Source organism: Lentzea albidocapillata, from assembly GCF_000719115.1.
Lineage (GTDB): Bacteria > Actinomycetota > Actinomycetes > Mycobacteriales > Pseudonocardiaceae > Lentzea > Lentzea albidocapillata.
Map to the genome: position 1 here is coordinate 57,444 of NZ_JOEA01000017.1, position 55,688 is coordinate 113,131.

Below are 55,688 nucleotides of genomic sequence, written 5' to 3' on the forward strand. Positions count from 1 at the left end.
TGGTTCCCCAGTCGAAAACTGCGCAGCACCGCCTAACTCCTCTCAGAGTGCTCTAGAGCATCTTCCCTGCAAGTAAACCGCAGAAATGAGGATGAAGCGCACCCGTACGGCGGATTTCATGGGTACGACCACCGAAAGTCACCCAGTAGGGAGCGCGGCTCATACTTGACGGTTGTGACCAGTGGGGTAGTCGTGCGGCGCGCCCGCACCAGCGATGTGCGCGCCATGAAGGCGTTGATCGACGGGTATGCCGGCAAGGTTCTGCTGACCAAACCGCTGGTCACGCTGTACGAGGCAGTCCAGGAGTTCTGGGTGGCCGAGGAGGACGGCGAGTTGCTGGGCTGCGGCGCCCTGCACGTGATGTGGGAGGACCTGGCCGAGATCAGGTCGGTCGCCGTGTCGCCGATGGCACTCGGCCGGGGTGTGGGGCACCGGATCGTGGCGCAGCTCATCGCCACCGCCAGGGAGCTGCAGCTCGTGCGCATCTTCGTGCTGACGTTCGAGACGAAGTTCTTCACCAAGCACGGCTTCGTCGAGATCGAGGGCACGCCGGTGAGCCCCGAGGTCTACGAGGAGATCATGCGGTCGGTGGACGAGGGCGTCGCCGAGTTCCTCGACCTGAGCTACGTGAAGCCGAACACGCTCGGCAACAGCCGGATGCTCCTGGAGTTGTAACTCTTCGAGTAATTACTCGAAGAGTCTTGACTCGACTAACGGCACGGGGCCAAGATCTGACCGTGCCCGAATCGCTCACCGTCGACGAGCTCGCCGCCCGGATCGGCCTGCCCAGCAGCACCATTCGCATGTACCAGACGAAGGGTGTGCTGCACGCGCCGAGACGGCAGGGGCGCGTGGCGTACTACGACGCCTCGCACGTCGAGCGGTTGACGTTGGTGCAGCGGTTGCAGCAGCGGGGGTTCTCGCTGCCCGCGATCGCGGAACTGATCTCGGCACGCGAAAAGGGCGAGTCGGTCGCCGCGGTTCTCGGCTTCAGCGAGGCCGAGGGGCCCGACGACTGGGTTCGGATCAAGGTGCGCGACATCAAGCACCTGATTCCGACAGGAGATGTCCAACCGCGACTCCTCCTCCGGGCTATGCGGTTGGGCTTGGTGCGGTGGAAGTACGGCTGGCCGCACACGCGTCGCTGGGCACTCGAAGCGGGCGGCAGACTTGCCGGCCTCAGGGTGCCCAGCGATGACGTGATGGACAGCTTCACGCGCCTGCGCACGGCGACCGACGCGGTGGCGGCGGACTTCGTGCGGTTGTTCGAACGGCAGTTCTGGCCGGAGCTCGCACGCAAGGCCGGTGACGAGAACCAGCTGGAGAACGTGCGGGCGTTGCTCGTCGAGCTGACGTACACGGCGGAGACCGCGGTGGTGGGGACGCTGCGGGAGTCCATCCGGGACGCGGCCGAGGAGTTCGCGTCACGGCACGGGTTGCTGCCCAGCGCCGACTACCAGCCCGCGTGGGCCGAGCAGCCGTTGCCGCCGATCGCCGAGAACCTCATGGATCCGGCGGGAGATCTGCCGAGCGAGCAGGAGATCGAGAACTTCCTGAAACGGGGGGACGAGGATGAGCCTGGTCGCTGATCCCGCCTGGCACGCCCAGGTTCGGGACGAGGGCCTTGTCGTCTACGCGGGTGCGGATCTCGCGTACCTGATTCCAGACCTGCCCAGGGCGGTGGCCGTGGCGCTGGCCGGCCTGTTCGAGCCAGTTTTGAGGGGAGTGGCTCGAACGGTCGACGAGAGCCGGTTGGGGGAACCGGTTCGCCGGCACGTGGCCCAGCTGAGGACCCTGGGCGCTCTCCGCCCGGCCGGGTTGCCCGCCGAGGACGTCAAGCCGATGGGGGTCGGCACGCGCGTCGTCGGGGAGGCACCCGCCGGGCTGGTAGAGCTCTTGCCGCACAACGACGATCCGGATCTCCTGCTCGTTGTGCGGACGACCGGCACGCTGGTCGACCTGATCGAGGTGGCGCGCGAAACGACGGTCCCGCACCTGTTGCTGGACCTCGCGTACCACCACACCGCCGCCGTCGGGCCCTTCGTGGTGCCCGGTGCCGGCGCGTGCCTGGCGTGCCTCGCGGTGCGGGCGGGGCGGCGGTGGGGGGATCCACCGCCGCCCCCGCTTCCGGCGGCGATGACCCACGAGTTCCCGATTTCCCTTGCTTTGCAAGCCGTTCAGAACATCCGGAACGGCTCGCTCGCCCTGCTGGACACGGTCGTGACCGTCAACCTCGACGAGTTCACGACGACGCGCGAGAGCGTGCTGCCCGCGGCTGACTGCGAGATCTGCCCGACGGTCGAGTTCGGGCGCGTGTCACTTCCTTGGGGGAACCATGAACGCGACAGCAGTACGGTTACCTGACCAGTTCTCACCCGGTGCGGCCGCCGCCAACGCCGCTACCCCCACCTGTTGCTGTTGTTGTTGCTGCTGTGCGGTTTCCTCGGTCGGCGCGGCCGTGCACATCCCGGCAGCGCTGTACGAGGAGACGAAAGAGCTCCCCCGGCCTCGCAGTCTGCTCGTCCTTCCTACCGCGATCTTTCCGTTGCTGGTCGTCGTACTGCCGTTCGCCACGATGGGCGCGATCTTCGAGGTCCACTGGGGTTGGTGGCTCGGCGGCTGCGCGGCGGCGCTGGTGTGGGCCGTCGCGGCCGGGTTCGTCGCCCGGTCACCGAAGCCGTGGATGAGCGTCGTTCGTCTGCTCGGCTGGGCCGTGCTGTGGTGTCTGGAGCCGCTCGTCCTGCTGATGCTGCTGGCGCCTCTCGCCAGTGTCCCGGCGGCGTCGATCGTCATCGGCGTGATGTACCTCTGCGGGGCGCTGTTGTTCGGGTACTGGCTCTTCCTCCGCTACCGGGGCAAGCGATGAAGACCGTCGCGGAGGCGCTGGTCGAGCGCGCGGTGGGCTGGCGGCAGGGAGTGGTGTCGCAGCTGCATCCCGTGCCGCACAGCCTGTCCGATGTGGACGTCGAGGGCTGGGCCGCGGTGCCGGAACCGTTCGCCACCGGCGGTACGTCCGGCGGCACCAGCAAGGTCGCCGCGATCGCCGAGGCACTGGAGCGGCACGCCGCCGCACGGGCACCGCTGGAGATCGTCACCGACGGCGAGTGCTGGCCGTTGGAGCACTTCAGCCTGCACACGGTCGAGCAGCGGGTGGCCCCGGGCTACCGCTACCGCAAGGGATACGTCGACACCCGGTACACGCGGGCATGGACGTTGCCCGGCAACGAACCGATCCGCGTGCCGGTCGGACTGGTCGGGCTGGACGCCGCGCACGGGCTGCCCGCGACCTCGTCGGGCCTGGCGGCCGGTCCGTCGACGACCAGCGCGTTGCTGCGTGCCGTCCAGGAACTGGTCGAGCGCGACGCGTTCACCACCACGTGGCTGCATTCCATCGCACCGCAACGGTTCGCCGCCGATCTGCCGCACGGCGCCCAGGCGTTCGACCTCACCCCCGCCTACAGCCCGCACCCGGTGGTCGCCGTCGCGGGTTCGCTGCCGATCGCCGGCAAACCGAGGCCCACGCTCGGCCTGGCGTGCCGTGCAACGGTCGCCGAGGCCGTGCGGAAGGCCTACGAGGAGTGGGTGCAGGGCACGGTGTTCGTCGAGGTGTGGCTGGCGCGCAACGGCGATCAGCCCGTCGAGGACGTCACCGACTTCGACAAGCACGCCGTCTACTACGCCACGCGCCCGGCGGAGTGGGACGCGCTGCCGTGGTTCACGGGCTTCGAGACCGAACCGCCGCGCGACGCCGAATCCCGTGGCACAGCAGCGGAACTGACCGAGCTCGTGCACGCCCTCGACCGCGCGGCCGTCCGGCTCGCCTACCGAGAGCTCACCACGCCGGAGCTGTCGGCCGTCGGACTGCACTGCGTCCGCGTCCTGTCCCCCGACCTCGCGCCGCTGCACTCGGACCACCACTGGCCGCATCTCGGCGGCCGCGCCCGCGAGCTCGGCTGGCGCTACCCGCACGCTTCTCCGGGCGTGTTCCCCAATCCCGCACCGCATCCGCTGGGGTGACACCGATGTTCGACGACTTCTGGACCGCGAGCCGTTACTCGCCGCTGCACCAGCGCAGGCTCGGCGACCGGCTGCGCGACTTCCGGCCACAGCCGGAGTTGATCGACCCGCTCGAACTGCCCTCGGCGCCGGTTCCGCTTCCCCGGCCGCAGGACCGGTTGCAGAAGCTGTTCCAGGCACGCAGGAGCACGCGGGAGTTCTCCGGCAAACCGCTGACCGACAAGCAGCTCGGCACGGTGCTGGGCGCCTTGTCCGACAACAGCTGTCCGTCCGCGGGTGGCCTCAACCCGTTGCGCTGCTACGCGTTCGTGCACGACCGAGCGGTCCGCTACGACATCCGCCGCCACGCGCTGCAGGACATCGGCCCGGCTCCGGCGAACCTCGCCGAGATCCTCGGCACGCCCGAGGTGCCGCCGCTGACGATCATCCTGGTGTTAACGGACAAAGACTCGTTCGAGAAGTACGGCGAACGCGCGGGGCGCTTCGGCTTGATCGAGGTAGGTGCTGCCGCGCAGAGCATCTGCCTCCGTTTGGCGGAACAGAAACTCGGCGGCTGTCTGCTCGGTGGAGTAGCGGACAGCGAAATGCTGCACGCGCTGGGACTACCCCGCGAACTTCGCGTGGCCACCGCCATCGCGTGCGGGCACATGATCACCTGACGTTCATCAGATCGTGTCTACCGAGGACAGTCGATCACCCGCTACAACTGGCGAGACCCTGCTCACACTCCGAGGAGCTCGCCATGTCGACGAAATCCCTGCGCTCGGCATTCGTGGGTGCCGCCGCCTCCATCGCCCTGATCTTCACGGGCACCCCGGCGCACGCCGTGGACATCGTCGCGGTCACCGACGACTACCTCTACTCGAAGACCATCAGCCAGTTCACAACAACGCGCGCACAACAGCCCTACGCGGGCCAGCTCGACTGGTCGTCCGACGGCTGTTCGTACTCGCCGGACAACCCCTTCGGCTTCAAGTTCCTGCCCACCTGCCACCGGCACGACTTCGGCTACCGCAACTACAAGCGGCAGGGCCGGTGGAACGAGACGAACCGCCTGCGCATCGACAACAACTTCAAGTCCGACATGTACAAGCAGTGCGGCTCCAACTGGACCTGCAAGCGCACGGCCGACCTGTACTACGCGGCGGTGCGTGAGTTCGGCGGCAGCGCGAGCTCCACGGCCACGAGCATCCAGAACGCCGGCCTGAAGTAGGTCACTCGTCGTCGGCGGGGCCGCCTCCACGCATCAGGTAGACCACGTTCTCGAGCTCGTCCGGCTTGATCAGCACCTCACGTGCCTTCGAGCCCTCGGACGGGCCGACGACGCCGCGGGTCTCCAGCAGGTCCATGAGGCGCCCCGCCTTCGCGAACCCGACGCGCAGCTTGCGTTGCAGCATCGACGTCGAGCCGAACTGCGACGTCACGATCAGCTCGGTCGCCTGCACCAGCAGTTCCAGGTCGTCGCCGATGTCGGCGTCGACCTCCTTCTTCTCGGTGGCCTTCTGCGCCGTGACGCCGTCGGTGTACTCGGGCTGCGCCTGGTTCTTGGTGAACTCGACGATCGCCGAGATCTCCTCGTCACCCACGAACGCGCCCTGGACGCGCACCGGTTTCGAGGCGCCCATCGGCAGGTACAGGGCGTCGCCCATGCCGATCAGCTTCTCCGCGCCGGGCTGGTCCAGGATGACCCGCGAGTCCGTCAGGGACGACGTCGCGAACGCCAGGCGAGACGGCACGTTCGTCTTGATCAGGCCGGTGACGACGTCGACGGACGGTCGCTGCGTCGCCAGCACGAGGTGGATGCCTGCCGCACGCGCCTTCTGCGTGATGCGGACGATGGCGTCCTCGACATCGCGTGGCGCGGTCATCATCAGGTCGGCGAGCTCGTCGACGATCGCCATGATGTACGGGTACGGCCGGTAGACGCGCTCGGAGCCGGGCGGCGCGGTGATCTCGCCGGACTTCACCTTGCGGTTGAAGTCGTCGACGTGGCGCACCCGGTTGACCTGCATGTCCTGGTAGCGCTGCTCCATCTCCTCGACGAGCCACGCCAGTGCGGCCGCCGCCTTCTTGGGCTGCGTGATGATCGGCGTGATCAGGTGCGGGATGCCCTCGTACGGCGTCAGCTCGACCATCTTCGGGTCGATGAGGATCATCCGGACCTCGTCGGGCGTCGCGCGGGACAGCAGCGACACCAGCATCGAGTTCACGAACGACGACTTGCCGGAACCCGTGGAGCCCGCGACCAGGAGGTGCGGCATCTTCGTCAGGTTCGCGGTGACCATGTGGCCCTCGATGTCCTTGCCGAGGCCGATCACCATCGGGTGCGTGTCCTTGAGCGTGGACGGCGCGCGCAGCACGTCGCCCAGCCGCACCATCTCGCGGTCGCTGTTCGGGACCTCGATGCCCACGGCCGACTTGCCGGGGATCGGGGCCAGCAGGCGGACGTTGTCGGTCGCCACGGCGTACGCGATGTTCTTGGTCAGCGCGGTGATCTTCTCGACCTTCACGCCGGGACCGAGCTCGACCTCGTAGCGCGTGACCGTCGGGCCGCGGGTGAAGCCGGTGACCTGGGCGTCGATCGAGAACTGGTCCAGCACGCCGGAGATCGCCTCGATCATGAGGTCGTTCGCCTTGCTGCGGGTCTTCGGCGCGTCGCCGTCCTTGAGCACGTCCGGCGGTGGCAGCTGGTACTCGCCCTCGACCGCGCGCACGGCCATCGCCGGAGCGGCGGCCTTCTTCCCCTTCGCGGGCTTCGGGGCGGGCTCCGCGGGCTCCTCCAGCGGGAGTTCGGCCTGCGGCTCCTCCTCGACGGGCTCGACGGCCTGGCGACGGCGGGACGGGCGGCGCAGGCGAACCGGCTTCGGCTCCTCGACCGGCTCTTCCTCGTCCGAGGACTCGTCCTGCGACGACCTGCCGGGGTGCAGCAACGAGCGGATGCGTTCGGGCGCCTGGCGGATCGGCGTGTGCGTCACGACCAGCAGGCCGTAGCCGAAGATCAGGAACAGCAACGGCCCGGCGACCCACGGCGTCAGGCCCTGGGCGAGGAACCCTCCGGCCAGGTAGCCCAGCGCACCACCGGCGCTGCGGCGTTCCAGCGGGTCCATCGGCAGGCCGCCGATGAGGTGGAACATGCCGAGCACGCCGATCATCATCAGCAACGTGCCGATGATCAGCCGCGGCCGCGCGTCGGGCTTCGGGTCGGTGCGCATCAGCGTGACGCCGATGCCGAGCAGCACGACCGGCACGATCACCGCCGGGAACCCGACGGAGCTGCGCACGGCGACGTCGACCCACTGACCGACCGGGCCGCCGGCCTGCCACCACACGCCGGCGCCGGTGATGACCGCGAGAGCGATCAGCAGCAGGCCCAGGCCGTCACGACGGTGTTCGGGATCGAGGTCCTTGGTACGGCTGACAGTGCGCACGAGGCTGCCGACGCCACGGCCCAAAGCGCCCCACACGGCACTGATGGCGCCGCCGCTCTTGCGTGGTGCGGGCTTTCTGGACGCGGTGGATCGCGCCCGCGGCTTGGCTGGTGCTTTGCCGCGTGACGTGGTCTTTCTCGAAGTCCCTGTGCGCCCGGCCATGTGTATAAGGTAGTCCCTCGCGTCTCACCAGCCCCGTTTGCAACTGGGACGCGTGCGAAACCTCATGGTTCCCCTGGAACCCCCACGGTGTCGTTCCGACACGCCGTACGCTGCCCCGCGTGTCCACACCGCTTTTCTGGCGCGTGCTCATGGTGGTCGACCGGGGCCTGATCGCGCTGACTGGCAAGCTCGAGGTATCGGGCGACATCCCGCCGGAGCTGCTCGGCAAGCCGTTGCTGCTCGCCTCCAACCACATCGGCAACCTCGACCCGATGGTGCTCATCGCGGCCTGCCGCAAGATGGGCGTCAACCCGCGCTTCATGCTCGCGGGTGGTCTGCTCGACGCGCCGATCATGGGTCCGGCCCTGAAGGCCTGCGGCCACCTGCGCGTCGACCGGCGGTCGGCGAACGCGGGCGAGGCGATGCACCGCGCCGTCGAGGCGTTGCAGAAGGGCGGCGACCCGATCGCCGTCTACCCGGAGGGCAAGATCAGCCTCGACCCCGGCCTGTGGCCGGAGCGCGGCAAGACCGGTGTCGCCCGCATGGCTTTGGGCGGCGGCATTCCGGTGATCCCCATCAGCCAGTGGGGCGCGCACGAGGCCGTGTACTGGGGCAACCTGAGCGTCGGCGGCTGGAAGGACTTCCTGCCGTACCTGACGTCGTGGCTGCGCGCGGTGCGCAAGCGGCCGACGTTCAAGGTCCACTTCGGCAAGCCGGTGGAGCTGTCCGACCTGAAGGCCGAGACGATGGGCGACGCCCGGCGCGCCCACGAGCGGATCATGATCGCGATCACCGAGGGCTTGGCGCCGTTGCGTCTCGACGAGCCGGACCTGCCGCGCTTCCACGACCCGACGCGGCCGACGACCGGCGCCTCGCCCTGGCGGCCCGCCTGATCGAGTAGCCGATCACCGTGATCAGCATGAGCAACGGCATCGGGTTGCCCATCCACAGGCTGATCGCGAAGTCGATCACGGGGATGATCAGCGCCACGACGAACGTGGCCGTGCTGGCCGTGGGCAGCTTGACCTTCGAGTCAGCCCACGGCGTGCGGCGCCACGGTTTCGCGACGCTGAGCCACGCCTGGAACGCGATCGCGCCGATCATGAGCGACGTGCCGACGGGCATCCACGCGGTCACGTGCCCGTTCACGGCCTCCTGGAGGTTGCCGCTCAGGATGAAGATGCCGATGTAGAGCTGGCTGACCGTGATCACGAACTTCGCGAGCACCCACCAGTGCCGGAAATAGCCCCACGGCGTGGTGGCGCTGAGCATGAACCCGCTGAACGCACTGGTATTGGCCATGATCGCGAGCACCTCGTGGTCGAGGTAGCGCGCCATCCTGAACGCATCGAGGTCGCCCGTCTTCATGCCGTAGAGCACGAGGGCGAGCAACGCCACGGCCTGGCTGAGCCAGCCCACGGACGTGACGACGTGCAGCCACACCAACAGGGTCCGAGCGCGCTTCTGCATGACATGTAGCTTGCCTACGCATCAAGCCGCGCACATCAGGGATTTCCCTTAGGCAAGCTCGTGCAGCCTCGCGTGGATCTCCGGCGTGAGCGGGTGGTCGTAGTCCTCGTAGATCGTCAGCGCTTCCAGCAGGTGCGTCCGCGCCACGTCGGGCTGCCCCGCGCTCGTCTCCCCCAGGCCGTGCAACGCCTCCGCGAGACTCTTGCGGTCACCGAGCACCCGCAGGAACTCGATCGCGTGCCGGAACGAGTCGCGCGCCTCGACCCGGCTGCCCAGCTTCGACTGCGCCCAGCCGATGCTGACCAGCGCCATCGCCTTGCCGTGCACGGCGTCGTGCGAGTCCATCAGCTCGAACGCCGTCCGCGCCGACGCCAGCGACGCCTCGAACTGGCCCGCGGAACGCAGGATGTCGCTCAGGAACAACCTCGTGCCGCCCTCGCCGAACCAAGAGCCGACCTCGGCGTGCCTCCTCAGCGCCTCGCCGAACCTGTCGACGGCGAGGTCGAACTGGCGCAGGCCGCCGTACGCCATGCCCAGGCCCGTGAGGCTCCACGCGGCACCGACGGCGTCACCGATCTCGTGCCGGATGGCGAGCGCGCGGTCGAAGAGTTCCAGCGCGTCCGCGAAACGCTGCCCGCGGAACGCCGACAGCCCCTGGCCGTGCACCGCCCACGCACGGGCCGCCTGGTTGCCATCACGGGTCGCGGCGCGTTCGGCGACGCGGTACGTGCGCGTCCACTCGTCCAGCGCGCTCGACACGATGAAGTAGTTCCACAGCGCCACCGGGATCTGCCACGCCGTCGGCGAATGCTGTTCCTCGGCGAGTCTCGCCACCGCCAGCAGGTTCGAGGACTCCGTGCGGCACCAGGTGAAGGCGTCGTCGTGCGAGGTGAAGTCCTGAGTGGACAGTGGCGGCAGCAGGAACGCCGGGTGGTCCGGCGGCGCAATGACGGTGCCGGCGGCGTTCGCGGTGTCGAAGTACCAGCCCAGCAGCCGTGCCACGGCCTCGTCGCGGCCGCCGGACGACTCCTCGGTGGCGCTGAGTTCGGTGGCGTACAGGCGAAGCAGGTCGTGCATCCGGAACCGGCCGCGCGCGACCTCCTCCACCATGTGCCCGCCCGCCAGCACGTCCAGCAACGTCCTCGCCCGCGACACCGGCACGCCCGCGAGCGCCGCCACGGCGTTCAGGCTGATCTCGGCGCCGGGATGCAGGCCGATCAGCCGGAACGTCCTGGCCGCGTCGGGTTTCAGGGCCAGGTACGACCACGAGAAGGCGGCACGCACGGCAGTGTCCTCGTCGTCGCCCGTGGCCAGCACGTTCAGCCGGTCGTGCTCGTCGGCGAGATCGCTCGCGAGGTCGGCCAGCGTCAGGTGCGGCCGCGTCACCACGCGTTCGGCCGCGATCCGCACCGCCAGCGGCAGGTGCCCGCACAGTTCGACGAGCTTCGCGGCGGCAGCGGGTTCGGCGGCGACCCGGTCCGACCCCACCGCGGACGTCAGCAGCGCCAGGCCCTCGTCGCGGGTGAGGGTCGACAACGTCATCGAGTGCGCGCCGTCGCGGGCGACGAGCCCGCCTAGGTGGTTGCGGGACGTCACGAGCACCATCGACGTCGACCGGCCCGGCAGCAGCGGACGGACCTGCTCGGCCAGCCGCGCGTTGTCGAGCAGCACCAGAACCCGTTTGCCCGCGAGGACACTGCGGTACAGCGCGGACTTCGCGGGCACGTCCTCCGGGATGCGTTCGGCCGGCACGCCGAGGCTCTGCAACAGCTGGTGCAACGCGGCGCCGGGCTGCACGGGCGGCGCCGACGAGTCGAACCCGCGCAGGTCGACGTGCAGCTGACCGTCCGGGAACCGCGAGGCCACCTGGTGCGCGAACCGCACGGCCAGCGCCGTCTTGCCGACGCCGCCGGTGCCGGTGATCGCGACGAGCACCGGCGAGTGGTCGTGCGGGACGACCTCGGCGAGCTTGGCCAGTTCCTTCTCGCGGCCGGTGAAGTCGCGGATCTCGTGCGGCAACTGGACGGGCACCAGCGCGGGCGCCACCGGTTCGGGCTGTGGGTCGGGACGGCCGACGAGCAACTGTTCGTGTAACTGACGCAGTTCGGGACCGGGCTCGATGCCGAGCTCATCGATCAGCAGCCGGCGCAGGTCCGTGTAGACGGCCAGCGCCTCCGCCTGCCTGCCGCTGCGATACAGCGCGGACATCAGCAGACCGTGCAGCCTCTCGCGCAACGGGTGCGCGGTGACCAGCGTCGTCAGCTCTGCCGCCACCTCGGTCTCACGCCCGACCGTCAACAGCAGCGCTGCACGCTGCTCCACGGCCGTGAGCCGCAGCTCGGCCAGACGCGCGCGCTCCACCGCCGCGAACGGACCCGGCACACCGTCCAGTGCGATCCCCCGCCACAGCCCCAGCGCTGCGTCGAAGGCGGCGACGGCCTCGGCCGGCTTGTCCCGCAGCCGCCCGGCCTCGTCCAGGTGGGAGCGGAACACGGCGGCGTCGGAACTGCCGGATGGGAGCCTCAGCAAGTATCCAGCGTCCGTGGAGAGCAGCACGGCACTCGGCGCCCGCGACGCCCTGTCCGGCTCGAACAGCCTGCGCAGCCCGGCGACGTAGGTGTGGATGCCGTTGTCGGCGCTGGCGGGCGGATCGTCACCCCACACGGCGTCGATGAGTTCACTGCGCGACACAACGTGGTTGGCGCGCAACGCGAGCACGGCGAGAACAGCCCTCTGCCGCGGCGGACCGAGCGTGAGCTCCTCGCCGTCCACCGTGGCCGCGAGCGCGCCCAGCAAGCTGACGCGCAACTCGTTCTGCACCCGTGTTCTCACTTCGTCGCTGTCCGCGTTCATCTAGCAACCTACCGTCAGTTTTCGTCCAGAAGCCATCCAGAAGGCATGCAGAGAGGTTCTCCACACTTCACTCAGGTGGATTGGGTCGAAATGAGGGGCGGGAACATGAACGCGGCCGAGGTATTCGACACGCTCGGACTGGAGTACCAACGCGCTTGGTCGCACCAGCCCGCACTGCACGGCACCCTCGCCTGGTTCGCCGCGACACAGCCCTCGGGCTCGCGCGTGCTGGACATCGGCTGCGGCACGGGCGTTCCCGTGGCAAGCACCCTGGCAGGCGCGGGCATGAAGGTCACCGGCCTCGACGTCTCCCCGGTCATGGTCGACATCGCGTCGGCCCAGGTCCCCGACGCCACCTTTCACAAGATCGACATCCGCGACTTCGAGTCACCTCCCGGCTCGTGGGACGTCATCTGCGCCGTCTTCTCGCTGCTGCAGATGACCCAGGCCGAGATCATCCGGACCCTCGGCCAGATCTCGGCGTGGCTGCGGCCCGGCGGTCACTTCTTCCTCGCCACCGTGGCCGTCGACGTCGAACAGGTCACTCTGCCCTGGATGGGCCAGGAGATCGAGGTGTCGTCGTTCTCCGAGGAGAACTTCGAGGCGCACCTGGCCGAGGTCGGCCTGCGGGTCGTGCGCCGGAGCCGGCCGGTCTTCACCCCGTCCTACCCCGGCGCCATGCCCGAGGAGTCGCTGCACCTGGTGTGCCAGCGCCCCTAGGTCTAGTGCTGCTCGGCCAGTGCGCGGCCGATGAAGTGCGCCGACAGCAGGGCGAAGATGTACGCCTGCAGGACCTGCACCAGCGCTTCGAGGAAGAACAGCGCGATGGCGAGCGCGAAGCCCAGCAACGACACCGGTTTGAGGTAGATCGGCGCGTTGAACAGGAGGAACTCGCTGCCGAGTGTGAACACCAGGATCAGCAGGTGCCCGGCGAACATCGCCGCGAACACCCGGATCGCGAGGTTCACCGGGTCGAAGAAGAACTTGAGGATGACCTCGGTCGGGATCAGCAGACCCCACAGCACCGGCTTCGGCACGTCCTTGATGATGAACTGGTTGCGCAGGTAGCCCCTGAGGCCGAACTTGCGGATGCCCACGTAGTGATACAGCGGGAAGATGATCAGCAGCGCGACGGCCGCCGGGAACCCGCTGTGCGTGAACGTCGGGAACTGGATGAACGGAATCAACCCGTAAACGTTGTTCACCAGCACGAAGCAGAAGATGCTGACGATCAGCGGCACGTACGGCGCGAATTCCTTGGCGCCGATCTGCTCACGCGCGAGTGTGTTGCGGCCGAAGTCGTAGACCGATTCGGCGGCGAACTGCCAGCGGGTCGGAATGAGCTTCATGCTCCTGGTCGTGACCAGGAAGAACGTCAGGATGATCACCACCGACAGCACCAGCAGGGCCTGCGGTTTGGTCACCGAGAAGTCGAACGGCAGGCCCAGCGGCTCGTGCCAGGTGAACATCGGTGGGAGAAGAATGTCGTCTTTGCCCGGTGGGCTGAAAACGTCATTACCGGCCATTGGGCGAACCCCCTCGTCCATGGTCTGGAACCAGACCTTATCGGACGAGGGGGACGCAGATCACAGCAGGGTCACGGTCACACCGGGATGATCGTGGGGACGATCATCGGCCGGCGCCGGTAGGTCTCCGCCACCCAGCGCCCCACGACCCGCCGCACGGCCTGCGCGATCCGGTGCGTGTCGGTGATGCCCTCGGCCTCGGTGCGCGCCAGTTCCATCTCCACGAGCGGAACGACGGCCTCCAGCGCCTTCGGGTCGTCGGAGAAGCCGCGGCCGGAGATGGTCGGCGCCGTCACGGCCCGCCCGCTCGCCCTGTCGATGGCGACGGAGATCGAGATGAAGCCGCCCTCGCCCAGCACCAGGCGGTCGGACAGCGTCGACTCGCCCACGTCGCCCACGGACAGGCCGTCGACGTACACGTGGCCGACGACGACGCGGCCGGAGACGGCTGCCTTGCCGTCGATCAGGTCGACGACGACGCCGTCCTCGGCGATCACGACGTGGTCCTCGGCGACACCGGTGGCGACCGCGAGAGCCGCGTTCGCACGGAGGTGCCTCCACTCGCCGTGCACCGGCATCACGTTGGACGGCCGCACGGCGTTGTAGAGGAACAGGAGTTCGCCGGCCGGCGAGTGGCCGGAGACGTGCACCTTGGCGTTGCCCTGGTGCACGACGGTCGCGCCGAGCTTGGCGAGACCGTTGACGACGTTGAAGACCGCGTTCTCGTTGCCCGGGATGAGCGACGACGCGAGGATCACCGTGTCGCCCTCTCGGATCGAGATCTGGCGGTGGTCGCCGCGGGCCATGCGGGACAGCGCCGACAGCGGCTCGCCCTGCGATCCGGTGGAGACGAAGATGACCTCGTTCTCCTCCATCCGCATCGCGACGTCGAGGTCGACGAACAGCCCGTCGGGCACGTTCAGGAAGCCCAGGTCGGACGCGATGCCCATGTTGCGGACCATCGACCGGCCGACGAACGCGATCTTGCGCTTGTACTGCACGGCGACGTCGAGCACCTGCTGGACGCGGTGCACGTGCGAGGCGAAGCAGGCCACGATGACGCGCTGGTCCGCCTTGCGGATGACGTTCTCCAGCACGGGGCCGATCTCGCGCTCGGGCACGACGAAACCGGGCACCTCGGCGTTGGTCGAGTCGACCAGGAAGAGGTCGACGCCCTCGTCGCCCAGCCGGGAGAAGCCCGCCAGGTCGGTCAGCCGGCCGTCCAGGGGCAGCTGGTCCAGCTTGATGTCGCCGGTGTGCAGGACGAGCCCCGCGGACGTCCGGATGGCCACGGCCAGCGCGTCCGGGATGGAGTGGTTGACGGCGAAGAACTCGAGGTCGAACGGCCCGTACGAGCGACGCTCCCCCTCCTTCACCTCCACCAGGCGCGGGGTCTGGCGGTGCTCGCGGCACTTGGCGGCGAGCAGCGCCAGCGTGAAGCGGGAGCCCACGACCTGCACGTCGGGGCGCAGCTTCAGCATGAACGGGACCGCGCCGATGTGGTCCTCGTGGCCGTGTGTCAGGACGATGGCATCGATGTCGTCGAGCCGGTCCTCGATGGCCCGGAAGTCGGGCAGGATCAGGTCGACGCCCGGCTGGTCGTCTTCGGGGAACAGAACGCCGCAGTCGACGACGAGCAGCCGGCCGGCGTGCTCGAAGACGGTCATGTTGCGGCCGATCTCGCCAATTCCGCCGAGAGCGACGACGCGGAGGCCGCCTTCCGGCAGTGCGGGCGGCAGTTCGGTCGAGTGGGTCACGCGTTAACTCCCAGTTCGGCCGCGATGGCCTCGATGTCCTCGGCGGCGGCAGGTACCAGCGGCAGACGGGGTTCCCCCACGTCCAGTCCGCGCAGGCGCAGCGCCGCCTTCGTGTACGTCACGCCGGGAACCCGGCGGAAAGGTCGCAGCAGCGGCAGCAGCGACTCGTGGATCTCCTTCGCGCGCACCACGTCACCGGACTCGTAGGCGTCGGCCATGTCGCGGAGGCGGTCCGCGGCGAGGTGGCCGATGACGCTCACGAACCCGACGGCGCCCACGGACAGCCATGGCAGGTTCAGCGGGTCGTCACCCGAGTAGTAGGCGAGGTCGGTGCTCGCGATCACCCTGCTGCCCGCGTGCAGGTCGCCCTTGGCGTCCTTCACGGCCAGGATCCGCGGGTGTTCCGCCAGGCGCAGGAGCGTGTCGACCTCGATCGGCACGACCGCGCGCGGCGGGATGTCGTAGAGCATCACCGGCAGCTCGGAGGCGTCGGCGATGGCGGTGAAGTGCGCCAGCAGACCTTCCTGCGGCGGCCGCGAGTAGTACGGCGTCACCACCAGCACACCGTGCGCACCGGCCTTGGAAGCCTGCTGCGTCAGGTGGATGCTGTGCGCGGTGTCATACGTGCCCGCGCCGGCGACCACGCTCGCGCGGTCGCCCACGGCTTCGACGACGGCCGTGATCAGCGCGGCCTTCTCCCGGTCCGTCGTCGTCGGGCTCTCGCCGGTCGTGCCGTTCACGACCAGGCCGTCGTTGCCCAGGTCCACCAGGTGTTTCGCCAGTTCCTGCGCCTTGGGGAGATCGATCTCGCCGCGCGAGTCGAAAGGTGTGACCATGGCGGTGAGTACGCGGCCGAACGGGCGGTCCGTCCCTGCGTAGGGGCTTCCTGGCATGCGCAGAAACTACCCGAGTTCACACGCTTCGGTTCAACGACCGCACTCGTTGCACCGCGTCGGCGTCACCGCTGTATTCCACTCGGGCCTCGTCCCGGCCGAACGCCAGCATCACGAGCTCGGCCACCTCGCCGGTGATCACCACTCCGTTCGCGCCCTGCCTGGCGACGACATGCTCACCGTCAGGGCGCACCAGCGTCACGCCCACAGGCGACGACTTGTACGTCATGCGCGCCGTGAGCGGCAGCAGCTTCCACAACGTCGCCTCGCGCCGCGCGTCGTACGGCCGTGGCTCCCAGCCGGCCTGTGCGCGCCGCACGTCTTCGTGGTGCACGAAGTACTCGCCGGTGTTCATGAGCTCGTCGACCGGCTTGATCCAGAACGGCGGCATGCGCACGAGGTCCAGGAGTTCGCTCCACGCCTTGTGCGTGTAGTCCTCCTGGACCTTCTCCGTCCACTTCGCGAACATCGGCAGCACGATGCCGGGCGCGGTGTCGATGCGGCGCTCGCGGATCGCGAGGTGCGCGGCCAGGTCCTTGGTCCGCCAGGTACCGCACAACGTGGGCGCGTCGGGGCCGAGCTCGGTCATCAGGTCGACCAGCGCTTTGCGCTCGTCACGGGCGAGGCTCACGCCCCCATTGCACCACAACCGGATCTCAGGCCTCGTTCGGCTTGTAACAGCCCTTGAAGCCGTCCGGCTTGGTCGAGTTGTCGGCGAGGAGCTTGACCACCTGGTCGCGGTTCAGGTTCTCCGGGTAGCCGGGCCACTCCGGTTCCTGCCCGTCGACGTGCAGCTCGTCAAGCCAGTAGCCGGACTGTCCCGAGACCTTGGCGAACTCCAGGTCGCAGCCCTTCACCCGCACCACGACCTCGATGGTCTTCTCCGAGGACTTGACCGTGCGCTTGCCGATCTTCTTGGACTTCTTCTCCTTCTCCGTGCTGGGCTCGCCGGGGTTGCTGAACCCGGCGGCCTTGAGCTCGGAGACGAACTTGTCCTCGTTGTTGCCGCACGCCGTCAGGGCGGCCACGCAGCCGAGCGCCAGGAGGGCGGGAACGATACGTCTCTTCACGTTCAGTTGTCCTTCTTCGCGCTGATGGTGCCGTCGAGTTTGCTGCCGTCCTTGGCGCTGGCGAGGCACCAGACCTTGCGCTCCGCGTTGCCGCCCTTGTCCTTGACCCACGCGCTCTCGCTCGGGACCAGGGTCGTGAGCTTGAGCTTCGCACCGTCCTTCACCCACCCCGAGTTCAGCGTCATCTCGCAACGCGAGACGCCGAGGCTCTTCAGCGACTCGAGGCCCGGATACCCGGCGTCGGGGAGGTTCGACTGGATCGGCAACGTGTCGATCACGTCGAACACCTCGAAGTCGTGCGGCTTGTCGCACTCCTCGCGGGTGTCCGAGTTGAGCAGCTTGGCCGGTGCGACCTCGCCGATGCCGCAGGTGTTCTCGTAGAGATTGAACACCGGGATCTCGGCACCCTCGCCGTAGGTGAGCGCCTGGCTGCCGCTGCCGGCTCCGGGCGTCGTGAACGACTTGTGCGCGAAAATACCGCCGGTGAACGCCGCCGCGGCGATGACCACGGCGCCGGCCAGCGCGATGATGCGGTTGCGCTTCTTCTTCGCCGGGTCGGCGGCGGCAGCGGCCTGCTGGTACTGCTGGGTCTGCGCCGGCGCGATCCCGGTGGGCGGCGTCGGCTGGTTGCCGATGCTGGCGAGCATCGCGCGGGCCTGCGGGCCGGACAGCCGGGCGTTCGGGTCGGCGATCAGCAGACCGGTGATGACGGCACCGAGCACGCCCGTGGCACGGGTCAGGCGCGGGGTCTCGCTCATGATCGCGTGCAGCGTCGAGGCCGTGGAGGAGCGTTCGAACGGGCTCCAGCCCTCGACGGCGTAGCAGAGGGTCGCGCCCAGCGCCCACAGGTCGGACGCGGGACCGGCCTCGTGACCGTGGATGCGTTCCGGCGACATGTAGGCCGGCGACCCGATGAGGCTGCCGCTCGTCGTCAGGCGCGGGTCGTCGACGGCCTGGGCGATGCCGAAGTCGGTGAGCTTGACCTTGCCGTCCGGGCGGATCATCAGGTTGCCGGGCTTGACGTCGCGGTGCACGATCCCGGCCTGGTGCGCGGCCTCCAGCGCCGACAGCGACTGCAGCGCGATCGACACGACCTGGTTCGGCGGCATCGGCCCGTGCGCGCTGATCAACGTCGACAGCGTGGCCGCCTCGACCAGCTCCATGACGATGTACGTCGTGCCGTTCTCGTTGATCGCGTCGAACACCGTCACGACGGCGGGATCGTTGAGCTTGCCGGCGGTGCGCGCCTCACGCAGAGCGCGCTCTTCGAGCACACGGCGTTCCTCGTGCGCTATGCCGTCCGGCAGATGCAGTTCCTTGATGGCGACGAAGCGTCCGATGTGGCGGTCCTGGGCACGCCAGACGATGCCCATGCCACCGCGGCCGAGCTCGGCCACCAGGGCGTACCTGCCCGCGATGACGCGCGGTTCGACTGCCTGTCCGTGCACGTGCGCTCCTACGACCTTGGAACCGGGGGCGTTGACGGTACTTGAGACCCGCCGACTGCAGGATCGGTTCCTAGGCTTCCGGCGCTACAACCACTTCGTGACCTGCGGCACGCAAGGCGAGCACCGCGCGGCCGAGGTCGGTCTGCTTCACGAGCAGATGGTCCGTGTCGTAAGTGGACAACGCGAACAACGAGACGCCCGCTGCCGCCAGTTCACCCGCCAGAGCAGCCATGATGCCGGTGAGCGTGAACTCCAGGGGCCCGCGCACCGTCAGCAGCCGCCAGCTCTTCTCTGTTTTCTGACTGGCCCCAAGCGGCTGGCCGTCCATTGCGAACGACGCGGGCGCGATGATCGACACCTCGGCCGGGGTCCTGGTCACGGAGACCAGGACGTCGGTGAGGTCGAGCAGCCCGCTGGGGACAGGAGCGTCGGGTGCCAGGCGCGTGACCGCGTATTCGCCGGGCCGGACGTCCACGATGAGCCGCTTCATGGGCGTCAGCCTTCAACCACGAGTGGGCTGGAGGCAACTTCCGTGCCGTCCGGGAGTGTCGAGATGACGAAGTCCGCGAACGCGTTGGGCGCCGCCTTCGTCAGTTCGCGCAGGCACGCGATGGCGAGCTCGCGCAGTTCGACGTTGATGTGCTCGGTCGCGCGCATCGCGATGAAGTGGCGCCACGAGCGGTAGTTGCCCGTCACGACGATCTCGGTGCCGGTGGCGTTGGGCAGCACGGACCGTGCGATCTGCCGCGCGCGCCGGCCGTTCACGGTCTGCTCCAGGCTCTGCACCAGCTCCTCGTACGCCTTGAGGCTCGCCTCGGTCGCGGCGACGAACCGCGCGTGCAGCTCGGGGTCCTGCGCGATCAGGTCCGGTTCCACGACGTCGGTCGGGTCGGTGCGCTGGGAGAGCTGCGAGTACGAGAAGTGCCGGTGCCGGATCAGCTCGTGGGTGAGCGAGCGCGGCAGCTCGGTCAGGTAGAGCGAGGCGCTGCCGTGCTCGAACGCGGCGAGGTGCCCGACGTCGAGCAGGTGGTGCAGGAACGTCGCGTTGGTGTTCGTCATGGGGTTCGAGCGGTCCCACGACTGGTAGCAGGCCCGGCCGGCGAACTCGACGAGCGCCGCGCCGCCGTCCGCGTCGGTCGTCCACGGCACGTCGTCCGGCGCGATGAACTCGGTCCTGGCCACCAAACGCACTCTCGGCATGGAGCCGACATTAGCCCTGACATCAGGTGGTGGTTGCACGATGTCGGAAGTGACGTCATAGTGGTGTCATGGATCTGTCGCCGTACATCGCGTCACTGCGCGAGGACTTGGCGACGGCCGCATCCGCGGGGGACGACAACACCCGTCGAACGGCCGCCGCACTGTCCGCAGCACTCGAGCCAGCCGCGCGACTGGCAATCATGAACGCACTGTCCGACCTGGCCGCGGAGGTCACCGCCTCCCTGGACGGCCAGGTCGTGGACGTTCGCCTGGCCGGTCGTGACGTCCAGGTGGTCGTCACGGGATCGGCGGAACCGGAGCCGGAACCCGCTCCGCGGCACGAGATGCCGAACTTCGGCGCAGGTGACGCCACAGGTGACATCAGCCGCATCACGCTGCGCATGATCAACGAGCTCAAGTCGAAGGCCGAGGCCGCCGCGTCGGCTCAGGGCGTGTCGCTGAACTCGTTCATCCAGCAGGCCGTGGGTGGCGCGGTGCACGGCAAGCACAAGCATCAGCACAAGGGGTGGAGCGGAAACGCCGGCTCGGGCTCGCGCGTCCGCGGATGGGTGCAGGGGTGAGCGGGATGACAGAGCCGACAGACAGCGAACCGTCCGGCGTGGTGCGCCAGCAGAGCTTCGAGTTCGCGGGCATCGCCGAGATCGACATCTCACTGCTCAGCGGCCGCGTGCAGGTGCAGCTGGTCGACAGCCCCGGCGTGCACGTCGAGGTGCGGCACGACCCGAACGCGGGCAACTCGTGGACCGAGGGCCTGTCCAGCGTGCTGAGCTGGGTCAGCGGCCAGTTCGGCCCGGACAAGACGACCCCTCCGTCAAGTCCGGAGGACGCCGTGCGCGACGCACGCGTCGAACTGCTGGGCAACCGTTTGCGCATCGAGTCGTCGAAGGCGCTGCCGTTGCGCGCCGTGCCGCTGTCCGTGGTGGTGACGGCTCCCGTGGGGTCGCACGTGTCGTCACGGACCGGCGCGGCCGACGTCGTCGTCACGGGCGGTGCGGGCCGTCTGGACCTGAACACCGGCACGGGCAGCGTGTCCGCGGACCGCGCGACCGGCGATGCCAAGGTGAACTCGGGCGCCGGCACCGTGCGCCTGGGCACGATGCTCTCGTCACTGAAGGCCAAGACGGGCAGCGGTGACGTCGAGGTGTCGTCGATCGGCGGCACCAGCACGCTGATCACCGGGACCGGCGACGTGTGGCTGGGCGCCGTGCAGGGCAACGTCCAGGTCCGCACCGGCAGCGGCGATCTGACCGTGGCCGACGCGGCCTCCGGCGAGATCCAGCTCGGCACCGGCTCGGGCCACATCCGCGTCGGCATCCGGCAGGGCACGCTCGCGCGGGTCGACCTGGTGTCCACGTCCGGCAACGCGCGCAGCGACTTCGACGTCTCGTCCGAGCCGCTGGGTGACGCCACCCTGTCGGTCACGGGCCGCACGGGCAGCGGCAACGCGCTGGTGACGGCCGCTTCGAACTGACCGGGGGGTCGGAGGAAAGACGTCCCCGGCTAGGGCTCCTGGAACGGTTTGGAGCCGCCGGGGACGTCGTCCGGAAAGAGCGGGCAGCGCAGTTCGCCGGTCAGGAACTTCCTGATGAAACTCGAGAAGTTGCCGTCGTAGGACCACTTCTGCCGCATGTCCGTGATCATCACGGTCCACTCGTCCGGCTCGCCCCTGGTGTACCAGAGGCAGTGGTCGCCGTTCACCGTCGTGCCCCAGGGCAGCAGGCCGGGAGAGTCCGGGTGCACCCGCAGGCCCGGCTGGCGCCGCAGTGCCCGCAGCATCTTGGGCGCCGTCGACATCCAGTTCATGAAACCGGCCCGTGCCGTCGGGTGCAGGATGCGGACGTAACCGCCGACGATGAGTGGCGGATAGGCCTCGGCCAGGTGCACGAAGTCGCTGGGCAGCGCGGTGCCCGCCCGGCCTTTGACCGCGCCCCAGTCAACCGGGTCAGGACGCCGTTCGGGCGCTCCCAGCAGGTCGATCCACTCGTCAGGCGGCACCGTTCACCTCCGTGACCCTCAAGCATCGCCTGTGGCACTAGGGATTCGGTTGTACCGCAGTCCGGCGACGACCAGTGAGACGACGGCGTCGAACGCGTCCTGAATGTGAGGATTGCCCCACTCCTGGGCGTGAGCCGGGTGGTGGAACACCTGCGTCGCGTCCCACACCGCCTGCGCCGTCCTCTGGATGTCGTCCGTCACGAACTCGTGGGTTTCCACTCCCGCCGAGATGATGCGCGCGATCTGCCCCACGAGGTGGCCGATGTGGTACTCGGGGATGGCGCAACTCTCGCTCACCAGCACCTTGAACGTCGCGAACAGCTCGGGTTCGTCGATGTGCGAGAGCCGCTTCCGGTCGAACAGGTGCTGCAGCCAGGCCCTCAGGTTGTCCGCCGCGCTCGCTTCGGCGTCGAGGACCGACTCCATCTCGACGTGGATCGCGTCGAGCCAGCGCCGCGTCACGGCCTCGCGCAACGCGGCCTTCGTCGGGAAGTGGCGGTAGACGCTGCCGTGGCTGACCCCGAGAGCCTTGGCGACGTCGACGACGGTCGCCTTGGCCGGGCCGTACCTGCGCAGCACCTCTTCGGTCGCCACGAGGATCGCCTCGCCGGTCAACGCCTCCGCCACGTCATCTCACCTCTCGCTGTCCAGCATCGCCATCTGCGCGGCCGCGTAACGCGTGCCCGCGGCGGCTCCGACAGGAACGACAGCCTCGATCTCCTGCAGTTCCTGCTCGGTGAACGTCACGCCGACGGCACCGATCGCCTCGTTCAGCCTCGCACGCTTCGTCGTGCCGACAAGAGGCACCACGTCCTCACCGCGTGCCGCGACCCACGCGATCGCGAGTTGCGCAACGGTGACGCCCTTGCCCGCGGCGATCTCGCCGAGCTTCTCGACGAGCGCGGCGTTGCGGGTCAGGTTGTCGCCCTGGAACCGGGGCGCGTGGCCACGCCAGTCACCGGCGTCGAGGGCGAGCGGGGTGGAGGAGATCAGGCCGCGCGACAGCACTCCGTACGCGGTGATGCTGATCCCGAGCTCGCGGGTGACCTGCAGGATCTCCCGCTCGACACCGCGCTCCAGCAAGCCGTACTCGATCTGCAGGTCGGCGATGGGGTGCACGGCGTGGGCGCGGCGGATGGTGTCGGCGCCGACCTCGCTCAGGCCGATGTGCCGGACGCGGCCCTTGTCGATCTGCTCGGCGATGGCGCCGATGGTGTCCTCGATCGGCACGTTCGGGTCGAGCCGGGCCGGCCGGTAGATGTCGACATGGTCAGTGCCGAGGCGTTGCAGCGAGTACGCGAGAGAGTTGGCGACCGCGATGGGCCTCGTGTCGAACCCCAGGAACGCGCCGTCGGCGTCCCTCATGCCGCCGAACTTCACGCTGAGCTGCACCTCGTCGCGACGGCCCTGGACGGCCTCGGCGATGAGCATCTCGTTGTGGCCCTGGCCGTAGAAGTCACCGGTGTCGAGCAGCGTGACGCCCGCGTCGAGGGCGGCGTGGATCGTCGCGATGCTCTCGTCCCGATCGGCCGGGCCGTAGGCGTCGGACATGCCCATGCAGCCCAGACCGATGGCGGACACGACCGGGCCGGTGGCTCCGAGCTGACGCTTCTGCATTTTTCGAACCCCTTCGTCTCTTCGGTGAGTTCCAGCCTGCCTGATCAGATGACAGATTTCAATATCTGTCAGTCCATAGTTGTCCGCACGATTGACAAAATAGTTTTGAACGTTCAAAGTGTTTTTTGCGATGAGAGACGTGATCTATCTGGACCGGATGGAGCAGGCCGAGACCCTGCTCAAGCCGCAGCGCGTGGAGGTGCTGCGGCAGCTCGCCGCGCCGCGCTCGTGCACCGAGGTCGCCGAGGTGCTCGACCAGACGCCGCAACGCGTGCACTACCACGTCAAACAGCTGGTCAAGGCCGGTCTGGCGACCCAGGTGTCCGAACGCAAGGTGCGCGGCGTCCAGGAAGGCCTCTACCAGGCCGTGGCGCGGTCGTACTGGCTGTCACCGCGGCTGGTCGGCCGGATCGGGTCGCGCGACGAGCTGGCACTGGGCCACCTCGTCGACCTCGCCGAGCAGATCCAGGTCGACGTGGCGGCCCTGGACCGGTCGAGCGAACTGCCGTCCATCGGCGTGTCCGGCGAGATCCGGGTGCCGCCGGAGGAACGGCAGCAGTTCCTGGCCGAACTGCAGACGACGTTGCAAGAGCTGTTCACCCGTTATGGCGGCGCGGAAGGGGATGCGTTCCGCATCGCGCTCGCCTGCTACCCCAAAGGAGACGATCGATGAGCACCGGAACCGTCCGCGTTCGCACCTCCGCCAGTCCCGCCCGCGTCTACCGGGCGCTCACCACCGCCGACGACCTGCGGGTGTGGCTGGCCGAGCACGTGGATGTCGACCTGGAGGGCGGGAAGTACGAGTACTGGGGGCGCTACACGCCCGACGGCGAACGCCACCGGCAGAAGCTGCTGGGCTTCGACGACACGTCGGTGCGCTACTCGTGGTCCCTGTACGGCACCGAGTACACGGTCGAACTCGCCGTCGAGCAGCGTGACGGCGAGACGCTCATCGCGGCGACGCAGTCCCCCTACCCGACCTGGGGCGTGGGCGAGGACCGGGACGAGGTCCTCCAGACGTTCTGGCCGCTGGTTCTCGGAAACCTGGTCGAGCACGTCGAGGGCCGGCCGGTGCTGGGGTTCTGCGACTTCACGTCGCCCGAGCAGCGGTTCGAGTTCGACATCGCGGCGACGCCGGCGGCCATCATCGACGCGCTGACCGATCCCGACGTGTTCGCGCGGTGGTTCGGCGCCCGGATGGACATCGAGCCGCACGTCGGCGGCCGGTGGTCGATGGGGAGCCTGGAGGACGAGCCGAACCCCGCGAAGATCACCGCGCTGGACGAGGAGAACCTCGCGCTGGAGTTCCCGGGCGGGATGGTCACGTCCTGGGAGCTGAAGGGCTCGGAGGGCAAGACGCGGCTGACGTTCGTGCAGAGCGGCTTCGACCCGGCGAGCCCGCCGTTCGGGCCGTGGATGGGCTGGCTGTCCGGGTTCGCGGACCTGCGCCGGATGCTGGAGCTGCCGAACTGGCGCCCGATGTGGCACTCGTACGACATCCCGGGTTTGCCCGATGGAGTTCTCGTGCTCGAATAATCGGGTGTGAAACGGGCGGGTGAGAGCCAGATCATTCGGCTCTCACCCGTTTGCGCCTGGCTTTCGTCGGCGACGGCTCGATAACTTCGGGGTCGTGCTTGAGTCAGCGCGAATCGCCGTCGCCGCAGTCCTGATCGCCTTCTCCGTGACAGCGTCGATCTTGTTCAGTTACTAGAACCACGCCATGACCACGGCCGGTGAGGCAGCGAGGAAGCTGAACCTCACGAACCGGCCCACCATGCCCGTGGCGACGAACATCGTCGTGGACATGCCCGCGAGCCCGGCGAGCACGCTCGTCGCCATGAACGGCGGCACCCCGACCAGCGCGCTCAACCCGTGCGTGCCGGCCATCCAGTTCGGGTGCGCCTTGCACTTCACGTGGATCCAGTCGCCCCAGCGGTGCAGGCGCGTGCCGGGACCGATCCAGCGCCCGAGGCGCGAAGGCTTGTCGCTGGGCTTGCGGTGCAGGAACTTCGGCAGGTGGATGTCGCCGCGCGCCGCGTAGAAGTACAGCAGCTTGCCCAGCACCTGGCCGACGGCCACGGCGAGGCCGACGATCCAGAACGAGACGTCCGGCCAGCGCGCGCAAAGTCCCAGGACGAACATCTCGATGCTGATCAGGGGAACGACGGCCGAGCCGAACGCGACCCCAAAGGTGAGGCCAACGAGGGCGAGCACCCGGCCGAGGTTACACAGATCTCAGTCGGCGAGTCGGACCTCGAGCGGACCGGACACCCGGACCTCGCGCAACGGACGCCCGCCCGCGTCCAACGTGCGCACCGTGCCATCACCCGTCCAGCCCAGTCGCTCGTAGAAGTTCCGCGACGCCTTGTCGGCCTCGGGCACCCACGCGATCCCCCGCGTGGCGCCCGTCTCGTGGAGCCTCCTCACCGCCTCCGCGACGAGTCGCGTGCCGTGCCCGCGACGGCCCCAGCGCGGTTCCACGAGGACGCTGAGCAGCGCGGTGGTCGCGGCGTCCTCCGGCAGCGACCCGTCCGCCATGGCGACTTCCTCGTCCGGGGCCTTGCTCGCCACGACGAAGCCGACGACCCACTCCCCCTCCGTCGCCTTGAGCACCGCGCCGCTCTGGACGGCCAGTGCCCAGGCCTCGTCGGTGTCGAGCGCGTCGAGGACCTCGGGCGGCAGCAGCTCGGCATAGGCGAGCCGCCACGTCTCCCGATGGATGCGGACGATCTCCGAAAGATCAGCAGCGGTGGCGGTGTGCACGCCGGCGTCGGCCATAAACGCAGCTTATCGACGCCGTGTCGCGGAATTGTCAGGGGTGCGTGGCACCATCGGCGACGTGCAGAGGATGAGTGCGGACGTGGCCCGTCGAATCGCCCTGGGCGCCCAGGGCTTCACCGACCTGAGGCCGTCCGTGGCCACCCGCAGGCACCTGCAGCGCGTCCTGTCCCGCGTGCAGCTGCTGCAGATCGACTCGGTGAACGTGGCCGTGCGCGCGCACTACATGCCGCTGTTCTCCCGCCTGGGCTCCTACGAGCCCTCCCTGCTGGACGAGGCGGCCTGGACCCACTCCGTACGCAAGCCCCGCCTGCTCGTGGAGACGTGGGCGCACGAGGCCTCCCTGGTGCCGGTGGCGGACTGGCCGCTGTTCCACTCCGGCGCCAAGAAGCGCGGCTGGTGGCAGAACTACCAGACGATCCTGGAACGCTCACCGCAGCTGGTCGACGAAGTCCTCGCGGCCGTGAAGGAACTGGGCCCGATCGGCGCCGGAGCTCTGGAGAAGGCCCTCATGGGCGACCAGGGCCGTGCGAAGGGCCCGTGGTGGGACTGGTCCGAGGTCAAGCGCATCTGTGAGGTCCTCTTCGGCGTGGGCGTCCTGACGACCGGCACCCGCCGTTCGTTCGAGCGCCTCTACGACCTGACCGAGCGCGTCATCCCGCCCGACGTCCTGGCCCAGCAGTGGACCGCCGATTCGGGCGCACGCGAGCTGGTGCTGCGTTCCGCGGTGGCTCTCGGTGTGGCGACCGAACCCGATCTGCGCGACTACTACCGGCTCGACCCGCGCCGCTCGCAGGCCGCGGTGGCGTCGCTGGTGGAGGACGGTGTCCTGGAGCCGGTGGCGGTCGAGGGCTGGAAGGCCCCCGGCTACCGGCACGTCGAGGCGAAGGCCCCGCGCCGGGTGGTCGGGCGTGCCCTGTTGTGCCCGTTCGACCCGCTGATCTGGGAGCGGGCGCGGACCGAGCGCATCTTCGGCTTCCGGTACCGCATCGAGATCTACGTTCCGGAGCCTCGCCGGGTGCACGGGTACTACGTGTTCCCGTTCCTGCTGGACGGTGCGCTCGTGGCGCGCGTGGACATCAAGGCCGATCGTCCGGCCGGGGTGCTGCGGGTGCAGTCGGCGTGGGCCGAGGAGGGTGTCGACCGGCCTCGGGTGGCGGTGGAGCTCGCCGCGGAGCTGCGGCACATGGCCGACTGGCTCGGGCTGGAGGACGTGCTGGTGGTGCAGAAGGGCGACCTGGCGGCGGAGCTGATCGCGGCCGTGCTCAACGGATAGCGAAAACCCCAGGCCGGCGGCCTGGGGTTTCGTTCACGCGTGCAGCTCGATGGCCTTGCGCATCGTCTCGCGCGCCCGTCCGCGGTCGCCCGCGACGTCGTACGCGTAAGCGAGCCGGAACCAGGCCCGCCAGTCCTCGGGCGACGCCTCGACCTCGGCCCGCCGCTCCTCGAACCACGAGTCCGCGGCGTCGCGGTCCACCCGGCCGGACGGCCGGCGCGGCAGGTGCGAGACGTCCGGCAGCAGGCCGTCCGCGTCAAGCTCGCGAGCCATCTTCTCGGTCTCCCAGCCGAACCGCAGGTTGGAGTACACGAGCCAGACACCGAGCAACGGCAGGATCAGCACGCCGACGCCGAGCAGGATCCCGACCACCTCACCGGTCTGCAGCAAAGCCACAGCCCGGCCGGTGAGCAGGACGAAGTAGACCGCGAGAGCCGCGATCAGCACGCCGACGGTGACGCGGACCTTCACAGGTCGAGGTACTTGTCGAGGCCGACGGCGAGACCGGGGCGACCGACGATCTCCCGCACACCCAGCACCACGCCGGGCATGAAGGAGGTGCGGTGCAACGAGTCCTGACGGATGGTCAGGGTCTCGCTCTCACCACCGAACACGACCTCCTGATGCGCGATCATCCCGGAGATCCGCAGCGAGTGGACCCGCACACCGTCGACGACGGCACCACGGGCACCGGGCTCTTCCTGCGTGGTCGCGTCGGGCATCGAGTCCATGCCCTCCCGCGCGGCGGCGATCAGGCGCGCGGTGTGGGCGGCCGTGCCCGAGGGGGCGTCGGCCTTGCGCGGGTGGTGCAGCTCGATGATCTCGGCCGACTCGTAGTAGCGGGCGGCGATCTCCGAGAAACGCATCAGCAGGACGGCACCGATGCCGAAGTTCGGCGCCACCAGCACGCCGACGTCCGGACGGTCCGCGAGCAGCGCCGCGACCGCGTCCAGCTTGGGCTGGTCGAAGCCGGAAGTGCCGACCACGCAATGGATTCCGTTGGCGACGCAGAACTCCAGGTTCCCCATCACCACGTCGGGGTGCGTGAAGTCGACGACGACCTGGACACCGGCGTCGACGAGCGCGGACATCGGGTCGTCGGCGTCGATCGCCGCCACGACCTCCATGTCCTTCGCGGCCTCGACCGCGCGGACCACCTCGGAACCCATGCGGCCCCGCGCGCCGAGAACTCCGACGCGAATCATGCAATCACCTCGTGTACCTGGTCCGGCAGATCGTCAGCGTGATCGTAAGGGCCCACCACCGCAGCGGCGACAGGCCTGCGCAGCAGCTCACGTGCGAGCAACGCCACTTCGTCGGAAGTGACGGCGTCGATGCGCGCGAGGGTCGCCTCGACGCTCAGGTGGTCGCCGTAGTTCAGTTCGGACTTGCCGATGCGCGACATCCGGGAACTGGTGTCCTCCAGGCCCAGGACGAGTGCACCGCGCAGCTGCCCCTTGCCACGCCCCACTTCCGCGTCCGACAGGCCGCCGCGAGCGACGTCCACGAGCACCTCGCGGATGACGCCGGCGGTCTCTCCCAGCCGGTCCGGCTGGCAGCCCGCGTAGACGGCGAACGTGCCGGTGTCCGCGTAGAGCCCGACCGACGAGTACACCTGGTACGCCAGGCCTCGCCGCTCGCGCACCTCCTGGAACAGCCGGGAGCTCATGCCGCCGCCGATAGCCGCGTTCAGCACGTTCAACACGAAGCGGCGCTCGTCGTGGCGGTCGAGACCGCGCATGCCGAGCATCATGTGCGCCTGCTCGGTGTCGTCGGTGTGCAGCACCAGCTTGCGGGCGTCGGCGATGCGCGCACGACCCGCTCGTGGCGCCACCGCGCTGCCCTCCCGCGACAGCCGGTCGCCGACGGCCTTGCGCACCAGGCGCATCACGTGCGTGTGCTCGATGTTGCCCGCGACGGAGAACACCATGCGCGGCAGCGTGTAGCGCTTGCGGTAGAACGAGTAGAGCGCGTCCCGGTCCATGTCCTGAATGGACTTCTCGGTGCCGAGAACGGGACGCCCCAACGCATGCCCACCGAACAACGCCTCGATGAACGCGTCGTGCAGCAGGTCCTCGGGGTCGTCGTCGCGCATCGCGATCTCTTCGAGCACGACACCGCGTTCGGTCTCGAAGTCACGCGGACCGCAGAGGGCCTCGAACACCACGTCCGCCACCAGGTCCACCGCCAACGGCAGGTCCTCGTCGAGGACGTGCGCGTAGTAGCAGGTGTGCTCCTTCGCGGTGAACGCGTTCAGCTCGCCGCCGACCGCGTCGATCTCCTCCGCGATGGCCGCCGCCGTGCGCCGCGAAGTTCCCTTGAACAGCAGGTGTTCCAGGTAGTGCGCGGCACCCGCGACCTCGGGCCGTTCGTCACGGGAACCGACCTGCACCCACAGCCCGACCGAGGCGGACCGCACGCCGGGGATGCGCTCGGTGATGACCCGCAGGCCCGAGGGCAGCATGCTGCGCCGCACCTCGGACCCCGCGGACATCTCGAGCACCCGCGTGCTGCCCGGCCGCTGGAGGTGTCCAGGAGTTCCGGTACGCGGACGGCCGCGGGTGGATGCACCCGCGGCCGTCACGTTGTTGTCTGTCGTGCTCACTGCGCGGGAGCCGCCTCAGTGGCCTCGGTGGCCTCGACGGCCTCCGGGGCGTCAGCCGGCTTCGCGGCGTCGTCCTCGTTCACGACGACGAGGCTGATCTTGCCGCGCTGGTCGATGTCGGCGATCTCGACGCGGAGCTTGTCGCCGACCTTGACGACGTCCTCGACCTTCGCGATGCGCTTGCCGTTACCCAGCTTCGAGATGTGGACGAGGCCGTCCTTGCCGGGCAGCAGCGAGACGAACGCGCCGAACGCGGCCGTCTTCACCACGGTGCCCAGGAAGCGCTCGCCGACCTTCGGCAGCTGCGGGTTCGCGATCGCGTTGATCATGCCGATCGCGGCCTCGGCCGAGGGGCCGTCCGCCGCACCGACGTAGATCGTGCCGTCGTCCTCGATGGAGATGTCGGCACCGGTCTGCTCGGTGATCGAGTTGATCATCTTGCCCTTCGGGCCGATGACCTCGCCGATCTTGTCGGTCGGGATCTTGACCGACGTCACGCGCGGAGCGAAGGCGCTCATCTCGTCCGGGTCGGAGATGGCCTCGGCCATGACCTCCAGGATGGTGTAGCGCGCGTCGCGGGCCTGGCCCAGCGCCGCCGCCAGCACCTCGGACGGGATGCCGTCGAGCTTCGTGTCGAGCTGCAGCGCCGTCACGAACTCCTTGGTGCCCGCGACCTTGAAGTCCATGTCGCCGAACGCGTCCTCGGCACCGAGGATGTCGGTCAGCGCCACGTAGCGGGTCTCACCGTCGACCTCGTCGGAGACGAGACCCATCGCGATGCCGGAGACCGGCGCCTTCAGCGGGACACCCGCGTTGAGCAGCGACAGCGTCGAGGCGCAGACGGAGCCCATGGACGTCGAGCCGTTGGAGCTCAGCGCCTCGGACACCTGGCGGATCGCGTAGGGGAACTCCTCGCGCTTGGGCAGCACGGGCATGATCGCCCGCTCGGCCAGCGCGCCGTGGCCGATTTCGCGGCGCTTCGGCGAACCCACGCGGCCGGTCTCACCGGTCGAGTAGGGCGGGAAGTTGTAGTGGTGCAGGTAGCGCTTGTGCGTCTCGGGAGCGAGCGAGTCGATCTGCTGCTCCATGCGCAGCATGTTCAGCGTGGTGACACCCAGGATCTGGGTCTCGCCGCGCTCGAACAGCGCCGAACCGTGCGTCCTCGGGATCACGGCCACCTCGGCACCGAGGTCACGGATGTCCGTGAGGCCACGGCCGTCGATGCGGACGTTGTCGCGCAGGATGCGCTGGCGCACGAGCTTCTTGGTCAGCGAGCGGAACGCGGCGCCGACCTCCTTCTCGCGACCCTCGAACTGCTCGGCCAGCTTCTCCAGCGTGGCGGCCTTGATCTCGTCGAGCTTCGACTCGCGCTCGGCCTTGCCCGCGATGGTCAGCGCCTGCGCGAGCTCACCGGAAGCGGAAGCCTCGACGGCCTCGAACGCGTCGGCCTGGTAGGCCGGGTACGTCGGGTAGTCGCCGGTGGCCTTCGCGGCGACCTGGGCGAGCTGCGCCTGGGCCTCGCAGAGGACCTTGATGAACGGCTTGGCGGCCTCGAGGCCCGCGGCCACGACCTCTTCGGTCGGGGCGGTGGCACCCTCGGCGATCATGTCGATCACGTTGTCGGTGGCCTCGGCCTCGACCATCATGATCGCGACGTCACCGGAGTCGACCACGCGGCCCGCGACGACCATGTCGAACACGGCCTTCTCGAGCTGCTCGTAGGTCGGGAACGCCACCCACTGGCCCTCGATGAGCGCCACGCGGACGCCACCGATCGGGCCGGAGAACGGCAGACCCGCGAGCTGCGTCGACGCGGACGCGGCGTTGATCGCCACGACGTCGTACAGGTCCTTCGGGTTCAGGCTCATCACCGTGATGACGACCTGGATCTCGTTGCGCAGGCCGTCCACGAAGGACGGGCGCAGCGGACGGTCGATCAGGCGGCAGGTGAGGATGGCGTCCGTGCTGGGACGGCCCTCACGCCGGAAGAACGAGCCGGGGATGCGGCCCGCGGCGTACATGCGCTCCTCGACGTCCACCGTGAGGGGGAAGAAGTCGAAGTGCTCCTTGGGGTGCTTCGACGCCGTCGTGGCGCTCAGAAGCATGGTCTCGTCGTCCAGGTACGCCACCACGCTGCCGGCGGCCTGACGCGCGAGGCGCCCGGTCTCGAAGCGGATGGAGCGCGAGCCGAACTTGCCGTTGTCGATAACGGCAGTCGCCTCATGGACCTCGATGTCCGTCATTTACTTGTTACTCCTCGTCTTTTGGACGCCGCTCACGCGATTTGACGAGGCCGGTCTTCGATCGAAGTCCCCTGGGCACTGCCAGATTCACTTGGCAACCAGGAGGCCACTACCGAGGACCGGCGCGGAAACTGCTTCGCGCGACGCGGGTCCTGTTTTTCGTTCCTCTTTACAACCAGGGATCTGTATACACCCGGTTTTACGCCGAGGGGGAGTGACCGGCCGGTCACTCCCCCTCGGCAGGTATCACCTGCGCAGACCGAGGCGCTGGATCAGCGCGCGGTAGCGGTTGATGTCCACCTTGGTCAAGTAGTTCAGCAGACGGCGGCGACGGCCGACCATCAGCAGAAGACCACGGCGGGAGTGGTGGTCGTGCTTGTGCTGCTTCAGGTGCTCCGTGAGGTCAGCGATCCGCTTGCTCAGCAGGGCGACCTGCGCCTCGGTCGAACCGGTGTCGCTGTCGTGCACACCGTACTCACCGAGGATGGACTTCTTCTGTTCCGTGGACAGTGCCACTAGGTACTTCTCCTACTTGTTCAGGTCCGTGCGGCCCCATGCCGCCGAATTGCTGGCCGGGGTAGCCGGTACTGGCCGCCACGGACCGCAGCCAGACCCAACTGCGAAGGCTATCAGGCACACGGCTCAGCGGCGCGCTGACGTGCGCAACCCCACCCGGTCCACGGGCGGATGAAGGCCATCGGCGCTGCTCACGAGCCACTGGCAGGTGCGTGCCCATTGTGGTGCGCGCCTGCTGTCAGTGCCAACCGATTTAAGCGGAGATGAATTCCCGCTTGCGAAATCTCACCTGCTGGCGGCCCGGATGGCGCGGCGGAACAGCTCCGCGATCGCCGGGAAGTCCTCGTGCAGGAGGTCGGCGGCCTGCTGGAGCTCGAGCCGGTCGGCGACCCGGCGCAGCACGGGATACGCGACGCTCTCGTCCCCATTGACCGGCAACGAGTCGCGCGACACCGTCGGCTTGGACTCGCGCACGTCGTCGAGCGCGCGCTGCAACGCCTCCGGCGCCCCCGTCGCCACGTCCGGCGTGAGGATCTTGCGCTCCAGCATGATCATCCGAGCGAGCACGGAGGGATTGCCGATCTTGGCGCGACGGCCGCTCATCACCTGGCTCAGCATCGGCGCGCTGATCCCGAGCACGTCCGCGAGCTGCGCCTGGGACACGTTGAAGGCCACGACCAACCGTCGCACGCGGTCACCCAGCGGCTCCCCGTACCACTCCCGTTGCAGGGCGAGGTTGCGCTGAACGATCTTGTGGTCCTCCACCTTGGCCTCTCCTGTAGCCATCACTCCGACCCGCATCCTGCCAGGCCGCGGACGCACAGACGCCCGCTTCGCCCAATCTGACGGTCACGACTCGGCGAGTAGTTCCCTCGTTCGGTCTACATCCCGATGCATTTGTTCGAGCAGGGCTTCGACGGAGTCGTACTTCTCCATCTCGCGCAGCCTTTCGACGAAGTCCACGGCGACGCGCTGGCCGTAGTAGTCCTCGTCCACGTCGAGCACGAACGCCTCGACGCGGCGCTCCCGGCCGGAGAACGTCGGGTTGGTCCCCACCGACACGGCGGCCTTGAGCGTCTTGCCCTTGGCGTCGGTGAACCAGCACGCGTAGATGCCGTCCGCAGGCACCGCCGCAAACTTGGGCGTGGACAGGTTGGCGGTCGGGAACCCGAGGTCCTTGCCGCGCCCGTCGCCCTTGACGACGATCCCCTCGAGCCGGTGCGGCCGGCCCAGCGCCTCGGCCGCCGCCTTCACGTCACCTGCGTCGATGCACGCCCGGATGTAGGTGGACGAGTACGTCACGTCGTCTGCGGACACCAGATCAGCCCCCTCGGTCACGAATCCGAACCGCTGCCCGAGCCGGCGCAGCATCGCGACGTTACCGGCCGCCTTGTGCCCGAAGGTGAAGTTCTCCCCCACCACGACAGCCGCGGCGTGCAGCTTCTCGACGAGCACCTCGTGGACGAACTCGTCCGCGGGCATCCTGCTGGTCTCGAGGCTGAACGGCACCACCACGAAGTGGTCGATGCCCAGTTCCTCGACCAGCTCGGCCCTGCGCCGCAGCGTGGTGAGCTGCGCGGGGTGGCTGCCCGGCCGCACCACCTCGGACGGGTGGGGGTCGAAGGTCATCAGCACGCTCGGCAGGCCGCGCTCGCGCGCGAGCTCGACGGCACGTCCGATGAGGGCCTGGTGGCCTTTGTGGACACCGTCGAACACGCCGATGGTGACGACGCAGCGGCCCCAGCCGCCGGGAAGGTGGTCTAGTCCGCGCCAGCGTTGCACGGTGATCAGCCTACGACGCCGGCCCCGCCCGGTGTCCGCGCACCTCGCAAGCGGTCCGGACTCGCACACACCGTCACTCGGCCGGGCTCAGCACCACTACCGGTTTGCAGGCGGCGCCCTCGTCCTTGACGAGCGCGATGACGTGCCCGTCCGGCCCGAACACGCCGTAGGTGCCGTCGATCCCGCCCGCGCGCAGCCGCTGCCCGTGCGACAACGCCGAAGCCTCGTTCGGGTCGATCTCGCGGCGCGGGAACGCCGTGGCGACCGCGGAGTCCAGGTCCAGCGACAGACCCGGCGTCTCCTCCAGCTGCGCCAGCGTCTTGGCCACGCGGAGGTCGAACGGCCCGACCCTGGTCCGCCGCAACGCGCCCAGGTGCCCACCGACGCCCAGTGCGGCGCCCAGGTCACGGGCCAGCGCGCGCACGTAGGTGCCGGACGAGCACTCGACCATCACGTCGAGCAGCACCGTCTTGTCCTCACGGCGCGAGAACAGCACGTCGAACCGGTGCACGGTCACCGGCCGTGCGGGGATTTCAACTTCCTCACCGGCGCGCACACGGGCGTAGGCGCGCTTGCCGTCGATCTTCACCGCGGAGACGGACGACGGCACCTGCTGGATCGGGCCGGTCAGCTTCGCGATCTCGGCTGCGATCGCGTCGTCCTCGACACCGGAGGCGTCCTCAGTGGACAGCACCTCGCCCTCGGCGTCGTCCGTGGTGGTGGACGCGCCGAGCACGATCGTCGCGAGGTAGGCCTTGCTGTCCAGGGCGAGGTGGCCGAGGAGCTTCGTCGCGCGCTCGATGCCGAGCACGAGTACGCCGGTCGCCATCGGGTCCAGCGTGCCGGCGTGCCCGACCTTCCGGGTGCCGAGGATCCTGCGCACACGCGCCACCACGTCGTGCGAGGTCATGCCGTCCGGCTTGTCGACGACGACCAGGCCCGGTGCAACAGAGGGTTTCACGGCGCTGAATCCTAAGCGACGTTCAACGCGTCCCAACGGCGACGCCGGATCTGCACCGGCACCGTCTCCCCGCGCTCCTCCGCCTCGAACACCGCGGCACGCGCCCGGCGCCACCAGACGAGCATCCGCCAGCTGCCCAGCACGAGCACCAGCACGCAGAAACTGAACGCCACGCGGAACGCCGTCTGCGGGCTGAGCAGGCCCTCGACGAGGTCCAGCAGCACGCCGACACCCAGCGCGGTCACGGTCACCGCGAGGAAGCCGCCGACGTTCACCAGACCGCTCGCGGTGGACTGCCGGTGCGACGGGTTGTAGTCACGGGCGAGAGCGAACGCCACGCCCGAGATCGGCCCGCCCACGGTGAGCACGAGGAACACCACGGCGATGACCGGCGTCGGCACGTGCCCGCCCGGCCACAGCAGCAGCACGCCCCACCCGGTGAACGCGAACGCGAGGAACCCGACCGAGATCGGCATGCGCCACTCGGGGTTGCGCGAGAACAACCCGCCGATGATCGGGCTCGCCACGATCGCGCCGATGACGAGCAGCCCGAGCGTGGAGGACGCGGCACGCGGCGACATCCCCTGCGCCTGCACGAGGTACGGGTACCCCCACAGCAGACCGATGACGGCGGGCGTCGACATGGTGCTGAAGTGCGCCCAGAACCCGAGCCGGGTGCCTGGCACGCTCCACGCCTGCCGCACCTTCGGCCAGATCTTCCTGAACGGCACGACTTCCGGCTTCGGCGCGACGAACCCCGCCGGCACGTCGCGCACCCGCAGGAGCGCCACGACCGAATAGAGCGCGGTGATGCCGCCCGCGATGAGGAACGCCCACGTCCACCCGATCGAGCCGAGCATGAGCGTCAACGGCACGGTGGCGACGAGGTTGCCGACACCGCCGATGGCGGCCGTGACCGCGACGACGAGCGAGTACTGGCGCGGCGGGAAGTGCGTCGCGACGAGGCGGATCACGCTGATGAACGTCATCGCGTCGCCCATGCCCAGCACGGCCCGTGCGGCGAGTCCGAGACCGTACGAGTCAGCGACGGCGAAGAGCACCTGGCCGGTGCCCATGAGCAGGGCGGCGACGGTGAGCACCCGGCGTGGCCCGTAGCGGTCGACGAGCAGGCCGGTGGGGATCTGCATGAGGGCGTAGACGCCGATCTGCAGCACGGTGAACACACCGAGCTGAGCGGGTCCGAGCCCGAAGCGTTCGCTCGCCTCCAACCCGGCCACGCCGAGCGTGGTGCGGTGGAAGAGGGCGGCGAAGTAGACGAAGACGGCGGTGGTCCAGATCAGCCACGACTTCCGGGTGGCGCGATCGACCGGCGGCAAGGCGGCACTCTCCCAAGCTGGAGGTAGGCAGACATTAGTTACATCGCCTAAACAACCTTCTTGGTAACGATTTCATGCCGTGAGTTCGGCCACAGGGCCTAACGAACCGCGCCCTCGACCGCCCACTCCCCCGAGCGCGTGCGCCACACCACCGCCACGAGCCGCAGCACCATGAACGCCGACAGCCCCGTCCAGATGCCGGCGAGCCCCCACTCGAACGTGTACGAGGCCCACACCAGCGGCAGGAATCCGATCACCGCCGAGCCGAGCGTCGCCGTCCGCATGAACTTCACGTCGCCGGCACCCAGCAGCACACCGTCCAACGCGAACACCACACCCGCGATCGGTTGCAGCGCAACGAAGAACCACCACGCGTTCGGGATCTCTGCCAGCACACCGGCGTCCGTCGTGAACGCCCGCGGCAGCACGGTGAACAGCGCCGCGAACAGAACTCCGAGCCCGATGCCGAACACCAGTCCGTACCGTGTGATCTGCCAGGCGAGCTTCTCCGCCTGCCGTCGCCTCGACGCTCCCAGAGCCGCGCCGACGAGCGACTGCGCCGCGATCGCCAGCGAGTCGAGCACGAGCGCGAGGAACGTCCACAGCTGCAACACGACCTGATGCGCACCCAACGCGCCGACGGACGTCCGCGCCGCAACGGAGGCCGCGCTGATGAAGCACGCCTGGAACGCCAAGCTCCGCAACACCAGATCGCGCCCCATGCCGAGCTGCGCGCGCATGGCCGCCCAATGCGGCTTCAACGACACATGCTCCGCGAACAACGCCTTGAAGAACAACCCGGCCGAGACCACCTGCGCCACGACGTTCGCGACAGCTGAGCCCTCAAGCCCCCAGCCCGCGCCGTAGACGAGCGCGGGACACAGCACCGCGCTGATGCCGTTGCCGATCAGGATGTATTTGAGTGGCCGCTTGGTCTCCTGGACACCGCGCATCCATCCGTTGCCGGCCATCGTGACGAGGATGAACGGCGCACCGAACAACGCGATGCGCACCCACTCCACCGCCGCGTCCGCCACGGCTCCGGGCCCGGCGAGCAGCTCCGCCAGCGGCCGCGCGAACAGCTGCCCCAGGACCACCACGAGCACACCGGCGGCCAGCGCCAGCCACGTTGCCTGCACGCCCTCCTCGACGGCCTCCTGACGCCGCCCAGCCCCGTGCAACCGAGCCGTGCGCGCCGTCGTGCCGTACGAGAGGAACGTCAGCTGCGTCGCGACCTGCGTGAGCAGCACACCGCCGATAGCCAGCCCAGCGAGCGGTAACGCCCCAAGATGCCCCACGACCGCCGTGTCGACGAGCACGTACAACGGCTCGGCCGCCAGCACCCCCAGAGCGGGTACCGCCAGCCCGATCACCCGCCGAGCGGGAACCCGATCCTCCACCAGACGAACTTATGCGGCTACGCGCGCTGCCGTGCGGTGATGGCGGCCACTCACGACCGTTGGGGCAGCCCGAACACCTGCTCGCGCGCCACGGCCAGGGCCGAGTGCAAAGCGCCCGCACGCACCGGATTCGCGGTGATCTGCGCGAGGTGCACCGGCGTCCGCGGCACGACGAGCTTCAGCAGTTCCGCCGCCACCAGCTCGCACAACGTCTCGCCGCCCGCGTGCGCCACCCCGCCGGACAGCAGCACCAGTTCGGGGTCGAGCACGCACACGACGTTCGCCAGCCCGAGCGCTATCCGACGCGCCAGCGCCGTGAGGAAAGCCCTGCCCTCGGTGCCGGCGTTCAAGGCGTGCGCCACGGCTTCCAGCCCGGACGACTCGTGGATGCCGTGCTCGGCCGCCAGCGCGACGATCGCCTCGCTGTCGACCTGGTCGCCGTAGCGCCCGCCGGGCACCTGCATCGAGTCGATCTCACCCGCACCGCCCGTGACGCCACGCAGCAGCACGCCGTTGACCACGACCGCCGAACCGATCTCGTCCGCAGGCCAGACCAGCACGAAGTTGCGCACCCCTGCCGCCCGGCCGGAGCTCATCTCCTCCAGCGCGGCGAGGTTGATGTCGTTCTCGATCGACACCGACGTGCCGAGCAGCTCGCGCAGCGTCGACGGCAGGTCGACGGCCACCAGGCCGGGCAGGTGCGGCGCGAACCCGAGCTGGCCGGTGGCCGGATCGACCGCGCCCGGCGTGCCGACGACGACGTGCGACAACGCGTCGAGCGTCAGCCCGGCCAGCGCCGCCGCCTTCTGCACCGTCTCCCGGAAGATCCGGAGGGTGTTCTCCTTCGGCATCGGCGCGCTGTGCTCGGCCAGCAACGACCCGGTGATGTCCGCGATGGCCACGTCGATCAGCTCGGCGGACAACGCCACCGCCGCCACGTAGCCGACGCCACCGTTGACGGCCCACATCTGCGCGCGAGGCCCGCGGCCACCGCCACGCAATCCGGTGCGGACGACCATGCCGTCCTCTTCGAGCCGCGCCAGCAGCTGGGCGGTGGCGGGCTTGGACAGCCCGATCACTTCTTCCAGCTCGGCGCGCGTCATCGCCCCGCTGCGCAGCAGGGTCTCGATCGCGGCCCGGTCGTTGATCTCCCGCAGCAGCCGCGGGCTCCCTGTCCGTGTCATGACTCCACCCGTTCCAACGCGCCCTTGAGCGCGGCAACGACCTGCTCGGCGGCCCCCTCGAAGGTGAACCCGGCCGCAAGCCGGTGCCCGCCGCCGCCGAGGACCTGCGCCACCTCACGAACATCGACCCGGCTCACGGCCCGCAGCGACACGGACCAGAACCCGGGCTTGAGCTCCTTCAACACGGCCGCGACCTCGGCCTCGGCGGCGGAGCGCACCACGTCGATCACGCTCTCCACCTCTTCGCTACGCACCCCGTGAGCGTCCTCGATGCTCACAATCGCGTGCGCAAGCCCCATGCCGTGCGCGGCGTTCTGATCAAGCTCCGCCTTGGCCAGCACGCGCGACAACATGCCGAGGTACGCGAACGGATGTGCGTCCATCAACGGCCGCGTAACGGCATACGCGTCCACTCCGGTCTCCAGCAGCCGCGCGGCCGTGTGGTGCGCCTGCGGCCCGGCCTTCCGAAAGCCTCCGGTGTCGGTCACGAGCCCCGCGTAGATGCAGCGCGCGATCGGCTCGTCGACCTCGACGTTCATCTCGTCGAGCAGTTTGAGGGCGATGAGCGCCGTGGCCTCCGCACGATCATCGATGCAGTGCACCGTGCCGTACCGCGTGTTCGACACGTGGTGGTCGACGACGATGACGGGCCCACGGCAGTTCGCGACGCGGTTCTTCAGCGGCCCGAGCCGTTCCAGGCTGCCCGTGTCCATGACGACCAGCAGTTCCGGCGCTTCCGGTACCTCGTCGCGATGAACGAGCAGTCCAGCGGTGTCCAGCGCCTTCAGGCTCTCGGGCACGGCCTCCGGGTCGCCGAACGCCACCCGCACCGCCACACCGCGCCGATGCAGCGCGAGTCCTACCGCCAGAGCACTCCCGAGCGTGTCAGCGTCGGGGTTGATGTGACTCAGCAAGGTCACATCACGGGCGCCGGCCAGTAACCGCGCGGCCTCGGCAATGGTCGTGCTCAGGTCGTCTGCCACAGGGAGACGTTAGCCGCTAACCGTCCCGAAGTGCTGTGCGGCACCCTCGGACAAGACAGTTTCCATCCAGTTTCGGCGGCGAAAACCAAAGGGCGGACACGATCACCGTGTCCGCCCTGGTCACAAAAGAACTCAGTCCTCGTCGTCATCCTCACGAGGCGCCCGGTACGGGTCGGCCTCCCCAGCGGGAGACGCCCCCGCGGACCGACGAGCCACTTCGGCATCGGCAGCCTGAGCCTTGGCGAGCAGCTCTTCCATCTTCCGTGCCTCGTCCGGCACGGTGTCGGTCATGAACGTCAGCGTGGGCGTGAAGCGAACCCCCGTCTGCGCTCCGACCATGGACCTCAGCACACCCTTGGCCTTCTCCAGGGCCAGTGCAGCTCCGACGTAGTCGGGCTCCACGTCCAGGCGCTCACCGAGAACGGTGTAGTACACAGTCGCGTCGTGCAGATCCCCGGTCACCTTGGTGTCGGTGATCGTGACCCGAGCCAGCCGCGGATCCTTGACCTCATGCTCCAAAGCCGAAGCGACGATCTGCGAGATCCGCTTGGCGAGCTTGCGGGCACGTGCCGTGTCGGCCACGAGCCTCCCCTTCCTAGTCGTCCTCCGGCCCGACGAATCGCGTCCGGGCGGAGAGCAAGTCCAGTTCGGGCCGTCCCGCGACCAGCCTTTCACAGCCGGACAGGACGTCCCTGACGTGCTCCAGGTCGGCGGCGACTGCCGCCACACCGATCAGGCTGCGCCGATGCAGGTCCAGATGACCGGCCTCGGAGACAGCAACCTCGAAGCGCTTGCGCAGTTCGGCCACGAGGGGCCGGACAACCGAGCGCTTCTCCTTCAACGAGTGGACGTCGCCCAGAAGGACGTCCAATTCCAGAGCACCCACGTACATGGGCAAGATCCTCCAGAAGAAAAGGGTGCGGAGCCATCGGTTAAACGGCTCCGCACCCTTCACCTACCGACTAGGCGCGCGGCTTCTCGCGCATCTCGAAGGTCTCGATGACGTCTTCCAGCTTGAGGTCGCTGTAGTTGCCGAGCGTGAGACCACACTCGAAACCTTCGCGGACCTCGGTGGCGTCGTCCTTGAACCGCTTGAGCGAGCTGATCGGGAGGTTCTCCGCGATCACCTTGCCGTCACGGATCAGGCGAGCACGCGCGTTGCGGCGGATCTCGCCCGACAGGACCATGCAACCCGCGATCGTGCCGACCTTGGAGGACTTGAAGACGTCGCGAACCTCGGCGCGGCCGAGCTGGACCTCTTCGAACTCCGGCTTGAGGAGACCCTTGAGGGCCGCCTCGATCTCGTCGATCGCCGAGTAGATGACCGTGTAGTAACGGACGTCCACGCCCTCGCGGTTCGCGAGCTCGGTCGCCTTGCCCTCGGCCCGGACGTTGAAGCCCATGACGATGGCGGAACCGGCCACGGCGAGGTTGATGTCGCCTTCGGTGATGCCACCGACACCGCGGTGGATCACGCGCAGCTCGACGTCGTCGCCGACCTCGATCTTCATGAGCGCGTCCTCGAGGGCCTCGACGGTACCCGAGTTGTCACCCTTGATGATCAAGGTGAGAGCGCTGGTTTCCTTGAGCGCTGCGTCCAGGTCTTCCAGGCTGACGCGCTTGCGCTTCGCCGCGTTGGCGGCGTTGCGGGTGCGGGCCTGACGACGCTCGGCGATCTGGCGGGCGACGCGGTCCTCGTCGACGACGAGGAACGAGTCACCTGCACGCGGCACCGAGGTCAGACCGATGACCTGCACCGGACGCGACGGGGTCGCGACGATGACGTCATCGCCGTGCTCGTCGACCATGCGGCGGACGCGACCGTACGCGTCACCCGCGACGATCGAGGAGCCGACGCGCAGCGATCCGCGCTGGACGAGCACCGTGGCGACCGGGCCGCGACCGCGGTCGAGGTGCGCCTCGATCGCGACACCCTGGGCCTCCATGTCCGGGTTGGCCCGGAGGTCCAGCGAGGCGTCGGCGGTCAACAGGATGGCCTCGAGGAGGCTGTCGATGTTGATGCCCTGCTTCGCGGAGATGTCGACGAACATCGTGTCGCCGCCATACTCCTCGGCGACCAGTCCGTACTCGGTCAGCTGCTGACGGATCTTGGAGGGGTTCGCACCCTCCTTGTCGATCTTGTTGACCGCGACCACGATCGGCGCCTGAGCGGCCTGGGCGTGGTTGATCGCCTCGACCGTCTGCGGCATCACGCCGTCGTCAGCGGCGACGACGATGACCGCGATGTCGGTCGCGTTCGCACCACGAGCACGCATGGCGGTGAACGCCTCGTGACCCGGGGTGTCGATGAAGGTGATGAGCCGCGGGTTGCCCTCGAGCTCGGTCTGCACCTGGTAGGCACCGATGTGCTGGGTGATGCCACCGGCCTCGCCCTCGGCCACCTTCGCCTTGCGGATGGTGTCGAGCAGACGCGTCTTACCGTGGTCGACGTGACCCATGACGGTCACGACCGGCGGACGGATCTGCAGGTCGTCCTCGCCACCGGCGTCCTCGCCGTAGGTGATGTCGAACGTCTCGAGCAGCTCGCGGTCCTCCTCCTCGGGGGACACGACCTGCACGACGTAGTTCATCTCGGTGCCGAGCAGCTCCAAGATCTCGTCGGACACCGACTGGGTCGCCGTGACCATCTCGCCCAGGTGGAAGAGCACCTGCACGAGCGACGCCGGGTTGGCGTTGATCTTGTCGGCGAAGTCGGTCAGCGAGGCACCGCGCGGCAGGCGGATCGACTCGCCCTGACCCTTGGGCAGGCGGACGCCACCGACCGAAGGCGCCTGCATGTTGTCCATGTACTCCTGGCGCTTCTGCCGCTTGGACTTGCGTCCACGACGCGCCGGACCACCCGGACGACCGAAGGCACCAGCGGTACCGCCGCGACCAGCGCCGCCGCCACCACCGGGACGACCGCGGAAACCGCCGCCACCACCGGCAGGGGCACCGCCGCCTGCGCCGCCGCCGCCACCGGGACGGAAGCCACCGCCACCGCCACCGCCGCCACCGGGACGGAAGCCGCCACCGGCGCCACCGCCACCACCGGGACGGAAGCCGCCACCGGCGCCACCGCCACCGCCGCCGCCTCCGCGGAAGCCGCCGCCACCGCCGCCGCCGCCCCCACCGGGACGACCGCCACCGCCGCCGCCACCACCGGGACGGCCACCGCCGCCACCGCCGGGACCAGGACGGTTACCGGCCGGACGGTTGCCCGGCATCATGCCGGGGTTCGGCCGCGGGGGCATGTTGCCCGGGTTGGGACGAGGACCGCCCTGACCGGGGCCACCGGGACGAGGACCGCCCTGGCCGGGGCCGGGACGACCGCCACCCTGCGCGGCAGCCGGACGCTGACCACCCTGACCGGGCGCACCGCTCGGACGGGGGTTCGCCGGACGAGGCTCGCCGGGCTTCCCGCCGCCTGCGGGGCGGTCGCCGCCCTGCTCGGGGCGCGGGCCGGGACGAGGTCCGGGACGCGGCGACGGAGCGTTGCCGCCACCGACGCCGAAGGGGTTGTTGCCCGGACGCGGGGCACGCGGGCCCGCAGGCTTGGGAGCCTGCGTGCGCGGCGGCACCACGGACTGGGGCTGTGCACCAGTGGACGCGGCCGGAGCCTGCGGCTGCTGGGGCTGTTGAGGCTGCTTCTCCGGAACCGGAGCCGGGCGCGGGCCCGGACGCGGACCGCTACCCGGCTTGGAGCCGGGAGCCGGGGCAGCCTTGGGCGCGGCCGGAGCCTGCGCGGCAGGAGCTGCCGGTGCGGCGGCCGGAGCCTCGGACTGCACGGGTGCCGGTGCGGGCGCCGCGGGAGCCGGAGCCTGCTCGGCAGGAGCTGCCTGAGCGGGCTTCGGGGCCGGCGGGCGCGGGGCGGCCGGACGAGGTCCGGGCATGCTCTTGGCCGCAGCGGGCTTGTTGTCGTCGGCCGCCTGCTTGGCGTCCGCCGGTGCGGCGGGCGCTGCGGCGGCAGCGGGTGCGGGTGCCTTCGGCTTCGGAGCGGACGGCCTGGGAGCCGGCTTCGAGGACTTGGCTTCGTAGGCGTCACGAAGCCGCCGGGCCACGGGGGCCTCGACGGTCGATGACGCGGACTTCACGTACTCGCCCTGTTCGGCGAGCTTGTTGAGAACTTCCTTGCTCGTAACACCAAGCTCTTTTGCGAGCTCGTGCACGCGGGCCTTGCCTGCCACTGCTCTCCTAAGTCGTGAGGCCGGCGGGCAAGTCCCATCGACCTCGTCTTAACGTCGCGCGTTCATGTCTTCAGCTTCACGGCTGACTCATGACGGGTCGACCTGCTTCCTTGATGCTTGTTGGCCGCGGGGCTGTCCCGAGGCCAAGTTCCCTTGCTGCTGCTCCACGTGCTCGCGCAGCGAAGCGACGTCGAGTGCTCCCTGGACCTTGAAGGCCCGCGAGAACGCCCGTCGCCGCTCGGCGTTGCGGAGACATTCGAGATCGAAATGCAACCAAGCACCTCGACCAGGAAGCCGCCGACGGACGTCCGGAACCACCGAACCGTCCACCGCGACCACACGCAGCAGCTCAGACGGCAACGTCCGGGTACGGCATCCAATGCACGTACGAACAGGGCCGATGTGCTGGGAAACCGATCCCGACGTTGAACCGTTGATAATTCTATCCCCTGGAGCTCATTCAGCCGAACCGGAGGTGACCGCACCGGCGGCCGGAGCCTCCGCGTCACTGCGGATGTCGATGCGCCAGCCCGTCAGACGAGCGGCCAGGCGGGCGTTCTGGCCCTCCTTGCCGATCGCCAGCGAGAGCTGGAAGTCCGGCACCACGACGCGCGCCGTCTTGGCACGCTCGTCGAGCACCCGCACGGACACAACCTTGGCCGGGGACAAGGCATTCCCGACGAACGTGGCCGGGTCGTCCGAGTGGTCGATGATGTCGATCTTCTCGCCACCGAGCTCGTGCATGACGTTGCGCACACGGGCACCCATCGGGCCGATGCAGGCGCCCTTGGCGTTCACTCCGGCAACCGTTGATTTCACGGCGATCTTCGAACGGTGACCTGCCTCACGTGCCACCGCGGGGATCTCCACGGTGCCGTCCGCGATTTCCGGGACCTCGAGGGCGAACAGCCGCCGCACGAGGTTCGGGTGGGTCCGCGAGAGAGCGATCTGCGGCCCACGGGCACCGCGCGACACGCTCACGACGTAGCACTTGATGCGCTCGCCGTGGTTGTACTGCTCGCCCGGCACCTGCTCGGCCGGCGGCAGCACACCCTCGGTGTCGCCGACCTGCACGACGACCATGCCGCGGGCGTTCGCACGGGCGTCGCGCTGGACGACACCCCCGATGATCTCGCCCTCCTTGGCGGCGAACTCACCGAACGTGCGCTCGTGCTCGGCGTCGCGCAGGCGCTGCAGGATGACCTGACGCGCCGTCGTGGCCGCGATGCGGCCGAAGCCTTCCGGAGTGTCGTCCCACTCCTCCCGGACCGCGCCGTCCGGCGCCAGGTCCTGCGCGATCACGCGCACGGCACCGGTCTTGCGGTCGATCTCCACCTTCGAATGCGTGGCATGCCCTTCGGTGTGCTTGTAGGCGGTCAGCAGTGCTGACTCGATCGCCTCCAGGACCGTCTCGAAGGGGATGTCCTTTTCACGTTCGATCGCCCTCAGGGCGGCGATGTCGACGTTCACCTCGGCTCCTCCTTCGGTGCTTTCCGAGTGAGCCGAGCCAGTTCCTCGACCGGCGGCTGCTTGAACTCGATCTCCATGACCGCGCGTTCGATGTGGCGGTACTCCACGCGTCGCAGCTCGTCCTTGTGCAGCAGCTCGACACCGGTCTCGTCGCACTCGCCGACCCGGCCGAACCACTCGGGCTGGTCGGGCTGCTTGATCTTCACGAGACGCAGGTGAGCGCGCTTCCAGTGGCGCGGGCGCGTCAGGGGACGGTCGACACCCGGCGAGGTGACCTCGAGGGTGTACGGCCCGTTGATGATGTGGTCGTGCTCGTCGAGTGCGGCGGAGACCACGCGGCTCGCCTCGGCGACCTCGTCGAGCCCGATTCCGTCCTCGCCGTCCACGACCACTTTGACCAGACGGCGGCGCCCAGCCTGATTCACGTCGAGCGCGTCGAGGTCGAAGCCGACGGCTTCGAGAGCTTCCCGCACAACGGGTGCTAGCTGCGCGGAAAGCTCTCCGCGCGGCGGGCTGGACACGTGGTGTCTCCTTCAGTTCGAACGCATGAAAACCCCGGCCGACGGTATTTCGGCGGCCGTGGACAACCAGACTATCTCGTTCGCCCGGCTCCCACCGCGCCGCACGGCTGCTGGCAACATGGGTCGTGTGATCTCCGAATCGGTCAGCCGCCGCCGGGTGCTGTTCGCGGTGGCCGCCGCGCCGCTCACCGTCGCGTGCACCGCAGAACCTTCACCGCCACCGCCGCCGGACCCGCTCTCGGCCCTCGCGGCGCAGGCCCGTGCGGACGCCAGGCTGGCCCAGTCGCTGACGACGGTGCCCGCGGCCGCGGAGATCGCGAAAGCCCGTGAGACGCACGCCTCACTGCTGCAGGCCGAGGTCGACCGCGAACGCCCGCCGCAGTCGTCCACCGTGCCGCCCGCTCCCACCGCGCCGCCCACGCCGCCGGACCCGCTGGCCGCGTTGCGCACCGCGCTCGACGAGGCCGTCCGCGAGGCCTCGGCCACCGTCGCCTCGCTGCCCGCCTACCGCGCCGGTCTCGTCGGCTCGGTGGCCGCCGGCTGCGCCTCGCTGCGGGAGGTGCTCGCATGAGCGTGGAATCCGTGCAGACCGCGCTCGGCACCGAGCACGCGGCGTTGTGGACCTACGGCATGGTGTCGGCGTTCCTGGACGAGCAGGCCGCCGCCGTCGCGGAGGGTTCGAACCTGCACCGCGCGCGCCGGGACACGACGGAGCGGTGGCTGCGTGATCACGGCGCGACCCCGAACCCACCCGCCGCGGCCTACCTGCCGCCCGCGCCGGTGTCGGACGGGCCTTCCGCGCTCGCCGCGCTCGTGGCGGTCGAGCAGGACACCTGTGCCGCGTGGCGGGGTGTGCTGGAGCGGACCGACGACTCCGGGCTGCGGACGTCGGCGCTGGAGGCGCTGACGACGGCGGCGGTGCGGGCGACGCGGTGGCGCAAGGCCGCGGGGTCGGCACCGGCATCGATCACGATGCCGGGTGTCGCCTCGGGCTAGGGCCTAGTTGCCGAACGACGACGCGAGCCTGATCGCGTCGTTGGAGACCCTCTTCATGTCCTTGTTGTGCGCGAGCGCGTCGGCACCCCTGGTCGGCGAGTCGGACTCGACGATCACGACCAGCTCGTCACGTTGCTCGGAGGCGTATCCGCCGTTGGCCAGCGTGGTCAGCGGCGGGACGCTGATGGCCTTGTCCAGCACCAGGTCCTTGACGTTGCCGGTGCCGTCCTTCTGGGTGAGCTCCCGCAGTTGCCGCGCCTCGTCCGCCGTCTTCATCTTCACGACGGACACGGACGAGTACACGGTGCGGCCGTCCGGCAACTTGGCCGTGTAGAAGGCACGCGTCAGCTGCAGGCACGGCGTGGTCTTGAAGAACGCCTGCGTCTGGCTCGTCGCGTGGGCCGCGCAGTCGCTGTCCTTCACCGGGTCCGGCAACTCCGGCACGGTGGTGAACTCGAACTCCCCCGCTGTCTTCTGCGGCTGTGAGACCGGCTGGTCGACCGGGTTCGACGGCTGCAGCACCCACCACACGAACCCTGACACCACCGCGACGCCGACGAGCGCCAGCGCCTTGCCCACCCACGACTTGCGCTGGGGCGGAGGCGGTGGCGGGGACAGCTGCCCCTGACGGTTGTCCATGATCGACTGCAGCTTCATGAGCTCGTCGGCCGGGTACAACGGCGCGGTGTCGGTAGGCCTCGGTGGGAAGCGAGGCAGGTTCTGGGTCACCTCTTCAGGTGACTGGCGTGGTTCCGACACAAGGACCCACGGTAACGGACGGCAGTCACGCGAGCGCTTCGAGCACCCGGTCAACGTCCTCGATCGTGTTGTACATGTGACACGCATACCGCGTCCGACCTGCACGAACCGAAGATACGACCCCCTGAACGGGTGGCCTGGCGACTGAGACGATCGCCGAGCCGTTGGGCGGCAGACCCAAACCGGCAAGGAGGCGATCCGTCAGGCTCACGCAGTGCGCGCGGACTGCTTCGAGGTCCAAAGAGGCCACCCACGGGAGCGCAACCGCCGCACCGACGTGTGAGAACCACGTCGGCGAGAGGTCGAACCGCCGTGCGTCCGAACGGAGCACGAGGTCGGTGCCGTAGTTCGCGCCGGTGCTGTACCAGTTGGCCGCCAACGGCTTGAGGGACGCCATCCGGTCCGGGCGCACCGCCATCCAGGCCGCGCCACGCGGTGCCATCAGCCACTTGTAGGCCACGCCGACGACGAAATCGGCCCACGCCAACGACAACGGCCGCCACCCTGCGGCCTGCGACACGTCGAGCAGCACGGGTTTACCAGAAGCGCGCAACGCTTCGAGGTCCGCGATCTGGCCGTCCGCCGACTGGACCACGCTCATGGCGACGAGGTCGGCTTCCTCCACTGTGGACACGATCTGGTGGCCGGCCGCGACGAACGGCAGCGTGACGCTGGTGAAGTCGCCGGGATCGACGAAGACCTTCGAACCGGCCGGCAGGGACTGCGCGACCAGTGACACGAACTGCGAAACCGTTGCGCCGCAGGCGACCGAGGCCGAGGGCACCCCGACCAGCCGCCCGAACGCCTCGCGTGAGGTCTCTACGACCTCGTTGAACGTGGACGACGTGTCCTGGCCGCGCCGCCACCGTTCGTGCGAGGCCGCCACCGCGTCGGCGACGTGCCGGGGCGGCACACCGATGGACGCCGTGTTCAGGTAACCGGGCTCGACGTCGAAGACCGCTCCGAAGGCCTCACGCATGCGCGAGCTGCTTGTCGCGCTTGCGGCGCGCGTAGACCTGCTTCTTCACCCGTGCGATCACGGTCCCATCCTGCCCGACGACGTCCGTCTCGAACCAGATCAAGGCCTTCTCGCCGTCCCTGGTCTGGTCCAGGACCTCGGCGACGTGCTCGTCGGTCAGCCGGAACTCGGCGTGCACGGTGCCGCGGCCGGGCGCGACGAACTCGATCTCACCGGCCTGGTCCCACACCACGTGCTGGCCCTTGAGCTGGTTGAACAGCAGCAACACCCAGAACGGGTCGGTCATCGCGAAGAGCGATCCGCCGAAGTGGGTGCCGAAGAAGTTGCGATTCCACGGACGCAGGCGCATCCGCACCCGTGCGTACCGGTAGTCCGGCGAGATCTCCACGACGCGGATGCCGGCGAACAGGAACGGCGGCCACAGGTTCATCCCGAAGCGCAGGCGGCTTGCCTTCATACAAAACAGTGTTACACAACGTCCGCCAGACTGTCCGCAACTTCCTCCGGCGAGGGCGTGTGACGTATCTCCCGAGCTAGCTGACCAGCGGCTTCCCGGTAGGACGAGTCGCTGAACAGCCGTCGCACGCAGTCCGCGATCGGTCCGGCACTGAACGCGGCCGGCCGCAGCGCCGCACCGGCCGCGACGAGCGCGTCCGCGTTGCCGAACTGGTCCGCCCCCTGCGGCAGGACGACCTGGGGCACGCCGGCGACGAGCGCGCCCAGCATCGTGCCGCTGCCGCCGTGGTGAACGGCGACGTCCGCGTACCGGAGCACCTCCGCCTGCGGCAGCCACGGGTAGACCGTCACGTTCGGCGGCACGTGGTCGAGCGTGACGTGCGGCGCCGCCACGACCACTTGCACCTCGGGGATCTTGCCGAGCCCCACGACCGCCTCGGCGAGCAGTTCCCGCGTGCCGAACGCCGTGCCGAGCGTGAGGTAGACCAGCTTCCCGGCGGTACGCACCGGCACGTCACCGGGCGTCGAGAACGGCACCGCCCGCAACGGGATCCGCTCCTCCTCCAGGAAGTTCGCGTCCTGCAACGAGGGCGGGCAGATGTCGAGGTGCCGCCCGCCGGTGGGCCGCACGAGGCCGATCCCGGCGGGGAACATCCGCCCGAACCCGTGCCACAGCGCGGGAAACCCGCGGCGCCGGGCCTCCGAGACGACCTCGGGCACCGCCCACCCGCCGATCACGAGATCGGGCAGCAACCGCTCCAGCTCCTGCGCGATGTCCTCGGCGTAGATCTCGCCGAACACCAGACCCGGCCGGAACGGCCGCAGCCCGAGCTTCCCGAGCACCGGATGCATCTCCTCGCCGACGGCGAAGTGCACCTCGTGCCCGGCTTTGTGCATGGCCTGCGCCAACGGGATCAACGGGTACGTGTGACCGGCGGCGGCCATGCTGGCGAAGAGCACGCGCATGCCGTGACGATACTGAGTCCTCATGGGAACCAACCGCGAGAAGATGATCAACGGCGAGCCCTACCTGGCGGCGGACCCCGAACTGGACGCGGACCGGCGCCGCGCCTGGCGCGAGATGGCCCGGTTCAACGCGCACGACCCCGAGGACCTCGACGGGATGTACGGCATCCTCAAGGGGTTCGTGGCGGAGATCGGCGAGAACTCGACGTTCATGCAGCGACTGCAGATCGAGTACGGCTACAACACCCGCATCGGCGCGAACTGCTTCATGAACTACGACGGCATCATCCTCGACTGCGGCCCGGTGACCATCGGCGACAACGTGATGATGGGTCCGCGCGTGCAGCTGCTGACGGCGTTGCACCCCATCGAGGACCACGACGCGCGCATCGAGGGCTGGGAGACGACCGCACCGATCGTCATCGGGGACAAGGTGTGGTTCGGTGGCGGCGTGATCGTGTGCCCTGGCGTCACCATCGGCAACAACACGGTGGTCGGCGCGGGCAGTGTCGTGACGCGCGATCTGCCTGCTCACGTGCTTGCGGTCGGCAACCCCGCACGGGTGGTTCGTAAGATCTGAGGTCATGCGCAGCGAGGAGATCGAGATCCGCACCGGCTCCGACGAGGTCGTGTACGACCTCACGCGGGAGTGCCAGCGGTTTCTCGACAGTGAGACCGGCGACGGCCTGCTGCACGTGTGGGTGCCCCACGCGACGGCCGGTGTCGCCATCATCGAGACGGGCGCGGGCAGCGACGACGACCTGCTGACCGCGCTGGAGCGCATCCTGCCCCGCGACGTGAAGTGGCAGCACCGGCACGGCACTCCTGGCCACGGCCGTGACCACGTGATGCCCGCACTGGTGCCGCCCTACGCGACGATCCCCGTTCTAGGCGGGGTGCTGACGCTCGGCACTTGGCAGTCCATCTGCCTGGTCGACACCAACGTCGACAATCCCGTCCGCACGGTCCGCCTGAGCTTCCTTGCCGGCTAGCAGCAGGACGAGGCCGACGAGCGCGATCCCGCCGAACACCCACCACTCGGTGCTGATGGAGCCGTCGTACATGAGGCTGCGCAGTCCTTCCGTCGAGAACCGGAACGGCGTCCACGACCACAGAACCGCCTTGTAGACCGGGTTGAGCAGCTCGGGCACCTGGCCCGCGACCGCCGGTGCCATCAGGTAGAGGATGCCGAGGACGCCCATCGCGCGGATGCCGAGGTGCTTGAACAGCCCGGCCTGCAGGAGCGCGAACGACACGGCGACGGCGAGCATGAACGTGAGCGCCTGCGCGGTGAACGTGACGCCCCACCAGGCCAGCAGGCCCACGGTCGAGCCGGTGACGAGGACGGCGGCGGTCACCGCCGACAGCCACCTCAGCCTCCTGCCCTTCAGCACCACGAACAGCAGTCCGGCGATCATCCCGCCGACCCACAGCAGCGCGGACGCGGCGAGCGGCGCGGTGCGTTCGGCGGCGGTGGGGGTGGTGGCCTCGACCTTGACCGGCAGTCCGGCACCCTGCGCGATGCCGGTCAGCACCTGCTGGGCGACCTGCGTGCCGGACGGGTTGACCGCCGGGTTCAGCCGGATCGTCGCCTGGCCGGGCGCGACCTCCAGCACCCCGTAAACCTCCTTGTCCCGCAGGAGGTTCCGGGCCTCGTCCGCGGACACGACCCTGACGTCGATCTCGGCGGAGCCGGCTCTCGCGACGCGTTCCGCGATCGGCGGAGGCGCCACCACGGCGAGCGGAACGTCGTGCGGGTGCACGGTCGCCTGCACGCCGAACGTCAGCAATCCCAGCAGGAACGCAACCACAGCACCTGCGACGGCGGTGACCAGCACGGTGCGCATAATCGGACCCCTTAGTTCATCAAGCGTTGAATTTAACGGGAACGCTACGCCCCGTCCGTCACGGAAGTCAACGCGTGATGAATTGAATCGCTGTCAGACCCACCAGGTACCGTTTGCCCGTGACTTACCCAGGTGGCGGCGGACAGGGCGGCTGGAACGACCAGCAGGGCTGGGGCCAGCAGCAGGGTGACCCCCAGAGCGGTGGCTACCAGACCGGCGGGTACCCGCAGACCGGCGGTTTCCCGGACCAGGGCCAGTTCCCGCAGCAGGGCTACGGCGGGTACGGCGGCCTCGGCGTGTACGGCGGCTTCGACAACGAGCCGCCGAAGAAGAGCAAGAAGACCCTCTGGCTGGTGCTCGGCACCGTGGTCCTGGTGCTGCTCGTCGGCGGCGGCCTCACCTGGTTCCTGCTCTCGCGCTCGGACAACACGGCGACGAACGACCCGTCCCCGCCGCCCAGCACCTCCGCCCAGCCGACCGACGCCGCCTGCCCGAAGAACGAGGGCCAGCAGTGCGTCGAGACGGCGCTCGGCTTCAACTACGTGGTCCCGAAGAACTGGGACATCATCGCCGACGTCAAGATCCCGGTGGAGGCCATCGCGGGCATCTCGCTGTCCGGCATCACCACCTACGGCGACTACACCTGCGAGGGCAAGCCGTTCACCAAGGGCACCAACGGCGGCACGCTGCTCCCGAAGAGCGACATCAACACCGCGGCCACCGACTTCACCAAGGCCCTCGCCGCGCAGTACTACTCGTCGGGCGGCGACCCGAAGGTCACCACGACGCAGCCGAAGCCGGTGAAGATCCAGCACACCCAGAAGAACGGCCAGAAGGTCACCATCGACGGCGTGCAGGTGGACGCCACCGTCACGCAGACCGGCAACAAGTGCCTGGCGAGCAAGGGCATGCTCAAGGTCCTGGTGCTCAACGGCAGCAGCAAGCTGCACGTGTTCGCCGTCAACGGCGACCTGGAGGGAGGCGGTGGCGGCGCCACCCCGCCGCTGACCAAGGAGTCCGACCTGCAGAAGATGGTCGAGTCCCTGGTGCCGACCTCGTAGCACCTACCGCGCGCCACCGTCCGATGTGGACGGCGGCGGGCAACGAGTCCACTCCCCCGCGGACAGGCCGACCCCTCCCCGCTGAAACGCCGAACGCCGGGCCGCGCGCCCACTTCCAGCGCGCCACCCGGCGTTCAGTTCCTAGTTCTAGCTCGCGACGACCCGCACCAGGTGCTCGACGGCCTCGGCGACCGGCACCTCGACGCGCTCGCCGGAGCGGCGGTCCTTGACCTCGACCGTGCCGTCCTTCAGACCGCGGCCGATCACCAGGATCGTCGGGATGCCCACGAGTTCGGCGTCCGCGAACTTCACGCCGGGGCTCGCCTTGCGGTCGTCCAGCAGGACCTTGAGACCCTTGGCGCTGAGCTGCTTCGCGAAGTCCTCGCCGGCGCCCATGAGCGTCTCGTCCTTGCCGGCGACCACGACGTGGACGTCGGCGGGCGCGACGTTGCGGGGCCAGATCAGGCCTCGGTCGTCGTACGACTGCTCCGCGATGGCCGCGACGAGACGCGAGACGCCGACGCCGTACGAGCCCATGGTGATGCGGACGGGCTTGGAGTCCGGGCCGAGGGCGTCGAGCGAGAACGCGTCCGCGTACTTGCGGCCGAGCTGGAAGATGTGGCCGATCTCGATGCCGCGCGCGGCGACCAGCACGCCCTTGCCGTCCGGGGAGGCGTCACCCTCGCGGACCTCGGCGACGTCGATGACGCCGTCGGGGGTGAAGTCGCGGCCCGCCACGAGGTCGACGACGTGGTGGTCGGCCTTGTCTGCGCCGGTGACCCACGCGGTGCCCTTGACGATGCGGGGGTCGGCGAGGAAGCGGATGCCGTTGGCCTGGATCGCTCCCGGGCCGATGTAACCCTTGACCAGGAACGAGTTCTTGGCGAAGTCGGCCGCTTCCAGCATCGCGACCTCAGCCGGTTCGAGCGCTGCCTCGAGGCGCTTGAAGTCGACCTCGCGGTCACCGGGGACGGCCACCGCGAGCAGCTCCCAGTCCTTGCCGGGCTGCTTGACCTTCACCAGGACGTTCTTCAGCGTGTCGGCCGCGGTGAACTTGCGGTCGGTGTTGGCGTTGAGGAAGTCCACGAGCGTCTCGATGGTGGGCGTGTTCGGCGTGTGGTGCACCTGCGCGGCGGGCTTGTCGTCGATCGACTGCTCCGCGGGCACGGGCGTGGCGACGGCCTCGACGTTCGCCGCGTAACCAGACTCGGTGCTGCGCACGAACGTGTCCTCGCCCGTCTCGGCGACGGCGAGGAACTCCTCGGACGCCGAGCCGCCCATCGCGCCGGACGTGGCGGAGACGATCACGTACTCCAGGCCGAGCCGGTCGAAGATGCGGATGTAGGCGTCGCGGTGGTTCTGGTACGACTGGCTCAGGCCCTCGTCGGTGAGGTCGAACGAGTACGAGTCCTTCATCAGGAACTCGCGGCCGCGCAGGATGCCCGCACGGGGACGCGCCTCGTCGCGGTACTTGGTCTGGATCTGGTACAGCGTGACCGGGTAGTCCTTGTAGGAGCTGTACTCACCCTTCACGGTGAGCGTGAACATCTCCTCGTGCGTGGGGCCGAGGAGGTAGTCGGCGCCCTTGCGGTCCTTGAGGCGGAACAGGTTGGGGCCGTACTCCTCCCACCGGTTCGTCGCCTCGTAGGGCTCCTTGGGCAGCAGCGCGGGGAACTGGATCTCCTGCGCGCCGAAGGCGTCCATCTCCTCGCGGACGACGGCCTCGACGTTGCGCAGGACCTTGAGGCCCAGCGGCAGCCAGGTGTACCCGCCCGGAGCGACGCGGCGGACGTAGCCGGCGCGCACCAGCAGCTTGTGGCTGGGCACTTCGGCGTCCGCCGGATCCTCGCGAAGGGTGCGCAGGAACAGCGACGACATCCTGGTGATCACGGTGGGTACTCCTCGTTCACGGGCAGTTGTAGCA

At 69.1% G+C, this 55,688-nt stretch carries 59 protein-coding genes; 19 read left to right on the forward strand and 40 right to left on the reverse strand.

Going from position 1 to position 55,688, the window contains the following annotated elements; genetic code table 11:
- Positions 1 to 174: 174 nt before the first annotated feature.
- The 7 genes from IG04_RS0126920 to IG04_RS0126950 all read left to right on the forward strand — a co-directional run bounded on the left by IG04_RS0126920 (position 175) and on the right by IG04_RS0126950 (position 5,230).
- Positions 175 to 675, forward strand: coding sequence for an amino-acid N-acetyltransferase (locus IG04_RS0126920; RefSeq protein WP_030479512.1), 501 nt, complete (start codon positions 175 to 177; stop codon positions 673 to 675).
- A 62-nt stretch (positions 676 to 737) separates the two neighbouring features.
- The gene (locus IG04_RS0126925) at positions 738 to 1,589 is read left to right on the forward strand and encodes a MerR family transcriptional regulator (protein WP_245816264.1); all 852 of its coding nucleotides are present in this window, start codon (positions 738 to 740) and stop codon (positions 1,587 to 1,589) included.
- Positions 1,573 to 2,364: a hypothetical protein gene (locus IG04_RS42910; protein WP_036015984.1), complete on the forward strand. Its 792-nt coding sequence runs from the start codon at positions 1,573 to 1,575 to the stop codon at positions 2,362 to 2,364. The genes IG04_RS0126925 and IG04_RS42910 overlap by 17 nt, the downstream gene beginning before the upstream one ends.
- 94 nt (positions 2,365 to 2,458) lie before the next feature.
- On the forward strand, positions 2,459 to 2,866 hold the full coding sequence (locus tag IG04_RS0126935) for a hypothetical protein (protein WP_030479514.1): 408 nt from the start codon (positions 2,459 to 2,461) through the stop codon (positions 2,864 to 2,866).
- Complete coding sequence (locus IG04_RS42915) at positions 2,863 to 4,017, forward strand: YcaO-like family protein (protein WP_051770761.1); 1,155 nt, start codon at positions 2,863 to 2,865, stop codon at positions 4,015 to 4,017. Before IG04_RS0126935 ends, IG04_RS42915 begins: the two co-directional genes overlap by 4 nt.
- Before the next feature lie 5 nt (positions 4,018 to 4,022).
- Positions 4,023 to 4,676, forward strand: a complete 654-nt coding sequence (locus tag IG04_RS0126945; RefSeq protein ID WP_030479516.1) for a nitroreductase family protein — start codon at positions 4,023 to 4,025, stop codon at positions 4,674 to 4,676.
- Between the two features lie 83 nt (positions 4,677 to 4,759).
- Positions 4,760 to 5,230, forward strand: coding sequence for a phospholipase (locus IG04_RS0126950; protein WP_030479517.1), 471 nt, complete (start codon positions 4,760 to 4,762; stop codon positions 5,228 to 5,230).
- A 1-nt stretch (position 5,231) separates the two neighbouring features.
- On the opposite strand, the gene IG04_RS0126955 is transcribed toward IG04_RS0126950, so the two are convergent.
- The gene (locus IG04_RS0126955; RefSeq protein ID WP_030479518.1) at positions 5,232 to 7,607 is read right to left on the reverse strand and encodes a DNA translocase FtsK; all 2,376 of its coding nucleotides are present in this window, start codon (positions 7,605 to 7,607) and stop codon (positions 5,232 to 5,234) included.
- Between the two features lie 119 nt (positions 7,608 to 7,726).
- On the opposite strand from IG04_RS0126955, the gene IG04_RS0126960 reads away from it, so the two are divergent.
- Entirely contained in the window at positions 7,727 to 8,500 is a 774-nt protein-coding gene (locus IG04_RS0126960) for a lysophospholipid acyltransferase family protein (protein WP_051770763.1), read from the forward strand.
- Here IG04_RS0126960 and IG04_RS0126965 read toward each other — a convergent pair.
- Together IG04_RS0126965 and IG04_RS0126970 are read right to left on the reverse strand one after the other, a co-directional pair.
- The gene (locus IG04_RS0126965; RefSeq protein WP_063758326.1) at positions 8,397 to 9,077 is read right to left on the reverse strand and encodes a hypothetical protein; all 681 of its coding nucleotides are present in this window, start codon (positions 9,075 to 9,077) and stop codon (positions 8,397 to 8,399) included. The genes IG04_RS0126960 and IG04_RS0126965 overlap by 104 nt on opposite strands.
- A 48-nt stretch (positions 9,078 to 9,125) precedes the next feature.
- A complete protein-coding gene (locus IG04_RS0126970) occupies positions 9,126 to 11,930 on the reverse strand; it encodes an AfsR/SARP family transcriptional regulator (protein ID WP_051770765.1) in 2,805 nt (934 codons plus the stop codon).
- Positions 11,931 to 12,035: 105 nt separating this feature from the next.
- On the opposite strand from IG04_RS0126970, the gene IG04_RS0126975 reads away from it, so the two are divergent.
- Positions 12,036 to 12,650 (forward strand): class I SAM-dependent methyltransferase, encoded by a 615-nt coding sequence (locus IG04_RS0126975; RefSeq protein WP_159460474.1) that lies wholly within the window; start codon positions 12,036 to 12,038, stop codon positions 12,648 to 12,650.
- A 2-nt stretch (positions 12,651 to 12,652) separates the two neighbouring features.
- On the opposite strand, the gene atpB is transcribed toward IG04_RS0126975, so the two are convergent.
- The 8 genes from atpB to thyX all read right to left on the reverse strand — a co-directional run bounded on the left by atpB (position 12,653) and on the right by thyX (position 19,824).
- Positions 12,653 to 13,456, reverse strand: coding sequence for a F0F1 ATP synthase subunit A (atpB, locus tag IG04_RS0126980; RefSeq protein ID WP_030479523.1), 804 nt, complete (start codon positions 13,454 to 13,456; stop codon positions 12,653 to 12,655).
- Positions 13,457 to 13,533: 77 nt separating this feature from the next.
- Positions 13,534 to 15,213, reverse strand: coding sequence for a ribonuclease J (locus tag IG04_RS0126985; protein WP_030479524.1), 1,680 nt, complete (start codon positions 15,211 to 15,213; stop codon positions 13,534 to 13,536).
- Entirely contained in the window at positions 15,210 to 16,106 is an 897-nt protein-coding gene (gene dapA / locus IG04_RS0126990) for a 4-hydroxy-tetrahydrodipicolinate synthase (RefSeq protein ID WP_030479525.1), read from the reverse strand. The genes IG04_RS0126985 and dapA overlap by 4 nt, the downstream gene beginning before the upstream one ends.
- A gap of 19 nt (positions 16,107 to 16,125) precedes the next feature.
- Entirely contained in the window at positions 16,126 to 16,737 is a 612-nt protein-coding gene (locus IG04_RS0126995; RefSeq protein WP_030479526.1) for a TIGR03085 family metal-binding protein, read from the reverse strand.
- A gap of 25 nt (positions 16,738 to 16,762) precedes the next feature.
- Positions 16,763 to 17,176, reverse strand: a complete 414-nt coding sequence (locus IG04_RS0127000; protein WP_030479527.1) for a hypothetical protein — start codon at positions 17,174 to 17,176, stop codon at positions 16,763 to 16,765.
- 2 nt (positions 17,177 to 17,178) lie between these two features.
- Positions 17,179 to 18,624 (reverse strand): serine/threonine-protein kinase, encoded by a 1,446-nt coding sequence (locus IG04_RS0127005; RefSeq protein ID WP_030479528.1) that lies wholly within the window; start codon positions 18,622 to 18,624, stop codon positions 17,179 to 17,181.
- A gap of 70 nt (positions 18,625 to 18,694) precedes the next feature.
- Positions 18,695 to 19,114: an ACT domain-containing protein gene (locus tag IG04_RS0127010; RefSeq protein WP_030479529.1), complete on the reverse strand. Its 420-nt coding sequence runs from the start codon at positions 19,112 to 19,114 to the stop codon at positions 18,695 to 18,697.
- Between the two features lie 5 nt (positions 19,115 to 19,119).
- Positions 19,120 to 19,824: an FAD-dependent thymidylate synthase gene (thyX, locus tag IG04_RS0127015; protein WP_030479530.1), complete on the reverse strand. Its 705-nt coding sequence runs from the start codon at positions 19,822 to 19,824 to the stop codon at positions 19,120 to 19,122.
- A 68-nt stretch (positions 19,825 to 19,892) separates the two neighbouring features.
- Between thyX and IG04_RS0127020 the strand changes: the two genes are divergently transcribed.
- Both IG04_RS0127020 and IG04_RS0127025 read left to right on the forward strand, forming a co-directional pair.
- Entirely contained in the window at positions 19,893 to 20,405 is a 513-nt protein-coding gene (locus tag IG04_RS0127020) for a toxin-antitoxin system HicB family antitoxin (RefSeq protein WP_030479531.1), read from the forward strand.
- 5 nt (positions 20,406 to 20,410) lie between these two features.
- Entirely contained in the window at positions 20,411 to 21,316 is a 906-nt protein-coding gene (locus IG04_RS0127025; protein ID WP_030479532.1) for a DUF4097 family beta strand repeat-containing protein, read from the forward strand.
- Positions 21,317 to 21,345: 29 nt separating this feature from the next.
- Here IG04_RS0127025 and IG04_RS44285 read toward each other — a convergent pair whose 3' ends face one another.
- From IG04_RS44285 to IG04_RS0127040, 3 genes are read right to left on the reverse strand one after another with little or no spacing between them, the layout of a single operon-like run.
- Entirely contained in the window at positions 21,346 to 21,840 is a 495-nt protein-coding gene (locus IG04_RS44285) for a hypothetical protein (RefSeq protein WP_030479533.1), read from the reverse strand.
- Between the two features lie 18 nt (positions 21,841 to 21,858).
- A complete protein-coding gene (locus IG04_RS0127035; RefSeq protein WP_030479534.1) occupies positions 21,859 to 22,467 on the reverse strand; it encodes a TetR/AcrR family transcriptional regulator in 609 nt (202 codons plus the stop codon).
- 6 nt (positions 22,468 to 22,473) lie between these two features.
- Complete coding sequence (locus IG04_RS0127040; protein WP_030479535.1) at positions 22,474 to 23,457, reverse strand: aldo/keto reductase; 984 nt, start codon at positions 23,455 to 23,457, stop codon at positions 22,474 to 22,476.
- Between the two features lie 130 nt (positions 23,458 to 23,587).
- Here IG04_RS0127040 and IG04_RS0127045 point away from each other — a divergent pair, with 130 nt between their 5' ends.
- Positions 23,588 to 24,130: a winged helix-turn-helix domain-containing protein gene (locus tag IG04_RS0127045; protein ID WP_030479536.1), complete on the forward strand. Its 543-nt coding sequence runs from the start codon at positions 23,588 to 23,590 to the stop codon at positions 24,128 to 24,130.
- The gene (locus IG04_RS0127050) at positions 24,127 to 24,993 is read left to right on the forward strand and encodes an SRPBCC family protein (RefSeq protein WP_030479537.1); all 867 of its coding nucleotides are present in this window, start codon (positions 24,127 to 24,129) and stop codon (positions 24,991 to 24,993) included. Before IG04_RS0127045 ends, IG04_RS0127050 begins: the two co-directional genes overlap by 4 nt.
- A 171-nt stretch (positions 24,994 to 25,164) precedes the next feature.
- Here IG04_RS0127050 and IG04_RS0127055 read toward each other — a convergent pair whose 3' ends face one another.
- Together IG04_RS0127055 and IG04_RS0127060 are read right to left on the reverse strand one after the other, a co-directional pair.
- Complete coding sequence (locus IG04_RS0127055) at positions 25,165 to 25,671, reverse strand: YqaA family protein (protein WP_030479538.1); 507 nt, start codon at positions 25,669 to 25,671, stop codon at positions 25,165 to 25,167.
- Positions 25,672 to 25,692: 21 nt separating this feature from the next.
- Positions 25,693 to 26,235, reverse strand: coding sequence for a GNAT family N-acetyltransferase (locus IG04_RS0127060; RefSeq protein WP_030479539.1), 543 nt, complete (start codon positions 26,233 to 26,235; stop codon positions 25,693 to 25,695).
- Positions 26,236 to 26,305: 70 nt separating this feature from the next.
- Here IG04_RS0127060 and IG04_RS0127065 point away from each other — a divergent pair, with 70 nt between their 5' ends.
- Positions 26,306 to 27,511, forward strand: coding sequence for a winged helix-turn-helix domain-containing protein (locus tag IG04_RS0127065; protein ID WP_144065397.1), 1,206 nt, complete (start codon positions 26,306 to 26,308; stop codon positions 27,509 to 27,511).
- 33 nt (positions 27,512 to 27,544) lie between these two features.
- Here the strand turns inward: IG04_RS0127065 and IG04_RS0127070 are convergent, their stop codons facing one another.
- From IG04_RS0127070 to rimP, 18 genes are all read right to left on the reverse strand, one after another.
- On the reverse strand, positions 27,545 to 27,982 hold the full coding sequence (locus tag IG04_RS0127070) for a tetratricopeptide repeat protein (protein ID WP_030479541.1): 438 nt from the start codon (positions 27,980 to 27,982) through the stop codon (positions 27,545 to 27,547).
- Positions 27,979 to 28,716, reverse strand: coding sequence for a 4-hydroxy-tetrahydrodipicolinate reductase (gene dapB / locus IG04_RS0127075; protein ID WP_030479542.1), 738 nt, complete (start codon positions 28,714 to 28,716; stop codon positions 27,979 to 27,981). Before dapB ends, IG04_RS0127070 begins: the two co-directional genes overlap by 4 nt.
- Entirely contained in the window at positions 28,713 to 30,005 is a 1,293-nt protein-coding gene (locus tag IG04_RS0127080; protein ID WP_051770849.1) for a M16 family metallopeptidase, read from the reverse strand. The genes dapB and IG04_RS0127080 overlap by 4 nt, the downstream gene beginning before the upstream one ends.
- A gap of 107 nt (positions 30,006 to 30,112) precedes the next feature.
- The gene (locus IG04_RS0127085) at positions 30,113 to 32,359 is read right to left on the reverse strand and encodes a polyribonucleotide nucleotidyltransferase (protein ID WP_030479544.1); all 2,247 of its coding nucleotides are present in this window, start codon (positions 32,357 to 32,359) and stop codon (positions 30,113 to 30,115) included.
- 246 nt (positions 32,360 to 32,605) lie between these two features.
- Positions 32,606 to 32,875, reverse strand: a complete 270-nt coding sequence (gene rpsO, locus IG04_RS0127090) for a 30S ribosomal protein S15 (protein WP_030479545.1) — start codon at positions 32,873 to 32,875, stop codon at positions 32,606 to 32,608.
- A gap of 285 nt (positions 32,876 to 33,160) precedes the next feature.
- Positions 33,161 to 33,640, reverse strand: a complete 480-nt coding sequence (locus IG04_RS0127095; RefSeq protein WP_030479546.1) for a helix-turn-helix domain-containing protein — start codon at positions 33,638 to 33,640, stop codon at positions 33,161 to 33,163.
- Between the two features lie 84 nt (positions 33,641 to 33,724).
- Positions 33,725 to 34,657: a bifunctional riboflavin kinase/FAD synthetase gene (locus IG04_RS0127100; RefSeq protein WP_030479547.1), complete on the reverse strand. Its 933-nt coding sequence runs from the start codon at positions 34,655 to 34,657 to the stop codon at positions 33,725 to 33,727.
- A 73-nt stretch (positions 34,658 to 34,730) separates the two neighbouring features.
- On the reverse strand, positions 34,731 to 35,618 hold the full coding sequence (truB, locus tag IG04_RS0127105) for a tRNA pseudouridine(55) synthase TruB (protein WP_030479548.1): 888 nt from the start codon (positions 35,616 to 35,618) through the stop codon (positions 34,731 to 34,733).
- 11 nt (positions 35,619 to 35,629) lie between these two features.
- On the reverse strand, positions 35,630 to 36,955 hold the full coding sequence (locus IG04_RS0127110) for an MFS transporter (protein ID WP_030479549.1): 1,326 nt from the start codon (positions 36,953 to 36,955) through the stop codon (positions 35,630 to 35,632).
- Positions 36,956 to 37,053: 98 nt separating this feature from the next.
- Positions 37,054 to 38,358, reverse strand: coding sequence for an MATE family efflux transporter (locus IG04_RS0127115; protein WP_030479550.1), 1,305 nt, complete (start codon positions 38,356 to 38,358; stop codon positions 37,054 to 37,056).
- A gap of 47 nt (positions 38,359 to 38,405) precedes the next feature.
- Positions 38,406 to 39,539 carry an ROK family transcriptional regulator gene (locus IG04_RS0127120; RefSeq protein WP_030479551.1) on the reverse strand — a complete coding sequence of 378 codons (1,134 nt, stop codon included), beginning with the start codon at positions 39,537 to 39,539 and terminating at the stop codon, positions 38,406 to 38,408.
- Positions 39,536 to 40,522 carry a DHH family phosphoesterase gene (locus tag IG04_RS0127125; RefSeq protein WP_030479552.1) on the reverse strand — a complete coding sequence of 329 codons (987 nt, stop codon included), beginning with the start codon at positions 40,520 to 40,522 and terminating at the stop codon, positions 39,536 to 39,538. Before IG04_RS0127125 ends, IG04_RS0127120 begins: the two co-directional genes overlap by 4 nt.
- Positions 40,523 to 40,654: 132 nt before the next feature.
- Positions 40,655 to 41,104 carry a 30S ribosome-binding factor RbfA gene (gene rbfA / locus IG04_RS0127130; protein ID WP_030479553.1) on the reverse strand — a complete coding sequence of 150 codons (450 nt, stop codon included), beginning with the start codon at positions 41,102 to 41,104 and terminating at the stop codon, positions 40,655 to 40,657.
- Positions 41,105 to 41,117: 13 nt separating this feature from the next.
- A complete protein-coding gene (locus tag IG04_RS0127135; protein ID WP_030479554.1) occupies positions 41,118 to 41,414 on the reverse strand; it encodes a DUF503 domain-containing protein in 297 nt (98 codons plus the stop codon).
- 70 nt (positions 41,415 to 41,484) lie between these two features.
- Entirely contained in the window at positions 41,485 to 44,709 is a 3,225-nt protein-coding gene (gene infB, locus IG04_RS0127140; RefSeq protein ID WP_030479555.1) for a translation initiation factor IF-2, read from the reverse strand.
- A gap of 87 nt (positions 44,710 to 44,796) precedes the next feature.
- Positions 44,797 to 45,048 carry a YlxR family protein gene (locus IG04_RS45555; protein ID WP_406601821.1) on the reverse strand — a complete coding sequence of 84 codons (252 nt, stop codon included), beginning with the start codon at positions 45,046 to 45,048 and terminating at the stop codon, positions 44,797 to 44,799.
- Positions 45,049 to 45,165: 117 nt separating this feature from the next.
- The gene (nusA, locus tag IG04_RS0127145; RefSeq protein ID WP_030479556.1) at positions 45,166 to 46,179 is read right to left on the reverse strand and encodes a transcription termination factor NusA; all 1,014 of its coding nucleotides are present in this window, start codon (positions 46,177 to 46,179) and stop codon (positions 45,166 to 45,168) included.
- On the reverse strand, positions 46,176 to 46,700 hold the full coding sequence (gene rimP / locus IG04_RS0127150) for a ribosome maturation factor RimP (RefSeq protein WP_030479557.1): 525 nt from the start codon (positions 46,698 to 46,700) through the stop codon (positions 46,176 to 46,178). The genes nusA and rimP overlap by 4 nt, the downstream gene beginning before the upstream one ends.
- Positions 46,701 to 46,758: 58 nt before the next feature.
- On the opposite strand from rimP, the gene IG04_RS45560 reads away from it, so the two are divergent.
- Positions 46,759 to 47,271, forward strand: coding sequence for a hypothetical protein (locus IG04_RS45560; RefSeq protein WP_245816262.1), 513 nt, complete (start codon positions 46,759 to 46,761; stop codon positions 47,269 to 47,271).
- Entirely contained in the window at positions 47,268 to 47,696 is a 429-nt protein-coding gene (locus tag IG04_RS45565; RefSeq protein WP_036015993.1) for a ferritin-like domain-containing protein, read from the forward strand. Before IG04_RS45560 ends, IG04_RS45565 begins: the two co-directional genes overlap by 4 nt.
- Before the next feature lie 3 nt (positions 47,697 to 47,699).
- Here IG04_RS45565 and IG04_RS44290 read toward each other — a convergent pair whose 3' ends face one another.
- From IG04_RS44290 to IG04_RS0127175, 4 genes are read right to left on the reverse strand one after another with little or no spacing between them, the layout of a single operon-like run.
- Positions 47,700 to 48,425, reverse strand: a complete 726-nt coding sequence (locus tag IG04_RS44290) for a hypothetical protein (protein WP_051770767.1) — start codon at positions 48,423 to 48,425, stop codon at positions 47,700 to 47,702.
- A gap of 55 nt (positions 48,426 to 48,480) precedes the next feature.
- Positions 48,481 to 49,434: an aminotransferase class V-fold PLP-dependent enzyme gene (locus tag IG04_RS0127165; protein WP_030479559.1), complete on the reverse strand. Its 954-nt coding sequence runs from the start codon at positions 49,432 to 49,434 to the stop codon at positions 48,481 to 48,483.
- Complete coding sequence (locus tag IG04_RS0127170; protein WP_030479560.1) at positions 49,427 to 49,891, reverse strand: DUF4442 domain-containing protein; 465 nt, start codon at positions 49,889 to 49,891, stop codon at positions 49,427 to 49,429. The genes IG04_RS0127165 and IG04_RS0127170 overlap by 8 nt, the downstream gene beginning before the upstream one ends.
- An 11-nt stretch (positions 49,892 to 49,902) precedes the next feature.
- The gene (locus tag IG04_RS0127175; RefSeq protein ID WP_030479561.1) at positions 49,903 to 50,856 is read right to left on the reverse strand and encodes a glycosyltransferase; all 954 of its coding nucleotides are present in this window, start codon (positions 50,854 to 50,856) and stop codon (positions 49,903 to 49,905) included.
- A gap of 22 nt (positions 50,857 to 50,878) precedes the next feature.
- Between IG04_RS0127175 and IG04_RS0127180 the strand changes: the two genes are divergently transcribed.
- Both IG04_RS0127180 and IG04_RS0127185 read left to right on the forward strand, forming a co-directional pair.
- Positions 50,879 to 51,436, forward strand: coding sequence for a sugar O-acetyltransferase (locus tag IG04_RS0127180; protein ID WP_030479562.1), 558 nt, complete (start codon positions 50,879 to 50,881; stop codon positions 51,434 to 51,436).
- A 4-nt stretch (positions 51,437 to 51,440) separates the two neighbouring features.
- Positions 51,441 to 51,848, forward strand: coding sequence for a YjbQ family protein (locus IG04_RS0127185; protein WP_030479563.1), 408 nt, complete (start codon positions 51,441 to 51,443; stop codon positions 51,846 to 51,848).
- Here IG04_RS0127185 and IG04_RS0127190 read toward each other — a convergent pair.
- Positions 51,744 to 52,703, reverse strand: coding sequence for a YhgE/Pip domain-containing protein (locus tag IG04_RS0127190; protein WP_036015995.1), 960 nt, complete (start codon positions 52,701 to 52,703; stop codon positions 51,744 to 51,746). The genes IG04_RS0127185 and IG04_RS0127190 overlap by 105 nt on opposite strands.
- 119 nt (positions 52,704 to 52,822) lie before the next feature.
- Between IG04_RS0127190 and IG04_RS0127195 the strand changes: the two genes are divergently transcribed.
- A complete protein-coding gene (locus tag IG04_RS0127195) occupies positions 52,823 to 53,764 on the forward strand; it encodes a DUF8017 domain-containing protein (protein WP_030479565.1) in 942 nt (313 codons plus the stop codon).
- A gap of 147 nt (positions 53,765 to 53,911) precedes the next feature.
- On the opposite strand, the gene IG04_RS0127200 is transcribed toward IG04_RS0127195, so the two are convergent.
- Positions 53,912 to 55,654, reverse strand: a complete 1,743-nt coding sequence (locus tag IG04_RS0127200; protein WP_030479566.1) for a proline--tRNA ligase — start codon at positions 55,652 to 55,654, stop codon at positions 53,912 to 53,914.
- Positions 55,655 to 55,688: the final 34 nt, after the last annotated feature.

What these genes read in the sequence shown, in the direction of transcription:
- IG04_RS42910 (WP_036015984.1), top strand. Translation starts at nt 1,573, where the DNA reads ATGAGCCTGGTCGCTGATCCCGCCTGGCACGCCCAGGTTCGGGACGAG.
- IG04_RS42915 (WP_051770761.1), top strand. Translation starts at nt 2,863, where the DNA reads ATGAAGACCGTCGCGGAGGCGCTGGTCGAGCGCGCGGTGGGCTGGCGG.
- IG04_RS0126945 (WP_030479516.1), top strand. Translation starts at nt 4,023, where the DNA reads ATGTTCGACGACTTCTGGACCGCGAGCCGTTACTCGCCGCTGCACCAG.
- IG04_RS0126950 (WP_030479517.1), top strand. Translation starts at nt 4,760, where the DNA reads ATGTCGACGAAATCCCTGCGCTCGGCATTCGTGGGTGCCGCCGCCTCC.
- IG04_RS0126955 (WP_030479518.1), bottom strand. Translation starts at nt 7,607, where the DNA reads ATGGCCGGGCGCACAGGGACTTCGAGAAAGACCACGTCACGCGGCAAA.
- IG04_RS0126965 (WP_063758326.1), bottom strand. Translation starts at nt 9,077, where the DNA reads ATGCAGAAGCGCGCTCGGACCCTGTTGGTGTGGCTGCACGTCGTCACG.
- IG04_RS0126970 (WP_051770765.1), bottom strand. Translation starts at nt 11,930, where the DNA reads ATGAACGCGGACAGCGACGAAGTGAGAACACGGGTGCAGAACGAGTTG.
- IG04_RS0126975 (WP_159460474.1), top strand. Translation starts at nt 12,036, where the DNA reads ATGAACGCGGCCGAGGTATTCGACACGCTCGGACTGGAGTACCAACGC.
- atpB (WP_030479523.1), bottom strand. Translation starts at nt 13,456, where the DNA reads ATGGCCGGTAATGACGTTTTCAGCCCACCGGGCAAAGACGACATTCTT.
- dapA (WP_030479525.1), bottom strand. Translation starts at nt 16,106, where the DNA reads ATGCCAGGAAGCCCCTACGCAGGGACGGACCGCCCGTTCGGCCGCGTA.
- IG04_RS0127010 (WP_030479529.1), bottom strand. Translation starts at nt 19,114, where the DNA reads ATGAAGCGGCTCATCGTGGACGTCCGGCCCGGCGAATACGCGGTCACG.
- thyX (WP_030479530.1), bottom strand. Translation starts at nt 19,824, where the DNA reads ATGCCGAGAGTGCGTTTGGTGGCCAGGACCGAGTTCATCGCGCCGGAC.
- IG04_RS0127020 (WP_030479531.1), top strand. Translation starts at nt 19,893, where the DNA reads ATGGATCTGTCGCCGTACATCGCGTCACTGCGCGAGGACTTGGCGACG.
- IG04_RS0127025 (WP_030479532.1), top strand. Translation starts at nt 20,411, where the DNA reads ATGACAGAGCCGACAGACAGCGAACCGTCCGGCGTGGTGCGCCAGCAG.
- IG04_RS0127040 (WP_030479535.1), bottom strand. Translation starts at nt 23,457, where the DNA reads ATGCAGAAGCGTCAGCTCGGAGCCACCGGCCCGGTCGTGTCCGCCATC.
- IG04_RS0127045 (WP_030479536.1), top strand. Translation starts at nt 23,588, where the DNA reads ATGAGAGACGTGATCTATCTGGACCGGATGGAGCAGGCCGAGACCCTG.
- IG04_RS0127050 (WP_030479537.1), top strand. Translation starts at nt 24,127, where the DNA reads ATGAGCACCGGAACCGTCCGCGTTCGCACCTCCGCCAGTCCCGCCCGC.
- IG04_RS0127060 (WP_030479539.1), bottom strand. Translation starts at nt 26,235, where the DNA reads ATGGCCGACGCCGGCGTGCACACCGCCACCGCTGCTGATCTTTCGGAG.
- IG04_RS0127065 (WP_144065397.1), top strand. Translation starts at nt 26,306, where the DNA reads ATGAGTGCGGACGTGGCCCGTCGAATCGCCCTGGGCGCCCAGGGCTTC.
- dapB (WP_030479542.1), bottom strand. Translation starts at nt 28,716, where the DNA reads ATGATTCGCGTCGGAGTTCTCGGCGCGCGGGGCCGCATGGGTTCCGAG.
- IG04_RS0127080 (WP_051770849.1), bottom strand. Translation starts at nt 30,005, where the DNA reads ATGTCCGCGGGGTCCGAGGTGCGGCGCAGCATGCTGCCCTCGGGCCTG.
- IG04_RS0127085 (WP_030479544.1), bottom strand. Translation starts at nt 32,359, where the DNA reads ATGACGGACATCGAGGTCCATGAGGCGACTGCCGTTATCGACAACGGC.
- IG04_RS0127120 (WP_030479551.1), bottom strand. Translation starts at nt 39,539, where the DNA reads ATGACACGGACAGGGAGCCCGCGGCTGCTGCGGGAGATCAACGACCGG.
- IG04_RS0127135 (WP_030479554.1), bottom strand. Translation starts at nt 41,414, where the DNA reads ATGTACGTGGGTGCTCTGGAATTGGACGTCCTTCTGGGCGACGTCCAC.
- IG04_RS45565 (WP_036015993.1), top strand. Translation starts at nt 47,268, where the DNA reads ATGAGCGTGGAATCCGTGCAGACCGCGCTCGGCACCGAGCACGCGGCG.
- IG04_RS0127165 (WP_030479559.1), bottom strand. Translation starts at nt 49,434, where the DNA reads ATGCGTGAGGCCTTCGGAGCGGTCTTCGACGTCGAGCCCGGTTACCTG.
- IG04_RS0127170 (WP_030479560.1), bottom strand. Translation starts at nt 49,891, where the DNA reads ATGAAGGCAAGCCGCCTGCGCTTCGGGATGAACCTGTGGCCGCCGTTC.
- IG04_RS0127175 (WP_030479561.1), bottom strand. Translation starts at nt 50,856, where the DNA reads ATGCGCGTGCTCTTCGCCAGCATGGCCGCCGCCGGTCACACGTACCCG.
- IG04_RS0127180 (WP_030479562.1), top strand. Translation starts at nt 50,879, where the DNA reads ATGGGAACCAACCGCGAGAAGATGATCAACGGCGAGCCCTACCTGGCG.
- IG04_RS0127185 (WP_030479563.1), top strand. Translation starts at nt 51,441, where the DNA reads ATGCGCAGCGAGGAGATCGAGATCCGCACCGGCTCCGACGAGGTCGTG.
- IG04_RS0127190 (WP_036015995.1), bottom strand. Translation starts at nt 52,703, where the DNA reads ATGCGCACCGTGCTGGTCACCGCCGTCGCAGGTGCTGTGGTTGCGTTC.